This window comes from Streptomyces sp. NPDC104313 (assembly GCF_055583985.1).
In genome coordinates this window covers 1-56,782 of the sequence record NZ_JBVJMW010000007.1, presented here as the reverse complement: position 1 = coordinate 56,782, position 56,782 = coordinate 1, and the positions used below count along the sequence as shown (strand labels likewise).

The following is a 56,782-nucleotide window of genomic DNA, read 5'->3' as shown; positions in this document are numbered from 1 at the left end:
TCTCAGGACATCGCCCGGCCCGTCGCGAAGCGGCTGACGCGGTCGCCGGCGACCGTGAAGACCCAGCGGGTCCGCATCGTGCCCCAGGTGTCGTTGGTGTAGTCGACGACGAGGGTGCGCCCGTCGTCGGAGGCGTCCACGACCCTCATGCGGCCGTTGGCCTCGGGGGAGAAGATCTCCTTCTCCGTCCAGGCCGCCACATCCCGTTCGCTGCCGTCGTCGGACATGGTGGCGTCCTCGGTGAGGACGTCGGCGAAGAAGGCGTCCTTGTCGCCCGCGTTCACCGCGGCGATGAACCTCTCCACCACCGGGTCGCTGATCGATGAGGTCATCGTGTTCCTCCTCGGCGCGTCCGGGAACGGGCGTCCCCGAGATCCTCACCGAGTCTCTGTCGGCACGCCCGCCACCGCATGTCGGGCGTGCCGGACCGCATAGCCCGGTGGCGCCCCGCCCTGAGCCGCCCCCGCGCCCGTGACACCCCCTTCCGGGGCGGCGGATCAGGCGGGCGGACCCGAGAGGGTGAAGCCGGTGTAGCCCTCACGCGCCGAGGCGTCGCACTCCTCCCGGTAACGGTCGGCGCCGCCGACATAGGCGAGGAAGACCCGCGGCTTGCCCGGGACGTTGGCGCCCAGATACCAGGAGTCGGCGGCCGGATAGAGGGTCCCGGAGGCGAGTTCCGCGACCTGGGCCGTCCAGGCCGCCTCGGCCTCGGGGGTGGCGTCGATCTCCGTCATGCCGTTGCTCCGCAGATGAGCGACGCAGTCGGTGATCCACTCCACGTGCTGCTCGATGGAGACGACCATGTTGGTGAGCACCGACGGGCTCAGCGGCCCGGTGACGGTGAAGAGGTTGGGGAAGCCCGCCGAGACCAGGCCCAACTGGTTCACGGGTCCGTCCGCCCACTTCTCACGGAGGGTGACACCGCCCTTGCCCACGATGTCCAGGGCGAGCAGCGAGCCGGTGATGGCATCGAATCCGGTGGCGTGGACGATCACGTCGACGAGATGTTCCCGGTCCGCGGTGCGGACGCCCTTCGGGGTGATCTCCTCGATCGGGGTCTCGCGCAGGTCGACCAGCGTCACCTGCGGTTTGTTGTACGTGGCGTAGTAGCCGGTGTCCAGGCAGGGACGCTTGGTGCCGAAGGGGAAGCCGCGCGGCGAGAGCCGTTCGGCGGTCCGCGGGTCGTCGACGATCGAGTCGATCTTGGACCGGATGAACGCGGCGACCGTCTCGTTGGCCTCCTCGTTCACCAGGATGTCGGTGTACGAGCGGAGTATCGCGCTGAGCAGGCCCTCCTGCCAGGCGGCCTCGTAGGCGGCGGTCCGCTCCCCGTCGCCGACCTCCAGCGCGGAGCGGGTCGGCATCTCGCAGACGCTGCCGCCCTTGGACCGCCGCTGGGCCGCCCGGAACTCCGGGTAGCCCGCCTTCCACTCGGTGACCTCGGTGGCGGTGAGCGGGCGGTTCCAGGCCGGGAGCGCGTACGCCGGGGTCCGCTGGAAGACCGTCAGCTCGGCCGCCTGCTCGGCGATGAGCGGGATGACCTGAACGCCGGAGGAACCGGTGCCGATCACCGCGACCCTGCGGCCGGTGAAGTCGATCTCCTCCTGCGGCCAGCGGGCGGTGTGGAGCACGGGGCCGGCGAAGCTGTCGGCCCCGGGGACCCCCGGGTCCTTCACGGTGGAGGTACAGCCCGACGCCATCACGAGGAACCGGGTGGTCACACTCTCCCCGGTATCGGTGGAGACCTGCCAGAGGTGCCGCTCCTCGTCGTACACCGCCCGGGTGACCCGGGTGTTCAGCGTGATGTCCCCGCGCAGGGCGAACCGGTCGGCGACATGGTGGAGGTAGCGCAGGATCTCCGGCTGGGTCGCGTACTTCTCGCTCCACACCCACTCCTGGTCCAGCTCGGGAGAGAAGGAGAAGGAGTACGACATGCTCTCGATGTCGCAGCGGGCGCCCGGGTAGCGGTTCCAGTACCAGGTCCCGCCGACATCGGACCCCGCCTCGAACACGCGGGTACGCAGGCCGAGTTCGCGCAGCCGGTGGAGCTGGTAGAGACCGGCGATCCCGGCTCCCACGACAACGGCGTCGAGCGGCGGGGCGTCGAGCGGCCGGGGGGCGGGCTGCGGGGTGGCGTTCATGGGAGAGGTCCTCCTGAGTCGCGGCTTGCGTGGGGGTCGCGCCGTCCCGGTGCGGAGCACGGCAGCCCGGCCGACCCGGCCAAGAGGACGCGCCGCCCGCGCGTGCTCTTCGCGAAACGGAATCCTTCTCCACCGAAGGCCCTTTGGGAAGACCGCCTGCGCCGTGACACCGCCCGCCCCGGGGGCCGCACCCGGGGCCGCTCGGACCGGGAGGCCGCCCGGGGGGAGGACGGCCCGGCACCACAAAGATCGGGTCGGCCGACCGGTCGGCCGACCGGGAAGACGGTTCACCGCAGGTCAACGCAGGTCAGCGCGGCGCAAGGGCGTCGCCCGCATGTCCGGAAACGCCATTGACGTGACCCGTACGGGTCGCGAAGGATCACCGCGTGACGATCTCCGAACAGCCTCCGCCCGCCCCCGGATCGACCCGCCCCATGGCCCTGATCACCGGCGTCGGCCGCAGCATCGGCATCGGCGCGGGCATCGCCCGCCGACTGGCGGCCACCGGCTGGGACGTCGCCTTCACCTACTGGACCCCGTACGACCGCCGCATGGACTGGGGCGCCGAGCCGGGGGCCGCCGCATCCATCGCGAAGGAGCTGACGGAGGCAGGGGCCCGTACGGCGGCGATCGAGGCGGACCTGACCGACCCCGACGCGCCGACGCGCATCTTCGACGAGGCGGAACAGCGCCTCGGCGGGCCGGTCACCGCGCTCGTCCTCTCGCACGCGGAGTCGGTGGACTCGGGGCTGCTCGACACCACCGTGGAGGCGTTCGACCGGCACTTCGCGGTGAACTCCCGGGCCAGTTGGCTGCTGATCCGCGAGTACGGGCTCCGCTTCCGCAGCGCGCCCGGCACCACGACAGGCCGGATCGTCGCGCTCACCAGCGACCACACCGTGGGCAACCTGCCCTACGGGGCGAGCAAGGGGGCCCTGGACCGCATCACGCTGGCCGCCGCGCACGAGCTGGCCCACCTCGGGGTGACGGCCAACGTCGTCAACCCCGGCCCGGTGGACACCGGCTGGATGAACGACGAGCTCCGCGAGACCCTGGTGCGGGGCACCCCGCTCGGCCGTCTCGGCACCCCGCGGGACACCGCCCACCTGGTGGGATTCCTGTGCTCCCCCGAAGGCCAGTGGGTCAACGGCCAGTTGCTGAAGAGCAACGGCGGCGCGGCTTCCTAGGCCCCGATCCGCACCGTGGATCGCCGGTACGTGAACCGACACCTCACGTCAGTGCGTCCGGGCGGGACGGAACGTCTAATCTGGCGTGGTCCATGTAGTGCACAGGGGGTCGTATGCACAACGAAGACAGGACCGGCAGAGCGGGCGACGGGGCACGGGGTCCCGAGGACCGCCGGTCGGGAGACGACCCCCGGGGGCCGGACGCCGTGGCGCCGCAGACGTGGCCGAGCACACCGCCGCACGGCGCTCCGCCCTCTCCCCGGACCGTGATCGACGGCCGCTACGAGCTGTTGGAGCCGATCGGCAGCGGCGGGATGGGCGAGGTCTGGAAGGCCCACGACCGGCGGCTGCGCCGGTTCGTCGCCGTGAAGGGCCTGCTCGACCGGAACTCCATGACCGCGGCCACACAGGCGGCGGCGCTCCAGCGGGCGCGGCGCGAGGCGGAGGCCATCGCCAAGATCGAGCACCAGAACGTGGTGACGGTCCACGACCAGGTCGAGACCGACAACCAGGTCTGGATCGTGATGAAGCTGCTGGAAGCGCGGTCCCTGGGGGACCTGCTGAGCGGCGACGGGGTCCTCGCCGTACCGAGGGCCGCGAACATCGGCCTCCAGATCCTCCAGGGCCTGCGAGCAGTCCACGCGGCATCGGTCGTCCACCGCGACGTGAAGCCGGGCAACGTCCTCGTCCGCGACGACGGCCTCGCGATCCTGGTGGACTTCGGCATCGCCACCTTCGAGGGCGCGGACCGGGTGACCCGGTCCGGAAGCGTCATCGGCACCCCCTCCTACCTGGCACCCGAACTCTTCACCCCCGCCTCCCCGGGCCCCACTCCCGCCTCCGACCTGTGGGCGCTGGGAGTCACGCTGTACGAGATGGCCGAGGGCCGCGCGCCCTTCGCCGGGCACGAGGTCTGGGAGGTCCAGGAGAACATCCGGCAGTCCCCGGACCCCGCCCTCCGCTACGCGGGGCCCCTCGCCCCCGTCATCCAGGGCCTGTTGATCACGGACCCGCGGGAGCGCCTGGACGCCGCCACGGCGGAGGCGATGCTCCGTGAGGTGCTCGGGGACCCCGCCGCACCGAACGCGGCCCGGGCCGCCTCGGCGACGCACCCGCCGACGGCCGTCGCCACACCCACCCCCTCAACGCCCACGACGCCCACGCCCGGCCCCGCCGCCCCTCCGCCCGCACCGGCGCGGGCGCCGGCGGGGCCCCCGCCCCCGCCCGCCCCTGCGGCGGGCGGGCCGCCCGGCCGGTACCGGGGCCGGAAGGTGGCCGCGGCGGTGGTGTGCGTGGCACTGCTGGCCGGCGCGGGCTGGATGGTCGCCCAGGGCAACGGCGAGAAGGGCGGGGGCGGCGACCGGTCGGACTCCGTGCAGGGCCAGGGCGAGGGCCCCGCCGGCAGCGGCTCCCAGGAGCGGTGGAAGGACACGCATCCCACCCTGGAGATCGGTGTCAAGGACGACCAGCCCGGACTGAGCAAGTTCGACAAGAAGACGCGTACGTACAAGGGGTACGACATCGACCTGGCGTACGCGATCGCCGAGAGCATGGGCTACACCAAGGGCGAGGTCGCCTTCACCACGGTCGCCACGGACTACCGGAGCACCGCGCTGAAGACGAAGCAGGTGGACCTGGTCATCGCGTCGTACAGCATCACCGACGACCGCAAGACCGCCTCGCCCGGCGGCTACAGCGTCGATTTCGCGGGCCCGTACTACGAGGCGAGCAGGGGCTTCCTGGTCCGCGAGAAGTCGAGCAAGTACACGATCAACGACTCCAGTGACCTGCGGGACCTCGGCGTCGAGGTCTGCACGGCGCGGGAGTCGACGTACGAGAAGGCGCTGCCGAAGCAGGGCTTCACGATGGCGAAATCGCAGCCCAACACCTACCAGGACTGCCTGGACAAGCTGCTGGATCCCCAGTCCGACGTGTACGCGGTGGCCTCCGACGACATCATTCTCGCCGGGTACGTCGAGGCGAACCCGGGCAAGGTGCGGCGCCTGGAGAACATCCAGGGCGCCGAGGGCTACGGCGTGGCGATGCGGCCGAAGACCCCGATCCTGAAGGGCGAGGTCTGCTCGGCGCTCCGCACGATCCTGGACGGCAGGATCTGGGAGGACATGTACAAGGAGAACCTGTCCGGCCTGGTGGGCAACAAGAACCCGCCGGGCCTCCCGGACCTGACGGAGTGCGCGGGGTTCTAGGGTGCTCGGCACCGCCCCGGCGCACAGCCCCTGACGGTCCCGGGCTCAGCGCCCGGGGAACCGCTCCCCGCACCGGCCGCAGAAGACCGGTGCGGGGTCCTGCGACAGCCGCCCGCACTCCGGGCAGACCCGGTCCAGCATGCAGGGCCCCTCGCCGCCCTCGTACGCCCCGCCCGGCGGCTTGATCGCGAGGCCGGGGCGGCGGCGGTGGACGGTGAGATACACAAGCCCGTCGGGCCCGGCGACCAGCGCACGCCGTGACGTGCGGGGCAGCCAGAGGACGGCGCCGGGCCCCAGATCCAGGACCGGCCCACCCTCCGCGGTCCTGGCGCGCCCCCTGCCCTCCAGCACGACGAGGAGCACATCGAGCACGTCCTCCTGATGCTCACCGACCTCGGCGCCCGGCGGCAGGCGCACCAGATTGGCGTCCAACTCCCGCCCCTGCTCGGCCAGCTGCCACAGCGCGCCGCGCTCGCCGGGTTCGATGGAGGCGAGGATGTCGTCGAGGACGGCAAGGATCCGGGGAGCGGCGTTCACGGCGTCCAGGCTACGCGGCGTCCGGGACGGGCGCGCCGTCCGCCGCGACGCAGAACTCGTTACCCTCCGGGTCGGCCATCACCACATGGTGTTCGTCGACCTCCGCCAGCACGGACCCGCCCGCCGCCACCAGCCGCACGGCCTCCGCCCGGATGCGGGCCCACCGCTCGGCAGGGGTGCCGTGGCCCGCGATCCGTACGTCGATATGGAGCCGGTTCTTCGCGGTCTTCGGCTCGGGGACCTTGAGGATGGCGAGCCCGGGGCCGGCGCCTTCGGGGTCGCAGAGCCACGCGCCGTCGTCCGCCGTCTCGCCCTCCGGCAGGTCGAACCGGGCGAGCCACTCCTCCCGGGTCGCGAAAGGCGGCGGCGGGGGCCGGTCCACATAGCCCAGGGCCGACTTCCAGAAGCCGGCGAGGAGTTGGGCGTCGGCACAGTCCAGGGTCAGATCGATACGTGTGGTCATCGGCCAGACAGTACGGGAGGCCTCCGGCGATCGCACCCGCGTAACGTGACCCACCGCCCACCGCACCGAGGGGAACGACACCGTGCACCGCGAACCGAACGACCCGTACCCGCCGATCGAACCGTACGGGAGCGGCCTGCTGGACGTCGGCGACGGCAACCACGTGTACTGGGAGGTGTGCGGCAATCCGGACGGCAAGCCGGCCCTCGTGGTGCACGGCGGCCCCGGCTCCGGCTGCGCACCCCGTCCCCGCCAGTACTTCGACCCGGACCGCTACCGGGTGGTCCTCTTCGACCAGCGGGGCTGCGGACGCTCCACCCCGCACGCGAGCGACCCGGCGACGGACATGTCGCACAACACCACGGCCCACCTGATCGCCGACATGGAACGCCTGCGCGAACACCTCGGCATCGACAAGTGGCTCCTGTACGGCGGCTCCTGGGGCTCGACGCTGATCCTGGCGTACGCCGAGGAGCACCCGGAGCGAGTCACGGAGGCGGTGATCCCCGCGGTGACGACGACCCGCCGCAGCGAGATCGACTGGCTCTACCGGGGCGTCGGCCGGCTCTTCCCCGAGGCCTGGGACGCCTTCCGCGCGGGCGTCCCCGAGACGAGCGACCCGAGCGGTCCGGTCGCGGCGTACGCCCGCCGCATGGAGAGCGGGGACGCCGCCGTACGGGAGAGGGCCACGGCCGACTGGTGCGCCTGGGAGGACGCGGTCATCTCGACGGAGACGGTCCCGGGTCCGCCCCCGTACAGCAGCCGCCCGGACCGGGCCCAGCAGGCGTTCGTCCGCATCTGCTCCCACTACTTCGCCCACGGAGCCTGGCTGGAGGAAGGCCAACTCCTCGCCCGCGCCCACCGCTTGACCGGCATCCCCGGAGTCCTGGTCCACGGCCGCTTCGATCTGGCGAGCCCCCTGATCACCGCCTGGGAACTCGCCCGCGCCTGGCCGGACGCCGAGCTGACGATCATCGACAACGCGGGGCACCGGGGCGGCACGGAGACCCGGCGGGCGGTATTGGGGGCGCTGGACGGCTTCGCGGGGTGAGGCTGACGGACGGGTCCGTCAGCCCCCGGCCCGAGGGAGAACGCCGTCCCGGACGCCCCCGGCCCGGGGAAGGACACCGTCCCGGCCGCCCCCGGTCCAGGAAGGGGCGGCGGGCGGACCGGGCGCGCGGACGCTGCCCGCCCCTACCAGGCGAACGCCTCCGGAGACGGCCCCGGGCCCGGGAAGATCTCGTCCAGGCCCGTGAGAACGGCCTCGGGAAGGTCCAGTTCCAGGGCGCGCAGGGCGCTGTCCAGCTGGTCGGCGGTGCGCGGGCCGACGATCGGGCCCGTGACGCCGGGGCGGGTCAGCAGCCAGGCCAGGGCCGCTTCGCCGGGTTCCAGGCCGTGCTTGTCGAGCAGGTCCTCGTACGCCTGGAGCTGGGAACGGGTGGCGGGGTCGGCGAGGGCGTCGGCCGCGCGGCCCGAGGTGCGGCGACCGCCCTCGGCCGTCTTCCTGATGACGCCGCCCAGCAGGCCGCCGTGCAGCGGCGACCACGGGATGACGCCGAGGCCGTAGTCCTGTGCGGCCGGGATGACCTCCATCTCGGCGCGGCGCTCGGCGAGGTTGTAGATGCACTGCTCGCTGACCAGGCCGAGCGAACCGCGCCTGGCGACCAGCTCGTTGGCCTGGGCGATCTTGTAGCCGGGGAAGTTCGAGGAACCGGCGTACAGGATCTTGCCCTGCTGGACCAGGACGTCGATCGCCTGCCAGATCTCGTCGAAGGGCGTGTTCCGGTCGACGTGGTGGAACTGGTACAGGTCGATGTGGTCGGTCTGGAGGCGCTTGAGCGAGGCGTCGACCGCGCGCCGGATGTTCACGGCCGAGAGCTTGTCGTGGTTCGGCCAGGCATCGCCTTCGGCGGCCATGTTCCCGTACATCTTGGTGGCCAGGACCACCTTGTCGCGCCGGCCGCCGCCCTGCGCGAACCAGGTGCCGATGATCTCCTCGGTGCGGCCCTTGTTCTCGCCCCAGCCGCAGAGGTTGGCTGTTTCGAATCATTCATTTTGACGCCATGAGCTCGATTACATACCGTCACATCTTGCGCACTGAAAGTGCCGCAGGGGAGAGGGAGAACGAGCATGGCGAGAGTTCTGGGCGTGATTCGTCTGTCGAGGGTGTCCGACGAGACAACGTCACCGGAGCGGCAACGTCGGTCCATCCAGCGATGGGCCGATCAGGAGGGGCATGTCGTCGTGGGGTGGGTCGAGGACATCGACGTATCCGGTGGGGTCGAGCCGTGGAAGCGCCCTGGATTCGGCAAGTGGCTTCCCTCGACCATCGGAAAGGAGGCGAGTGCCGTCGAGCACCGGATCGCGATGGAGGAGTCACGTGCGGACGAGTACGACATCGTCTGCGCGCTGAAGATCGACCGGCTCTCGCGCCGCGTGCTGCATGTGCACACCCTCCTGGAGTGGTGCGAGAGGAATGGCAAGGAAGTCGCGACCGTCGAGGACGGGATCAACCTCAACACGCAGATGGGGAAGCTCCTCCTGAGTCTGATCGCTTCCTTCGCGGAGGGGGAGCTCGAAGCCATCAAAGCGAGGGCCAAGTCGTCCTACAACCACCTGGTGAAGGAAGGGCGCTGGCGCGGAGGCCGCACACCGTACGGCTACCGCGAGGAGAAGCAGGAGGCCGGCGAGGGCTGGAAGTTGGTCGTGGACGACTACGGGACCAACACGGCCGGAACGCTTCGCGAGATCGTCCGTCGTCTCATCGAGGGAGAGTCGGCGAACAGCATCGCGCAGTCGCTCAACGAGGACGTGACGAAGACGCCTACGTCGCTCGATGCCCAGATGATCCGCAGCGGCAAGATCCCGAAGGGGAGTCGCTGGACCGCCGCGAACACGTCGAAGGTCGTGCGCTCCCGTTGTGTCCTGGGGCAGATGGAAGTGACCGAGGAAGTGATGAGCGACGGGCAGAAGACGAAGCGCCGTCGGGTCGTCCGGGACTCGGATGGCCAGCCGCTCCAGCGCGCGGAACCTCTGATCACGCAGGAGGAATGGGAGCTGGCCAACCAGAAGCTGGACGAGAACACCAGTAAGCGGAAAGGCAACCGCAAGGGCGGATCACCCTTGCTCCGGGTCGCGTTCTGTACGTGCGGAGAGCCCGCGTACCTCGGGCCTGGCCGTAGCTGGCCCTACTACCGCTGCGCCTCCCGAACCACACACAAGCCGTGCCCGACCGGAAGCAAGGGCATCGCAGCGCACACGCTGGAGGATGCCGTGGAGAAGGCGTTCCTCCTCGCTGCCGGAGACGTCGAGATCGTTCGAAAGGTCTTCCGTCCGGGCGTGGACCACACGCGCGACATCGAGGAAGTGAACCGAGCCCTCGCAGACCTGCGGGAGGACCGTGAGGCGGGTCTCTACTCCAGCGAGATGGGCAAGCAGGAGTACCGGGAGACCTACAAGCGACTGGACGCACGGCGCGAACAGCTCCTCGCACTGCCCACGCGCCCGGACACCTGGGAGGAAATCCCGACGGGAGAGACCTACCAGGAGCGATGGGGCAAGCTGTCTACCCAGCATGAGAAGGGGAAGGAACTCCGTACCGCAGGGGTCAAGGCCGTGATCCACGCCGAGCCGATCACCGGGCTGACCGCCGCGCAGCTCATGGCCCCCGAGGGGCATGACGGAATGTCGCAGCATCCCGTCGAAAGGGTCCAGGTCCTGATCCCGATGGACTTCAAGCAGCGACTGCGCAACATGGCGGTGGTACACAGCGAAAGCTGATCGAGGACAGAAAACGGTAGGGAGGGGCCCTGCGATCAGGGCCTCTCGGCATTTGCAGGATGCTCGACAGGTCGCCGCCGTCAGCCCTCGACTGCACGAGACCGAGTCCGGGCCGAGCGAGCAACCAGTGTCATTCGGGGAGCCGAAGTGGCCTACGTTTATTGGTGTTGTCGCATAAACAGGGATGGCCGGTCGAGGGGCTCTTGCCTGGAGTGAGCTCGAAGCAGTTGGCTTGTACCTCATGAAGTACACACAGCTCGGACGCACCGGACTCAAGGTCAGCCGCCTCGTCCTCGGGACGATGAACTTCGGTCCGCAGACCGACGAAGCCACCAGCCACGGCATCCTGGATGCCGCGATCGATGCAGGTCTGAACTTCGTGGATACCGCAAATGTGTATGGGTGGGGCGAGAGCAAGGGCCGCACCGAGGAGATCATCGGGACCTGGTTCGCCAAGGGCGGCGAGCGCCGCGACAAGACGGTCCTGGCCACCAAAGTGTACGGCGGCATGGCCGGCGACGGTGAGTCGTGGCCCAACCATGACCGGCTCTCCGCGCTGAACATCAAGCGCGCCGTCGAGGCCTCCCTGAAGCGCCTGCAGACGGACTACATCGACCTGTACCAGTTCCACCACATCGACCGGCGGACGCCGTTCGACGAGATCTGGCAGGCCATCGACGTACTCATCAAGGAAGGGAAGATTCTCTACGCCGGATCCTCCAACTTCCCCGGCTACAAGATCGCCCAGGCAAACGAGGCGGCCGCCCGCCGCGGCATGGTCGGCCTCGTCTCCGAGCAGTGCCTCTACAACCTCGCGGAGCGCCGCGCCGAGATGGAGGTCATCCCGGCCGCCCAGGAGTACGGCCTCGGCGTCATCCCCTGGTCGCCGCTGCACGGCGGCCTGCTCGGCGGCGTCATCAAGAAGGAGTCCGAGGGCAAGCGCCGGACCCAGGGCCGCTCCGCCGACGCCCTGAAGAAGACCGAGGTCCGCGAGCAGGTCCAGACGTACGAGAACCTGCTCGACAAGCACGGCCTGGAACCCGGCGAGGCCGCCCTCGCCTGGCTGCTCACCCGCCCCGGCGTCACGGGCCCGATCGTCGGCCCGCGTACGAAGGACCAGCTCGACAGCGCCCTGCGCGCCGTCGAACTGGAGCTGAGCGACGAGGTCCTCACCGGCCTCGACGAGATCTTCCCCGGCCCGGGCCCGTCGCCGGAGGCCTTCGCCTGGTGAGGCAGGGAAACTGAAGGAAGGGCTGCTGTCTCCCACCTGCCTCAAGGCCAATGGGAGGCAGCGGTCCGACAGGACCCAGGGGCAGGTACCCGGCCGAGACAGCATTGTTCGCAAGTCGGCTTGCAAGCCTGGCGTCAAAGTCGCATCTTGGATGTGTCGAAGAAGTTCAGGCCCGCGCCGAGCGCGGAGTCCATGATCGCGTGGCTGTCCGACTCGTTGGTCTGCGGGCCGAAGTTCATCGTCCCGAGGACGAGCCGACTGACCTTGAGTACTGTGCGTCCGAGCTGTGTGTACTTCATGACGCCCCAGCCAACTCCTTCGAGTCCACTCCAGGCAAGCGTGCGCCCCGGACACGCCGGGTGGGCAGGACTTCCGGGCGGGCAGGGCTTCCCGGCCACGCCGGTCGGCGTGGCACGCCGGCCGGGCAGCCGCCGGTGATCAGCCGCCCAGGGCGGCCCCCACGGCGACGACGACGAACATCAGCACGAGCACGGCCGCCATGATGCGGTTTCTGGTCTTCGGGTCCACCCTTCGAGCGTAACGGCATCGCTCACCGGCCCAGCGGCCAGGCCCGCACCGCCTCGTAGCGGGGCCGCTCCCCCGGCACCCCGGACACCGGCAGAACGCTCTCTACGAGACTCAGCTCACCGGCCTCCCAGCGTTCCCCCTCGAACCCCGCCAGGGCCGCGGTGAAGGGCCTCAGCTCCGCCTCGCCCCGGCTCCGGGCCAGCGTGAGGTGCGGGGCGTAGCGGCGGTGCTCCTCCATCGGCAGCCCGGCCCGCCGGGCCGCGGCGTCGGCGCGCTCGGCGAGCAGCCGCAGCATGTCGAGCCCGCCCGCGGCCCCGGCCCACAGCGCCCGACCGCCGAAGTGCCCCGCACCGTGCACCCGGAGCGGAAAGGGCTCGGTGCGGTGCGCGGCCCGCTCCAGGCGCGCGTACAGCTCCGGCAGGACGTCCCCGGGCACCTCGCCGTAGAACGCCAGCGTGACGTGCCAGCCCTCGGGGTCCGTCCAGCGCAGGTCCGCCGCTCCGGGCAGTGTGTGGAGCGGGGCGAGGGCCCTGCGGAGGTCGGCGACGGCCCCGGCGGGCGGCAGGACGGCGGCGAAGAGACGCCGGGTGGGCGGACGGCCGGAGCTGTGGCTGCTCATGCGCGCGAGTCTCGCAGGTCCGGGCGTGTCCAGGGCGCCGGGCCTATCGTTGTCCTACGCGGCTGCCCGCACGCCCGTGCGGCAGCGGGGAGGAGCGGCACGATGACCGTCGTAGACACCGACAGGATCGACATGGCCGACACCAGCGACGAGCGCACCCTGGACATGATGTTCGAGTGGCTTGAGCCCGTCCCCGAGGGATTCAAGGTCGAGATCGTCGAGGGGACCGTCCACATGTCGCCACAGCGGGACACGCACTGGCGGATCATCTTGGGCATCATCAGGCAGTTGCTGCCCCGCTATCAGGAGGACCGACTGCTGTCCGATGTGCGCATCGACTTTCCTGGGCTCCTCAACGGCTTCGCCTCGGATGTCGCAGCCCTTGCCACGGATGCCGCCAAGAGCACCGACGGCTACTGGCGCTACCAGGACATCGAATTCGTCGCCGAGGTGATCTCCAGGAGCACGGCCGCCAACGACTACGGCTCCAAGAAGGCCACCTACGCCCTCGCCGGTGTCCCCGTCTACCTCATCGTCGATCCGTACACCGGAACGTGGCACCTGCACACCCTCCCGAAGGAGGACGAGTACCGCAGTGTCCTGAGCCTCGACTTCGGCACCCCTGTCGATCTCACCTCGACCGTCGTCGGCCTCGTCCTCGCGACCGACGCCTTCCCCCGCGACTGACCCTGCCCGAACACACGAGAACCGCCCTCCTCCCGCTCCGGGAGGAGGGCGGTTCCGTGACGGTCACGCCGCCGTAGCCAGCTGCTCGCGCGGGACGAAGCGGACGTGCGGGCGGCCCGGGCGGAGGTCGACCTTCAGGCGGAGGCCGCCGACGCGGGCGAGGGCGAAGCCGACGCCCAGGGCGGCGATCACCGAGATCGCGCCGCCGGCCGCGAAGCCGACGCGCGCGCCGTACGTGTCGCTGATCCAGCCGACTATCGGGGCGCCCACCGGCGTACCCCCGGCGAAGACCATCATGTACAGGCTCATCACCCGGCCGCGCATCTCCGGGTCGGCCGCCATCTGGACGGTCGTGTTCGCGGTGATGTTCGTGGTCAGGCCGAGCATGCCGATCGGGACCAGCAGGATCGAGAACAGCCAGACCGACGGGGACAGCGAGGCGGCGATCTCCAGCAGTCCGAACGCCGTGCCCGCCACCACCAGCATCCGCAGCCGTGTGGAGCGGCGGCGGGCCGAGAGCAGTGCGCCGGCCAGCGAGCCGGCCGCCATCAGGATGTTGAAGAAGGAGTACATGCCCGCGCCGCCGTCGAAGATCTCGTCGGCGAAGGCGGTCAGCCAGATCGGGAAGTTGAAGCCGAACGTGCCGACGAAGCCGACCAGGACGATCGGCCAGATCAGCTCGGGGCGGCCCTTCACGTAGCGCAGGCCCTCGCGGAGCTGCCCCTTGGCGCGGGGGACGGTCACCGATGCGTGCATCTCGTGCGTCCGCATCATCAGCAGGCCGACGAGCGGGGCCAGGAAGGAGAGGCCGTTGAGCAGGAACGCCCAGCCGCTGCCGACCGTGGTGATCAGGACGCCCGCGACGGCGGGGCCGATGAGCCGGGCGGACTGGAAGTTCGCCGAGTTCAGGCTGACCGCGTTGCGCAGTTGCGCGGGGCCGACCATCTCGGAGACGAACGACTGGCGGGCCGGGTTGTCGACGACGGTCACCATGCCGAGGAGGAAGGCGACCAGATAGACGTGCCAGACCTCCACGACCCCGGAGAGGGTCAGGACGGCCAGCGCGATGCCGCACAGGCCGAGCATGGCCTGGCTGACGAGCAGGATCCGCCGCTTCGGGAGACGGTCGGCTATGACGCCGCCGTACAGGCCGAAGAGCAGCATGGGGAGGAACTGGAGGGCCGTGGTGATGCCGACGGCCGTGGCGGAGCCCGTCAGGCTCAGCACGAGCCAGTCCTGCGTGATGCGGGACATCCAGGTACCGGTGTTGGAGATCACGGCGCCCGTGGCGAACAGGCGGTAGTTACGGATCTTCAGCGACGAGAAGGTCCCGCCGGTCTTGCTCTCGTGGGTGGAAGTCGGTGCGGGGGCGGAGTCTGCTCCGGATCCCGTACTCAAAAGGGTTCGCCTCCTCGGGCGTCTGCGGCGTTCGGTCCGACGAGGACGTGACGACGGGCGCTCCGGCGGCGCTCCGCCGCCGGACCGGCTGGTGCTTTCCGGTCCGGCGGCGGTTCATCGTCGGCGCGCCCGCGGGGTCACAGGTGGGCGAGCTTCTCCAGCACGGGCGCGGCGGCCCGTAGCGTCTCCCACTCGTCCTCGTCCAGGCCCTCGGCGAGGTGGGACAGCCAGGCGTTCCGCTTGGTGCGGCTCTCCGCGAGCATGGCCTCGGCCTGCTCGGTCTGGCTGACCCTCTTCTGCCGACGGTCATCGGGGTGCGGTTCCAGCCTGACCAGCCCCTTCGCCTCCAGCAGCGCGACGATGCGGGTCATCGACGGGGGCTGCACGTGCTCCTTGCGGGCCAGCTCACCGGGGGTGGCCGAGCCGCAGCGGGCAAGGGTGCCGAGCACCGACATCTCGGTGGGGCTCAGCGACTCGTCGACGCGTTGGTGCTTGAGACGACGGCCCAGCAGCATCACGGCGGAGCGGAGGGAGCTCACGGCGGCGGCACTGTCGCCGTCGTGGATCAGGTCAGGCATGTTTGTTAGCGTAACTCATTACCCAACCTAAATACCACCTGCTGGTACACGCGCGAGAAACTGATCACCCGAACGAGTGAGTTAGAAGCGGAAAGTGACGCGAAGGGCGCTCCGGGGCGGCAACCCTGCTGGACATGGGATCGACAGTGCTCAGCCTGCGGATGGACGGTGAGCTGCTCGACCGGCTCCGGCAGCACGCCGCGAAACGCGGAATGAGCGTCCAGGACTATGTGGTCCGGACGCTCATGCGCGACGACTTCGACGAACGCTTCAAGGCGGCCGTCGAGGAGACGGAGAAGTTCTACGGCGACTCCAGGGGAGGCGTGACGCCACCGGTCGCCTCCAGGAGGGGCGTGACGCCACCGGTCACGTGAGGCCGAGCGCCGGCATCGCGTAGTAGAAGACGAAGACCGCCGACACCACGTACATCGCGATCGGGACCTCACGGCCCCGGCCCGCCGCCAGCCGCAGCACGGAGAAGGCGACGAAGCCGATGCCGATGCCGTTGGTGATCGAGTACGTGAACGGCATCATCACCATCGCGAGGAACGCCGGAACCGCGAGCGTGTAGTCGCTCCAGTCGATGTCCCGCACCGAGCCCGCGATGATCAGGAAGCCGACCGCCAGCAGGGCGGGAGTGGCCGCCTGCGACGGGACCATGGTCGCCAGCGGCGTGAGGAACAGCGCCACCGAGAAGAGCAGGCCGGTCACCACGCTCGCCAGACCGGTGCGGGCACCTTCACCGACGCCCGCGGTGGACTCCACGAAGCACGTGGTGGCGGAGGAGGAGCTCGCACCGCCCGCGGCGACCGCGATGCCGTCCACGAACAGCACCTTGTTGATGCCGGGGAAGTTGCCTTCCCTGTCCATCAGCTTCGCCTCGTCGCCGACGCCCAGGATGGTGCCCATCGCGTCGAAGAAGCAGGACAGCAGCACGGTGAAGACGAACAGGGCCCCGGTCAGGACGCCGACCTTCCCGAAGCCACCGAACAGGCTGACCTCGCCGAGCAGCCCGAAGTCCGGCGCCGAGACCGGGTTGCCCGGCCACGCGGGCGTCGTCAGGCCCCACGCCCCGTCGGGCAGGCCGGCCACCGCGTCGATGACCAGGGCGAGTGCCGTCATGGCGACGATCGAGATCAGGATCGCGCCGGGCACCTTGCGCACGATCAGCGCGAGCGTGAGCAGCGCGCCGAGGACGAAGACGAGCACCGGCCAGCCGTCGAGGTGGCCGCTGCCACCGAGCTGGAGCGGCACGGTGGTGTGTGCGGCGTCCGGGATGCGCGAGACGAAGCCCGAGTCGACGAGGCCGATCAGCAGGATGAAGAGGCCGATCCCGATCGCGATGCCCTTGCGGAGCGACTTCGGCACGGCGTTCATCACGCGTTCCCGCAGCCCGGTGGCGACCAGCAGCATCACCACGATGCCCGCGAGGACGACCATGCCCATCGCGTCCGGCCAGCTCATCCGGGGAGCGAGCTGGAGCGCGACGACCGTGTTGACGCCGAGACCCGCGGCGAGCGCGATCGGCACGTTGCCGATGACGCCCATCAGCAGGGTGGAGAACGCGGCGGACAGCACGGTGGCGGTGACCAGCTGACCGTTGTCGAGCTGGTTGCCGTACATGTCCTTCGCGCTGCCCAGGATGATCGGGTTGAGCACGATGATGTACGCCATCGCGAAGAACGTGGCGAACCCGCCGCGGAACTCGCGGGCGACGGTCGACCCCCGCTCGGAGATCTTGAAGAACCGGTCCAGGCTGCCCTGGGACTGCGGGACCGAGGGGGGCGGGGAGTCGACCGGAGCGGTGGCCGAGGGGGGCATGGGTGACCTCAGTCGTACGTAGAGGGGTGGGCGCGATGGGCGAAAGGTGATCGAAATTGGACGTTCAGACGAACAAAACGAGCCAGCCCAGAGCAGATTCAGTATGAATACATCAAGCGAAGATCGCTATCTCCGCGCGTAGACCCGCGTGGCCCCTCGGGCCGACCGGGCCGGGCACCCCCCGATCGGGTGGCCCCATACACTGAACTCATGGAGAAGTGGACACCGAAGCACGAGGCGCCCGAACCCCTGGAGGGCCCCGTCGTCGCCACCGTCGTCGGCGGCACGATCCTCTGGTTCGTCCTCTTCCTCGTACAGCTCCCCTTCTACGGCTGGTTCGTCGACCACGGCCACACCTGGTGGGTGTGGACCCCGCTGGCCGGGGCCGCGCTCGGCCTGATCGGCATCTGGTACGTCCGGGGTCGCGACGCCGCCCTCGAACGGCACGCGGCCGAGGCCGAGGCCAAGGACGCCGCGGGGGCGGAGGCGACCGGCGGCACGCCGGGCGTCGACCCGGCGGACCGCCCCGACCGGACCGCCTGACCTCGTCGGACGCGCTCCCGTACGACCACGGGACCGACTTCGTCCACCCCTGGTCGGATCTTCGCCCCTCCCGGGGGGTGGTTCCCCACACACGCCCGTACCGTCGGGACCATGACGCAGCGGGCACTCGATTCCTCCGGGGACCAGACCCCCGGACCCGGGGAGCAGTCCCCCGGACCCTCCCGGCCGGCCATGATCGACGCGGGGGCCGAACTCGACCCCGTCCATCCCATGGAGCCACCGCCGGCCCGACGGCGGTGCGGTCTGAGCACCGTCGAGGTCGCCGAACGGGTCGCGCGCGGCGAGGTCAACGACGTACCCGTACGTTCTTCACGCTCGGTCACCGAGATCGTCCGGGCCAACGTCTTCACCCGGTTCAACCTGATCATCGGCGTGCTCTGGGTGATCATGCTGTTCGTCGCGCCGATCCAGGACAGCCTCTTCGGCTTCGTGATCATCGCCAACACCGGCATCGGCATCATCCAGGAGTGGCGCGCCAAGAAGACCCTGGACAGCCTCGCGGTGATCGGCGAGGCGAAGCCGACCGTGCGGCGCGACGGGGTCGCCGCCGACATCTCCGCCTCCGGGATCGTCCTCGGCGACCTGGTCGAACTGGGGCCCGGGGACAAGGTGGTCGTGGACGGCACGGTCGCCGAGTCCGACAGCCTGGAGATCGACGAGTCGCTGCTCACCGGGGAGGCCGACCCGGTGATCAAGCGGACCGGCGACCCGGTGATGTCCGGCAGCTTCGTCGTCGCGGGCGGCGGCGCGTTCACCGCGACCAAAGTGGGCCGCGAAGCGTACGCCGCGCAGCTCGCCGAGGAGGCGTCGCGCTTCACGCTCGTCCACTCGGAGCTGCGCAGCGGTATCAGCACGATCCTGAAGTACGTCACCTGGATGATGGTGCCGACGGCGATCGGGCTGATCATCAGCCAGCTGGTCGTGAAGGACAACAACTTCAAGGACTCCGTCGCCCGGACCGTCGGCGGCATCGTCCCGATGATCCCCGAGGGCCTGGTCCTGCTGACCTCGGTGGCCTTCGCCATCGGCGTCGTACGGCTGGGCCGCAAGCAGTGCCTGGTGCAGGAGCTGCCCGCCATCGAGGGCCTCGCCCGGGTCGACGTGGTCTGCCTGGACAAGACGGGGACCCTCACCGAGGGCGGCATGGACGTCACGGAGGTCCGGCCGCTCAACGGGAGCGACGAGGCGTACGTGAAGCGGGTGCTGCGGACCTTCGGCTCCTCGGACCCCCGGCCCAACGCCAGCCTCCAGGCCATCATCGACGCGTACCCCGCAGACGGCGGCGACGCTCACCCAGTGGCCGGCGGCGACGCACGTCCAGCGGCCGGCGGCGACGCGGAGAGCTGGACGGTCACCGGAGCGATGCCGTTCTCCTCGGCCCGCAAGTACAGCGGCGCGGCGTTCGCGGAGGCCGACGGAACGGCCTCCGCGTGGCTGCTGGGCGCCCCTGACGTGCTGCTGTCCGAGGGTGACGCCACCCTCACCGAGATCGAGCACCTCAACAAGCAGGGCCTGCGGGTGCTGCTGCTGGCCCGCGCCGAGGGCGAGCTGAACGCGCCCGGCGCGGCGGCCGGGGCCGCTCCCACCGCCCTGGTCGTCCTGGAGCAGCGGCTGCGTCCTGACGCGGCCGGGACACTCGCCTACTTCGCCGAGCAGAACGTGGCCACCAAGGTCATCTCCGGTGACAACGCGGTCTCGGTCGGCGCGGTCGCCGGGAAGCTGGGCCTCGCGGGCGCCGAGAACACGCTGGACGCCCGCCGGCTGCCCACCGACCCCGACGAGATGGCCACGGCCATGGAGAACAACGCGGTCTTCGGGCGGGTCACCCCGCAGCAGAAGCGGGACATGGTCGGGGCCCTCCAGTCGCGCGGCCACACGGTCGCCATGACCGGCGACGGAGTCAACGACGTGCTGGCCCTCAAGGACGCCGACATCGGCGTGTCGATGGGCTCGGGCTCGGAGGCGACGCGGGCGGTGGCGCAGATCGTGCTGCTGAACAACAGCTTCGCGACGCTGCCGTCGGTCGTCGCCGAGGGCCGCCGGGTGATCGGCAACATCACCCGCGTCGCGACGCTCTTCCTCACCAAGACGGTCTACTCGGTGCTCCTGGCGATCCTGGTGGTCTGCACCCAGGTGGAGTACCCGTTCCTGCCGAGGCACCTGACGCTGCTGGCCACGCTGACCATCGGCGTCCCCGCGTTCTTCCTGGCGCTCGCGCCCAACAAGGAACGCGCCCAGCCCCACTTCGTACGCCGGGTCATGCGGTACGCGATCCCCTCGGGCGTCATCGCGGGGGCCGCCACCTTCACCACGTACCTGGTGGCGCGGCACCACTACAGCGGCGAGGGCGCGCTGGAGGCCGAAACGAGCGCGGCGACGCTGACGCTGTTCCTGGTCGCGATGTGGGTCCTGGCGATCATCGCCCGCCCCTACACATGGTGGCGCGTCGGCCTGGTGGCGGCGATGGGGCTGGGCTTCCTGATCGTGCTCGTGGTGCCGTGGCTCCAGGACTTCTTCGCGCTGAAGCTGGTGGGCGCGCCGATGCCGTGGACGGCGGTCGGCATCGCGGTGGCGGCGGCGGCCCTGCTGGAGTTCACCTGGCGCTGGGTGGGGCGGCGTTTCGGGGGGTAGGGCGCGGGCACGGAGAAGCCCCCGGGAGGACGGCTGTCCTCCCGGGGGCCTGTGCCTGTCGGTACTACTTCACGTCGAGGGAGTCGCCCTTGGCCGAGACGGCCGGGGTGCTCGGCGTGCCGGCGAAGCTGTAGCGCCAGCTGCCGTCCTTGGACGCCTTGACGGTGGTCTTCAGGGCGCCGGAGGAGCTGGTCTTGACCGTCTTGACGGTCGTGTAGCTCTTGGCGCCCTTCTTCTTGAACTGGAGCTTCACGGACTGCTTGCTGTAGCCCTTGTACGTGCCGGTGTCCCAGTTGGCACGGGTCAGCTTGCCGGTGACCGTGATGGTCTTGCCCTTCTTCACGGGCTCCGGGGAGGCGTTCACGGTCAGCTTGGAGAAGCGCTGGACGCGGACCTTGGAGACCGAGTCGCGCTCCAGCTCCTGGCCGTCCTTGACGTCGGCCACCGCCCCGACGCGCCACCAGGTCGCGTCCGAGTTGAGCATCAGCGCCGGGTCGAGGGTGATGGTGCCCTTGCAGGTCGTGGTGGTCGCGCTGACCACCTTGCAGGACACCGACTTCTCGTTCGGGCCGAAGCCGAAGCTGTTCTCGTCGTCGACGGACGCGCCGATCCAGATGAACACGGCGGCGCCGGCGATGCCGGAGTCGTCGGTGGCCGTCACGGTGTAGGGCACCGTCTGCTTCGACTTGGTGCCGAGGACGATCGGCTTGCCGCCGTTGACGACCGCCGAGGTGATCTTGGCGTCGCCGGCCTGCGTGGCGGCGAACGCACGCTTCGTCTTCTCCCCGGCAGCGGGCTGGGGGGCTGTGACGCCGTGGTCCAGGGTCCACGAACGACCGTCATCGGCCTGCGCGGCCGGTACTGCGAGAGCGGAAAGGGCCAGGGCGCCGGAAACGGCGGCCACGGTGGCACGAATTCGCATGTGTCCCCAAGTGGAGAAGGGGTCCCGGGGCGCGGTTGTGTCGCCAGCCCGGCGGGACCCATCTGATCCATGAGCCTCTTGGCTCACAGGAACAGACCGCCGAACCAGGTGAACGGTTGTGCGATCTATGACCTTCTCGTGAAGGCCATTCAGGGTAGCCGTGCGCCCGCCGCCCGCCCGTCCGGGGCCGACGGCGGGCGCACGACAGCACCGCTACTTGACGTCGAGGGAGTCGCCCTTGGCCGAGACGGCCGGGGTGGTGGACGTACCGGCGAAGCTGTAGCGCCAGTTGCCGTCCTTGGACGCCTTGACCGTGGTCTTCAGGGCGCCGGAGGAGCTGGTCTTGACCGTCTTGACGGTCGTGTAGCTCTTGGCGCCCTTCTTCTTGAACTGGAGCTTCACGGACTGCTTGCTGTAGCCCTTGTACGTGTTGGTGTCCCAGTTGGCGCGCGTGAGCTTGCCGGTGACCGTGATGGTCTTGCCCTTCTTCACGGGCTCCGGGGAGGCGTTCACGGTCAGCTTGGAGAACCGCTGGACGCGGGTCTTCGCCTGGGTGTCGTTCCAGATGAAGTCCTCGTCGCTGCCGGTGTCCGCGAGCGCCCCGACACCGACCTTCCAGGAACCGGCGAGGCTGCTCGTGTAGAGGTCGTCGGACTGCGGGTCGACCGTGATCGAGACGGTGCAGGTGGAGGTGGTCGGGTCCACCGAGACCTTGCACTTACCCGCCGGCTGCGTGGGGCCGAGGAACCCGTCGACCTCGTCGATGTTGCCGTGCCACAGGTAGGCGTAGGCGTCGGCGATGCCGGACGGCGACGAGGCCGTGACCGCGATGGTGAACTTCTGCTTGGACTTCGTGCCCACCACGATGTCCTTGCCGCCGTTGACGACGACCTTCTTGATGACGGGCACTTCGGCGGCACGGGCCGCACGGGCGGCGGGCGCGCCCGGCTCGGCGGCGAAGACGTCGGCGCCGGACGGCACGCTGAAGCCCGCCTCGGGCTTCTCGTCGGCCTGGACGGCCGGTACTGCGAGAGCGGAAAGGGCCAGGGCGCCGGAAACGGCGGCCACGGTGGCACGAATACGCATGTGTCCCCAAGTGGAGAAGGGGTCCCGGGGCGCGGTTGTGTCGCCAGCCCGGCGGGACCCATCTGATCCATGAGCCTCTTGGCTCACAGGAACAGACCGCCGAACCAGGTGAACGGTTGTACGAGGCTATGACTTTTCTGTGAAGCCCACGCCCTCACCGCGATCACCGCTGGATCGGGAGGCCTCAGTCGAACCAGCGGTCCCGGGCCAGCTCCTGGGTCCGGGACGGGTCCTCCAGCAGGGCCGCGACCTCGAAGCGTCGGGGCCACTGTCCCGCCGCCCAGGCCAGGCCGGCCGCCACACCCTCCAGGGTCGCGGCGTGGACGACCCCGTCCGGGGTGCGGCGCCAGTCCAGTTCGACGCCGCCCGCGCGGAGTTCGCGGTGCTCGACGTACGTGTCCGGGGTGCCGGGACCGAGCAGGACGCGGACCGGGGCGGGCACGCGGTGCTCCTCACCCTCACTCGTCACCCCCGCCTCGATCATCTCGCCGAGCCGTCGCACCTGGAGCAGCTCGGCCAACTCGGCGGCCCGGGAAGGCGCTACGGGGAGCAGGGGCACTCCCCCGGTCAGCGGCAGCAGGTCGGGGGCGTCCGCGATCACGGCGTCCACCGCGTCGACCACCGCCGCCTCCCCGTCCACCACCGCGCGTAGCTCGTCCGGCAACGTCACCTGGTCCGGGTCCAGTTCGGCGAGGGCCGTGTAGAGCGCGTGCAGTTGCACGGGGGTGACGGGGCGGTCCTCGTCGGCGAGCCGGCCCAGCAGTTCGGCCGCGCCGCCCGGCTCGTCCAGAAGGGCCGCGACCGAGGTGCGCACCCCGAGGGCCCGCAGCACCTGGGCGTCGTCGAAGCCGGTCGCGTCCGCCTCGTCGTACAGCCCGGCGAGCCTCGGGTCGCCGCCCGCCGCGCGCAGTCCGGCCGGGCGGCGGCCGTCCAGCACCGGGTGGTCGCGCAGCCACCACGCGGTGTAGGGGCGTACGGACTGCGTCGTCCCGTCCGGGAGCAGCACCCGGACCGGCTGCGTCAGCGCGTCGCGCAGCGGCGGCCGGGCCAGCATCGCGAGCGCCTGCGGCCAGGCGTCGTCGTCGACCAGGTCCAGATCCCGTACGGCGACGATCTCGGTGGCGACGGGCGGCACGGGGGTCCGGGGCAGCTGGTCGAGGAGGTCCTCGCACCAGACGTCGACGGCGTCCAGCAGCCCGGCGTCGTCGGGTTCGGCGAAGTCACCGTCGCGGGGCTCCAGTTCGTCCGGGTCCAGAACGACGTCGGTGGCCCGTACGAGGGCGAAGGTGGCGAGCACCCCGCAGGCGGTGAGCGGGCCCTCGCCCCAGCGGTCGGCCAGTTCCTGGTCGGCGAGGGCGAGCTCCCCCTCGCGCATGACCTGCGCGAACAGGCTCCCGGGAAGGACGAGTTCACCCGCCGGGGCCGGTTCGCCGTCCTCGTCGGGGAGGGCGAGCGCGCCGAGCCAGGGCTCGTCGCCGGGGGCCAGCTCGGCGTCCCGGACGAGGGTGAGCACGGTCTCGGCCAGCTCGTCGACGTCGAGCGCGTCCTCGTCCCAGATCTCCCCCGCGTCCAGCGAACCGGCGACGGCCGACCGCACTTGAGGGGTCGTCAGGACGGCGCGCGGGGTGGCGGGCAGAGCCCCGAGCTTCTCCAGCAGCGGGTGCGCGGCGTCCGGGTGGGCGACCTTGAGGCCGAGCCGGGAGAGCCGGGCGAGGGCGGGGCCGGTGAGCGCGTCCGGCAGCGGCAGCAGGACCTGTCGCGGCCCGATCGTGGTGCGCGGCGGGCGGCCCGCCCGCCCGGCGTCCGGGTCGCCCGCGAGCGGGACGGGCAGGCCGGTGAGCCGGTCGGGGTCGGTGCCCGCGAGGCTGTCGTAGAGCCGGTGCCACCACGCGGGGTCGCGCTCCAGACCGGCGAGGCGGTCGATGGCCTCGGTCAGGGGGACGCGGGCGACGCCGAGGGTGCGCAGCTCGGTGCGCCGCTCCAGGCCCGCGGGCAGCAGACAGGGCAGCACCTCGGCGAGCACGCGTACGGTTTCGGCCCCGACGCCCTCGACGACCTCTGCCTCCACGGGCCGCAGGGCGGCGGTGGCGGGGGCCTCGGAGGCGCCGTCGCGGTCCTCACGGTCCCAGTCGTCCGCCCAGCTCCGCTCGGCCTCGGCGTCCCGGGGCGCGGCGGGCTCCAGGAACGCGACCCGGGGCAGCCGGGCCAGGATCGCGCCGCGCAGGGCCCCGTCCAGGCCGCCCTTGCCCAGCGGCCCCGGCACCAGGTCGATGGTCCCGGTCGACACGGGCTGCCAGGCGCCCAGCAGCTCCGCGTACGCGTCGGCCGCCCGCTCCACCAGGAAGTCGGTCAGCGGCCCCGGCGCGGGGTGCCTGCGCGCGGTGTCCAGCGGGAGGGAGGCGATGAGCAGGGCGGGGATGCCGAGCGGTTCGTCGGTGGGCGTCGGGGCGTGCACGACGGATGCCGTACGGGGGTGGAGCGGGGCCCCCGCCTCGTCGACCGGGACCGCCCAGGTCACCGACCAGTGCGGGCGCAGCCGCTCCTCGACCGGGCGGTCGGCGAGCAGGGCGGGCTCGATGGGCCCGTGGTGGAGAACGGTGCGCCAGCGGCCCAGGCCTCGGGCGGAGTCGTCGATGTGCGTGTACGGGCCGTGGGCCGAACGGCTCAGGGTCCTCGTCCCGTCCGGCGTCTCGATGACGACCTCGTCCAGTCCGGGCAGCGTGAGCAGCAGCGCGTCGTCCACGGCGGCCAGCAGCCGGGCCACCAGGTCCTCGGCGGTGCCGTCGCGCAGCGGAAGCACGACGACGGTGTCGTACCCCTCGGGCGCGGAGCCCTCGGCGGGCAGCGGCAGGCGCAGCAGCGGCACGTGTCCGTCGCGGCGGCGCAGCTCGTCCCCGAGACCTGGGCTGCCGACGGCCGCGTCCCGGGCCAGCTCGCGCGCCTCGGCCAGGGACCAGCGCACGCCGCCGTGGAGGCCGAGCACCGCGGGCTCGTCGCTGACCGCGAGGACGGCGGCGAACCCGACGCCGAAGCGGCCGACGGAGGACTCGTGGCCCTCGCGCTTGGCGGAGGCCCGCAGGGTGCTCAGGGACTCCACGCCGGTGGCGTCGAGCGGCGCGCCGGTGTTCGCGGCGGCCAGCACGCAGCGGTTGTCCGGGTCGCCGGGGGCCGCCGGGTGCAGGGTGAGCCGGAGCTTGCCGGGGACGCGGGCACGGGCGGCGGCGTCGGCGGCGTTCTGGGCCAGCTCGACGACGAGGCGGTCGCGGTAGCCGCCGAGCGCGAGGTCCTCCTCGGCGTTGGCGTCCTCCCGGAACCGGGCGGGCCCGGCCCCCCACGCGTCGAGCACGCCGCGCCGCAGCCGTGCCGTCCCGAACGGATCGGCCCCCTCGGTCGCCTTCATGCTCACGCTCTCGACTCCGTCCGCTGGGTGGGGGACCGCGTATGCCTGTGCGGCCCCGTGTGCGCCCGAAGGTACCGCGCGCACCACCTCCGCCGTACCGGCCGACCCGGCCGACCCAGCCCGCCCGGCGGCTTTCCCAGCCCCGCCCGGCGGCTTTCCCAGCCCCGCCCGGCGGCTTTCCCAGGCCGTCCGGCGGCTTTCCCAGCCCGTCCGGCGATTGAGGACGGAACCCCTGCCTTGGTGGGCGTGCGGAAAATCAGGAGCCCCTGGGCACAGGGCCCCGCAAAGGCAAGCGACACCACGTCGACGGTTCCGTCCTCAAACGCCGGACGGGCTGAAACGGCCAACGTGCCCGGCTGAAACGGGCGTCACCGGGAAATCAAGCCCGTCCGGCGATTGAGGACACCGTGCGCGTCCCCTCAGGAGTGGCCCAGGTCCTCCGACGCCCCGTCCGTCTCGTCCGGCACGGAGCCCCCGCCCCGCTCCGCCCGCAGCGAGTACTCGTCCACCCGCATCGTGTCCAGCGCGTGCGGCGCCGGCTTCGGAGGCGCCGGCACCGCGGCCTCCGAGTGCCCGCCGCAGCCGTACGACAGCGACACCACATGCCCGTCCGCCGGGCCGAACTCGTTCGCGCACACTCCGAAGGCCTGCTTCAGGGAGCCCGTCATCGGGATCAGGAAGGCGCAGCTGACGCACGTCGCCGGGGCCGCCTGGGCCATCGGCGTCTTCGGGCCGAACGCCTCGTCCCAACGGTCGGCCGCCGCGTACAGCCCGTACCGGGACAGCACCCGCGCCCGGCGCGTACCGAGCTCGTCCGCGACCGCGGCGATGGACCCGCGGCTGGTGGCGGCCACCGGCCGGTCCGTCAGCTCGGCGTCCTGCGCGTCGACCAGCTCCGCCAGCTCCTCGGAGACCACCGAGTTCGGCGGCGGCTCGTCCTCGCCGGTCCAGCCGGGCTCCAGGCGCAGGTCCTCCGCCTCGGTGGGCAGCAGGTCGCCGGGGCCCATGTCGCCGGGGCGCAGCCGCTCGCTCCACGGCACCCATTCCGGCGCCAGGAGCGCGTCGGCCCCCGGCAGCAGCACCGTTTCGTCCAGGGTGACGTTCTTCGCGCGGGAGGCCCGCGCCACCGTCACCGCCCAGCGCCAGCCCCGGTAGCCGGGCTCCACGGCCTCGAAGTAGTGCGTGACGACCCGGTCTCCCTCGGAGACCACGCCGATGTGCTCACCGACCACACCGGGCGCGGCGGCCTCCTCCGCGGCCGCACGCGCGAGGTCCACCGCCTCGGCACACAGGCGGTCGGGAACGGGGGTCCGGGCCGTACGGCTTCGCGTCGTCGTCGCAGCACTCACAGGTCTTCGCTTCTCTCCATACGCCAGTCTCACGAGCGCGCCAGCTGCTGCACGATTGCCGTTTCGGCCAGACAAGTGCGGGCGGAGCGGACCTGGGGACCGCGTCGACGTCCACACCCGTTGTGCCTGCCTCGGGCGCGCCTTCTGCCACCCATTCTGCGGGATCGCCGAGAGGCGCGCGGCCAAGAACAACCGCCGGTGGCGCGTTACGCACGCTACCCTCTCCGCCGCTCCGCGCCCACCTGCCCGTCCCAAACGTGCCGTAACCGTTCCCGCCGGCTTCCCGCCGATGCCGGTCGGACGGCGGTGGTGGCAGTACCCCGGACGGTTCCGGCGCGCTCGCCCGACAGGGCGCCACACGCGCGTACGCGGCCGATCACCGTTCATACCGGCGAGGGTTGGGGCACTATGACGGGGTGACTTCCGCCAGGTCGCACGACGGTCCCGGCCCGCTCCGCAGGGCGGGACGGGCGACGGGCCGTGCCCTGCGCGCCCCGTTCACCGGCACGGCGCGCGGTATCCGCAAGGCGACACACGCCCACGGCGCGGGTGAGTCCGGTCTCGGAAAACTGATCGAACTGCACGCGGTGAACGGCGCGGGCGACGTCATGATCACGGTCGCGCTCGCCTCCACGGTCTTCTTCTCGGTGCCCACGGACGAGGCGCGGGGCAGGGTGGCCCTCTACCTCGCCATCACCATGGCCCCCTTCACCCTCCTCGCCCCGGTGATCGGCCCGCTCCTGGACCGGCTGCCGCACGGCCGCCGCGCCGCGATGGCGGGCGCGATGCTGGCCCGCGCGCTGCTGGCGATCACCATGTCGGGCGCGGTCGCCACGGGAGGTCTGGAGCTGTATCCGGCCGCACTGGGCGTCCTGGTCTGCTCGAAGGCGTACGGCGTGGTGCGCAGCGCGGTGGTGCCACGCCTGCTGCCACCCAAGTTTTCCCTGGTCAAGGCCAATTCCCGGGTCACCCTGGCCGGGCTGCTGGCCACCGGGGTGGCGGCCCCGATCGGCGCGGGCCTCCAGATGGTCGGCTCCGCCTGGCCGCTCTACGGGGCCTGCGCGATCTTCGCCGCAGGCACCTTCCTCGCCTTCACCCTGCCGCCCAAGGTCGACTCCGCGAAGGGCGAACGCCGGGCGCGGCTGATCGTCCCGCACCACGAGGACGCCGCGCCGCGGCCCGCTCCCGGAACGGGCCGCACCCGCGCGGGCCTCCGCAGAAGCGGTAAGGGGCAGAAACCGGCCAAGGAGCGCCCGCCGGGCCTGCGGTCCGTCGGCGGGTCCGTCCTGCACGGCCTCCAGGCCAACGCCGCGCACCGGGCGCTCTCCGGCTTCCTCATCTTCTTCCTGGCGTTCCTGCTGCGCGAGCACCCGCTGGCCGGGCAGAGCGCGGCGGTCTCGCTCGGCATCGTCGGCGTGGCGGCGGGGGTCGGCAACGCCTGCGGTACGGCGGTGGGCTCCTGGCTCAGGGCACGCGGCCCCGAGGTGATCATCGCGACGGTGCTGGGGCTCGCCCTGGGCGTCGCGGTCCTCGCCGCGGTCTTCTTCTCCACCCTGCTGGTCGCCGCGCTCGGCGCGGTCGCCGGATTCACCCAGGCGCTGTCCAAACTGTCGCTCGACGCGATGATCCAGCGGGACGTGCCCGAGGAGGTCCGCACCTCCGCGTTCGCCCGGTCCGAGACCTTGCTCCAGATGGCGTGGGTGGTCGGCGGCGGCATCGGCATCGCCCTGCCGCTCAACGCGGTGCTCGGCATGTCGGTCGCCGCGGGTATTCTCGCGCTCGGCGCGGCCACATCCGTACGGGGCCTCCTGGGGGCCGCGCGGCGCGGCACGCCGCACCCCCGCGTGGCATGAGCGGAGGCGAACGATAGCCTTCGGCCCATGACCGTTGCGTTCTTCTCCGGTAAGGGCCGTCGAATCGGCGTCGCTCTTGGTGCCGTGTCCGCGGGACTCCTTGTCCTGTCCGCCTGCGACAAGCCGACGCCGCTCGCCACCGTGACGGTCGGCAGCGACTCGGTGAACTCCGAGGCCGCCTGCTACAACGACGGCGACGCGATCAAGGAGTCCCTGATCCAGGGCTGCCTGAACAAGAAGGCCGAGAAGACCATCACGGTCTCCATGGACGACAAGGTCCGCTTCGGCGTCGACCCCGAGATCGCCGAGAACGGCTGGACGCTCTTCATCAACGGCCAGCAGGCCGAGCAGGAGCCGTACAAGAAGACCTACCGGACGATCCCCGGCAGCGCGTTCTTCGCCAGCCAGACGGGCCAGCCGTCCGAGAAGACGAACATCTCCATCGTGGAGACCAAGGGCAAGAAGCTCACGGGCATCTGGCAGTTCGAGCTCAAGAAGGACTGACCCGCTCCCCAGGAGCGCCCTTCCCCCCGCCCTCGACCCTGAGGCTGTAGCCGTGCGTGTGCTGGTCGTGACCGCTGTCCCGGTGGAACGGGACGCGGTCACGCGTGCGTTCGGGGGCACGCCGGAGACCGTGGCGCTGCCGGGGGGCGAGCTGCACCGCCGCGGCGCGTTCGACGTCCTGGCGGGCGGTGCCGGCCCGGCCGCCGCCGCCGCGGCCACCGCCTTCGCCCTGGCGTCGGCGTCCACGCCGTACGGGCTCGTCGTCTCGGCCGGGATCGGCGGGGCGTTCACCCCGCTGACGCCGCTCGGCTCGCTGGTCGTGGCGAGCGGCATCGTCGCCGCCGACCTGGGCGCCGACACCCCCGACGGTTTCCTCCCGGTCACCGCGCTCGGCTTCGGCCGCGACCGCTTCACTCCGCCGCCCGCGCTCGTACGGCGGGTGGCGGACGCCTCGGGCGCCGCCGCCGGCCCCGTCCTCACCGTCTCCACCGTGACCGGTAGCGCCGAACGTGCCGCCGGGCTGCTCGCCGCGCACCCGGGGGCGCTGGCCGAGGCGATGGAGGGCTTCGGGGTCGCGGAGGCCGCCGCCCGGGCCGACGTGCCCGTCACGGAACTGCGGGCCGTATCGAACGCCGTGGGCCCCCGCGACCGGAACGCCTGGCGCATCGGCGACGCGCTGGCGGCGCTCACGGACGCGTTCGGGAAGACGGCACCCGTACTGGAAGGCTGGAACCGGCATGACGACCGACACCGCGGCTAGCAGGGGCCCGGCGGGGGACGCGATCGAGATCGCCTTCTCCCCCTGCCCCAACGACACCTTCGTCTTCGACGCCTGGGCGCACGGCAGGGTCCCCGGCGCGCCCGCGCTGGACGTGACCTTCGCCGACATCGACATCACCAACGGCATGGCCGAGCGCGGTGAGTTGGATGTCCTGAAGGTGTCCTACGCCGTGCTGCCGTGGGTGCTCGACGACTACGCGCTGCTGCCGTGCGGCGGGGCGCTGGGCCGGGGCTGCGGTCCGCTGGTCCTCACCAAGGAGCTGGGCCTCGACCTGACCGGCCGGACCGTCGCCGTGCCGAGCGAGCGCTCGACGGCGTACCTGCTGTTCCGGCTCTGGGCGGCGGAGATGGTCCCGGGCGGCGTCGGCGAGGTCGTCGTGATGCCGTTCGACGAGATCATGCCCGCCGTACGGGACGGCAAGGTCGACGCGGGCCTGGTCATCCACGAGGCCCGCTTCACGTACCGGAACTTCGCTCTGCACAACCTCGCCGACATGGGCCGGCACTGGGAGGACACCACGGGCCTCCCGATTCCCCTCGGCGCGATCATCGCCAAGCGCTCCCTCGGCGAGGAGACCCTGCGCCGTCTGGCCGACTCGGTCCGCGGCTCGGTCCGGCTGGCCTGGGACCACCCGGAGGTCTCCCGGCCCTACGTCCTGGCGCACGCCCAGGAGATGGACCCGTCCGTCGCGGACCAGCACATCGGGCTGTACGTGAACGAGTTCACCGCCGACCTCGGCGAGGACGGCTACGCGGCGATCCGCGCCCTGCTGACCCGCGCGGCGGCCGAGGGACTGGTACCGCCGCTGGGCCCGGACGCGCTGGCGTTTCCCTGAACGGTCCGGAAGGACACCTCACGGTGCACACGTCGACCGCGTCGACCGCCCCGTTCACCCTGGTGTTCTGGAAGGAAGGCCGCACCCACGAGCGGCGGGCGGGCTACCGGGGCACGGCGGCGGAGTTCGGCGAGATCGTCCTCACCGCCCCGCTGACCCGCTCGGGCGCTGTGCGCGCGGCCCTGGGAAGGTCCACCCGGCTCTTCGCGGAGAGCCGGGCCCGACCACCCGTCGGGTCCGCGCCCCGACAGCGCCTCGGCGGGTCGCCGTCCGCTACACGTCGAGCTGGTCGGCGACCGCCCTCAGCAGGCCCGCGACCTTCGCGCCGGCGGCCTTGTCGGGGTAGCGGCCCCGCTCCAGCTGCGGCGTGATGTTCTCCAGGACCGTCGTCAGGTCCTGCACGATCGACGCCAGCTCGTCCGGCTTGCGGCGCTGCGCGGCCGCGACGGACGGAGTGGGGTCGAGGACCACCACGGAAAGGGCCTGGTCGCCGCGCTGGCCCGCGACCACGCCGAACTCCACGCGCTGGCCGGGCTTGAGGGCGTCGACCCCGGCAGGGAGAACCGACGAGTGGACGAAGACGTCGCCGCCGTCGTCGCGGGAGAGAAAGCCGAAGCCCTTCTCGCTGTTGAACCACTTGACCTTGCCGGTAGGCAAAGCACGCACCCCATTCCACCAGTCAGCCGAACCACTGTCGTCGCAAGTCAGGCTATCTAGCGCGTGCTCATGCCTGCCGTGTCACCTGGAAGCCTCCCCAGGTCTCTACCCCCCGTCAAGCCGATCCATCCATGTCGACCGTGGAGGATGGCTGAGTTTGACCGCCACCCGCCCGGGGTGGGAGAGACCTACACATAACAGCGCACGCGGGGAGGTAGGGACCCCCGTGTCACCAGGACACAACCTGCTCGGCGCCGTCACGCTCCACCTCATACGTGCGCAGTCGATCTCGGAGCGTCTTGGGCAGCTCGATCGATCCGTAGGTGTCGGCCGGCGTTTCGCGTGTCCCGGGGCCCTTGAGGAGGTGCGGGGACGCCCAGTGCTGGGGGACGTTCCAGCCGCGCCAGAGCCAGTCTGCCTGTTCCGGCATGACGAGTTTCTGCTCTTCCGCGATCCTGCCGATCTCGCCGAGGTCGAGCACGGCTCCGGAGCGGTTCCCTCGCACCATGCCCGGCAGGCAGTCACGCCAGACCCACATGGTCACCTTGTACTCGTTCAGGAAGGACCGGCGGTCGTCCTGGTCCTTCTCCGTCCAGACCTCGCCGTACAGACGGCCGGTCGCCTTGGTCTCGGGGTTTTTGCGCTCCTTCTCCTGCTTCTTGAGGTTCTGCACCTTCCGGGACAAGGACTTGTGCATCCGCCAGTAGGACTCCTCCTGACCTTCGGCGTCGTACTTCCCCGCGAGGAAGTCGGCCTCCAGCTTGGTAAGCCGCGCCGCGGCCGCTTCGAGTTCCTTCCTTCTTGAGGGGCTGGCGCCGACCCGCTCGTACTGCTCCCACTGGCCGACGCTGTCGATGACCATGCCTTCGGCGATCCGGTCCAGCTCTTCACACTCGACGTAGGCTCCCTTCTTGCAGGAGCCGCCACGGAATCGGCTGGTGCACCGGTAGTAGGACTTCGACGGAGATCGGGTGCCGTCCTTGCGCTTGGCACCGGAGGTCGAGACTCGGGCCAGCGGAGCGCCGCATTCTCCGCACTTGGCGATTCCGGCGAGGAGACTCTTGGCTGCTCGGTTCTCGGGCTCACCATCGCTCTTCCCGTGCGGGGCGATCCTTTCGACCAGGTCCAGCCACTCGCTCATTTCAGCGTGGGGCCGTTCGGGCATGATGTACGGCTCACCGTCGTCGTCGAGGACGGCTTCGCCCTTGTACGTGTAGATGCCGGGGAACCAGTTGGAGCGGACCATCTTGTTGATGATGGTGGCCTGCCACATGACACCCTTCGGCTCCAGGCCCTTCAGCACCCGCTGGTGATCACTCCACGTCGGGATGCCCTTTTCATTGAGCTCCTTGGCAATCTTGTGTGTGGTCTGCCGCTTCTCGCTGATCCGCTTCTTGATGTCTTCGATGACGTCCCAATAGGTCTCATCCCGCGCAAGGATCTTCCGGCGTTCACCCTCGCAGGAGACAATCTTGTATCCGGCCGGGGGAGCACCGACGAGCCAGGACTTGTTTTCGAGGCGGGTCTGCACGCCGTTGAGGACGCGCGCCTGGATCGTGTCCCATTCGGCTTCGGCGAAGACGGCGGTGATCTGGGCCATCATCTTTCCGGGACCGGTGGAAAGATCGAAGCCCTCTTCGACGCAGACGATGAACTTGCCGTTGTCCTGGCACCACTTCAGCAGCTCGTTGAAGTGGAGGGCCCGCCGGGTGAACCGGTCGAGTCTGGAGGCGATCAGCACATCGAACTCGTCGTAGCGGTGGTTGAGCCACCGGCCGAGCTTGGGGCGCGTGAAAGGGGAGAGGCCGCCGGACACGTCAGTATCCTCGGCTTCGCCAACGAGGACACCCGCCACGTGCGGGGCGTGGATGTAGTGCTCGACACTTCGGCGCTGTCGCACGATCGCGGTCGACTCGTCGGAGTCGGATGACAGCCTCAGGCACGCCAGATAACGCAGTTCGGGTTCCATGATCGGAACGATACGTAACATGCGTGCTCAATGATCCTGCTTGACGTTGCTGGTAGGCACGCCAATACTTCGCCTTCGATCGGCGTGCGGAAGATCCGGGAGACGGACCGCCCTATCTCCGGTGACAAGACGTCGCCGGAGAGTTCCTCCGGGCTGGGAACTACCCTGGTCGCGTGAGTACTACTCCTTCAGGCGCAGGTGACCGGCTCGTTCAGGTCGGCGCGATCGTCTTCTTCGTCGGCGCACTGGCCACTCTGGTCACAGTGGCCCCACTTTTCCTGGGCACGGACCCGTTCCCGCCGGTCGCGTACGCGGTCTGCATGCTGATGGGCGTCGGGTTCCTGATCGCCGGGGCGGGCGTCGTGCGCTCGGCCTGGTCCAGCTCCCCGAAACGGGCCGCGAACCGCGCCTGACACCCTTCCGCGTCACGCCACCCGGTCCGCCTCGAAGGCGGCCAGCCAGGCCGGGAATCCCGTCAGGTCCTCCAGCACCACGTCCGCGCCCGCCGTCCGCAGCTCCGCCGCGTCGCACGGGCCCGTCGTCACCGCGACCGACAGCGCTCCGGCCGCCCGCGCCCCGCGCACGTCCCCGGTGTGGTCGCCCACGTACACCTGCGCACCGTGCTCGCGCAGGGCCTCACCCTTCGCCTCCGCCCACAGCCGGCCGGCCACCGCGTCCGGCTCGATGCCGAGGTGGGCCAGGTGCAGCTTCGCGTTCGGCTCGTACTTCGCCGTGACCACGATCGCCCGGCCGCCGAGCGCCCGCACCGCGGCCACCGACTCCCGTGCCCCGGCGAGCGCCGTGCTCGGGGCTATCGCGTGGTCGGGGTAGAGCTCCCGGTAGCGGTCGGCCGCGGCGGCCACCCCGTCGGCCGGGAACCAGTGCGCCAGCTCCGTCTCCGGCGGCGGGCCGATCCGGCTCACCACCAGGTCGACATCGATCGGCACCCCCGTCTCCGCGGACAGGGCCCGGTAGGCGGCGGCGATACCGGACCGGGAATCGACGAGCGTCATATCGAGGTCGAAGCCGACCGTCAGGGGGCGCCGACGGGGGTGCTCAAGCGGGTGCTGGGGAGTGTCCTGATCCATGGAAGCCATGCCTGCCATTGTGCCGACCTCCGGGGACCGGCCGTCCGGGGCTGTTCCGAAGCCCCCGTCGGCCGGAAAACGCCGCCGCTTAGACTGAGAAGCGCACTTAGCCAAGCCTTACCGATCTGGCCCCGCGCCCCAGCGTTCCCTCACGTTCCGTCACGTCCGCGTCCGTCTCGATTGGGTGAAATGTCAGCGTCAGCGCCCGTGCGGACCGCCGCGCCACCCCGTACGCCCCGCCTCTCCCGACGCGCGGCCTCGACGGCCGCCGCCGTGCTCGCCCTGCTGCTGGCGGTCCTGCTGAGCCTCGCCGTGGGCGCGCGTTCCATCCCTCCGGGCGAGGTGCTGGACGCCCTGCTGCACGGTGGGCACTCCGACGCCGCCGAGGTGATCCGCACGATGCGGGTGCCGCGCACACTCGTCGGGCTGATGGTCGGCGCGGCGCTGGCCCTCGCGGGCACGGTGCTCCAGGGGATCACCCGTAACCCCATCGCCGATCCCGGCATCCTCGGCATCAGTCAGGGCGCCTCGGTGGCGGTGGTGACGGCCATCGCGCTCGCGGGGGTCCACACACTCACCGGGTATGTGTGGTTCGCCTTCGTGGGAGCGGCGATCGCCTCGGTCGCCGTGTACGCCATCGCCTCCAGCGGGCGCGGCGGCGCGACCCCGGTGAAGCTCGCGCTCGCCGGCGCGGCGATCAACGCGCTGCTGGTGTCGGTGACGGTGGGGATCCTCACGACCAACGCCGCCGCCCTGGACGAGTTCCGCTTCTGGCAGGTCGGCTCGATCGCGGGGCGGGAGTCGGACGTCGTCCAGCAGATGTGGCCGTTCCTCCTCCTCGGGGCGGTCCTCGTGCTCTCCGTCGCCCGAGGCCTGGACGCGCTCGCGCTCGGCGAGGACGTGGCGAAGGGGCTCGGGCAGAACGTCGCGGCGGTCCGGATCGTCGGCGGCGTCGGGGCGACCGTGCTGACCGGGGTCGGGGTCGCCGCCGCCGGGCCGATCGCGTTCATCGGCCTCGCCGTCCCGCACATCGCCCGGGCGGTCGTCGGCAACGACCATCGCTGGGTGCTGCCCATGGCGGCGCTGATCGGGCCCGTGATGCTCCTGGTCTCGGACGTCGTCGGCCGGATCGTGTTCCCGCCGGGCGAGATCCCGGCGGGCGTGATGACGGCCCTGATCGGGGTGCCGTTCCTGGTCGCCCTCGTACGCCGGAAGGCGGTGCCCGCATGAGGACCGACACGCCCGCGCCTGCTGCCGCGCCCGTGACCGCGCCCGTGAAGACCGTGCCGACCGTACGGGTCCGGCCCGCCGGCTATTCCGTCGTGAGGGCCGGGCCGCGCGTCCGGTTCCTGCTGCACCGGCGGGCCTCCGTCGTCGCCGCCGCCCTCGCCGTGCTGCTGGCCGCCGTCTGCGTCGTCTACCTCAGCGTCGGGGAGAGCTTCGTCGCACCCGGCGAGGTCGTGAAGGTGATCCTCGGGCAGCCGTCGTCGGCCGAGCTGGTCGTGGGCACGCTCCGGCTGCCGCGGATGGTGGTCGGGCTGCTGGTGGGCGCCGCGTTCGGGATCGCCGGGGCGCTGATCCAGACGGTGGCCCGCAACCCGCTGGCCAGCCCCGACATCATCGGCATCAGCCAGGGCGCGAGCGCGCTCACGGTCGGTGCGATGACCTTCGGCATCACCTCGTACACCGTCCTGCCCTACCTCTCCGTCGTCGGCGGCATCGCGGCGGCGGCCCTCGTCTACGTCTTCGCGTGGCGCGGCGGCCTGCACGCCACCCGCTTCGTCCTCATCGGCATCGGCTTCGCCATCGCACTGCGGTCGGTGACCACCCTGTTCCTGACCAAGGGCGACTACCTGGTCGCCCAGCAGGCGCAGATCTGGATGACCGGCTCGCTGAACGGGCGCGGCTGGTCGGAGGCGGCCCCGATCGGCTGGACGCTGCTGGTCCTGCTGCCCGCCATCGCCTGGGCGGCCCGCGCGCAGCGCACCGTCACGATGGACGACGACACCGCCACCGCGCTGGGCGTGCGCCTGGGGCGCGTACGGCTCGGACTCGTCGCGCTCGGTGTGGTCCTGGCGTCCGTGGCCACGGGCACCGCGGGCCCGGTGGACTTCGTGGCGCTGCTCGCCCCGCAGATCGCCCGCCGGATGACCCGGACCGCGCAGATCCCGCTGCTGTCCTCGGCGCTGCTGGGCGCGGTGATCGTCGTCCTCGGCGACCTGCTCGCCCGCAAGCTGTTCTCGCCCACCGAACTGCCGGTGGGCGTCCTCACGGCGGCGGTCGGCGCCCCGTACCTGATCTGGCTGATCATCCGCGGTCACCGCGGTCGCAGTGGAGGCACCGCATGAGCCTGAGCCCGAGCCCGACGACCGACACGGCGCGGGAGACCGGCGGCAGGCTCGCCGCGCGCTCCCTGACCCTCGCGTACGAGGACCGCACCGTGGTCCACGAACTGGACCTCACCGTGCCCGACGGGCAGGTCACCGTCATCGTCGGCCCGAACGCCTGCGGCAAGTCCACCACCCTGCGGGCGCTCGGCCGGCTGCTGAAGCCGCGCGGCGGGGCGGTACTGCTGGACGGCACGGAGCTGGCGCGGATACCCACGAAGCAGATCGCCCGGTCCATCGGGCTGCTCCCGCAGACCCCGGTCGCTCCTGAGGCGATCACCGTCTCCGACCTGGTCGCGCGGGGCCGTCAGCCGCACCAGAGCTGGTGGCAGCAGTGGTCGGACGAGGACGAACGGGCGGTGACCGGCGCTATGGCCCGTACCGACGTCACGGCGCTGGCCGACCGGTCGGTGGACGAGCTGTCGGGCGGTCAGCGCCAGCGGGTGTGGATCGCGATGGCGCTGGCCCAGGAGACGGACCTGCTGCTGCTCGACGAGCCGACGACGTATCTCGACATCGCACACCAGGTGGAAGTCCTCGATCTGGTACGCCAGTTGGCGTCTCCCGCCGCCGACGGCACCCGGGGCCGCACCGTCGTCACCGTACTCCACGACCTCAACCAGGCCGCCCGGTACGCGGACCGTCTCGTCGCCATGAAGGAAGGCCGGATCGTCGCCGAGGGCCGGCCCGGGGACGTCGTCACCGCCGAGCTCGTCGCCGAGGTCTTCGGCCTGGAGGCGGTGGTCGTCCCGGACCCGGTGACGGGTTCGCCGCTCGTCGTCCCGAGTGCCCCCTGGACCCCGCCCCCGGCGGAGTCCCCCTCCCAGAAAGGTCTGTGACATGACTACCCTCCTCCGCGACCGCCGCCGCACCCTCGTCGCCGGTTCCCTCGCCGTGACCGCCGCGCTCACCCTCGCCGGGTGCGGCTCCTCGGACTCCGCTCCGGACTCCTCCGACTCCCCGGCGAAGACGCGCACCGTCGACACCGCGAACGGGAAGGTCGACGTCCCCGCGTCGCCGAAGCGGGTCGTCGTCCTGGACTCCGGCGAGCTGGACTCCGCGATCACCCTCGGTGTCCGGCCGGTCGGCGCGACGCACTCGGCGTCCGAGAACGCCTTCCCCTCCTACCTCCCCGCGAGCGAGACGAAGGACATCACTCCGGTCGGCAAGATCGCCAACGCGAACCTGGAGTCCGTCGCCGCGCTCGATCCGGACCTGATCCTCACCAGCAAGGTCCGCGACGGGGAACGCTACGACGCGCTCAGCAAGATCGCCCCGACCGTGATGACGGAGGCGACCGGCAGCGCCTGGAAGGAGAACTTCCAGGTGCACGCGGAGGCGCTCGGCAAGCAGGCCGAGGCCAAGAAGGTCCTCACCACGTACGACACCCAGGTAGGAGAGGTGACGGAGGCGCTCGGCGGCAAGGAGAAGGCCGCCGCGACGGACGTCAACTTCATCCGCTTCGTCGAGGGCGCCGAGATCCGCATCTACGGCAAGCAGAACTACATCGGCTCGATCCTCGCCGACATCGGCACCGGCCGCCCCGCGATCACGGACAAGGCGAAGGACGGGTTCTCGTACGACGTGTCGCCCGAGAAGATCGACCTCGCGGACGCGGACGTCATCTTCACGTCGACATACGGCGACCCGGGCAAGGCCGGGACGACGAAGACGATGAACAGCGGCCTGTGGAAGGGACTGAAGGCGGCCGAGAACGACAAGGTCTTCAAGGTCGACGACCGCCTGTGGATCGCGGGCATCGGCTACACGGCCGCCGGCAAGATCCTGGAGGAGTTCGAGACCAGCATGAAGAAGTAGCCCCCTCGCCCGGCCCGGCCCTCGCCCGGTCCTGCCCGCGCTTTGCCCGGCCCTCGCCCGGCCCCTTCGCCGGGGCGGGCCGGCACGCGGGGTCTCTTCGGACCCGCCCCGTGCCGGGAGCACGCCGTGGGCGGCCGGTTCAGCCGGCCCGCCTCCGCGCCCGCCACACCAGGTAGAGCGCGGAGGCGACGGCGGCGACCCGGACGACCACCGGCCAGGTGTCCAGCAGGACGTCCCGCATCGCACCCTCGCGGATCGGCTCGCCCCAGCGCCCCTCCATCCGCCCCCACACCCACGCGAGAGCCCCGGCCGCCACCACGCCCGGCAGGCCGAGCGCCGCCCACTTCGCCTCCGTACGGGAGAGGGTGCGCGAGCTGTACGCGATCAGCCAGCCGCCCGCCAGCGGCAGCCAGGAACCGGTGACCACACCGGCGACGAGCAGGACGGCGGCCAGGAGCAGCAGCGGGTGGGCGAAGCCGCCGCGGGGGCCGGAGGCGGCGGCCTCGGGCTCGGGCTCGGCGACCACCGCGGCCTTGCGGCGGCGGAGCTTCACGAGGCGCAGGACACGGCGGCGCGTGGCGGACCCGGCCTGCCCCTCCGCCCCGGCCTTCCCGTCGGCCCCGTCGGCCTCGCCCTTCTCGCCCTCGGCGCCCTCCTCGCCCTCCTCCCCCTCGACGCCCTTCCCGTCCTTCCCGTTGGGCCCCGGCCGCCGCCTCCCGAGCAGTTCCGGGGCCTCGATGCCGCCGAAGAACCCGGGGATGGCGGTGCCCTCGTCGAAGGGGCCCGGCTCCAGGCGCCACCAGTCGGTCGCGTCGTCCTGCTGGTCCTGGCCGAGCAGGTGCGGGGCGGAGGGATCGGGCCAGTCGCGGACGGGGACGTCGTCGGCGTTGTCGGCGTAGGCGGCGTAGTCGTCGTCGGGTGCGGGAGCCGGACGGGGCACGCCGGCGGGCCGCGCACCGGAAGCACGGTCGGAGGCGCCGCCGGAAGCACGGTCGGAGGAGCCGCCGGAAGCACGATCGAGAACGCCGGAAGCACGGTCGGGAGCGTTGCCGGCGCCGTCCTCCGCGTCGCGGCGCGACGCGCCCCACCCGAAACCGGCTTTCGGCTTCCTGAGGGCCTTCGTCTCCTGGCCCTTCCCCGGCCCCGGAGCGGGCTCCGCCGGCTTCCTCGGCTCCTTCGGCTCCTTGCGGAGGAGTCCGCCCCGGGGCCGGGGAAGGATGGTCCGCCGCCGCTGCTCGGCGCCCCCCGCCCCGGTCCGGGCGGTCGGCAGCGTGACCGTGCCGTCCGCCGACTCCGCCGCCGCGGCGACCAGTTCGTCCGGGCTGCCCAGCCCCCCGATGATGCGCCGCACGGTCACCGGGGAGTCCGCGCCCTCCGCTCCGCGCTGCCGGTCGATCTCGCCCCGAAGTGTCGAAACCAGGCGCATCCGGGCGCCCGACGACAGCTGTTGCCGCTGAGCCAGGTCGCCGACCCGGCTCAGGTAGTCGTAGACGAGCTGGTCGCTCTCGATCCCCACGCGGTGCATCCCCTCTACCGGCCCTGCCCCGACGGTAGCGTTCCAGCGGCTACCGTGGGACGGATGGGGACGACCACACCACCGCGCACGCTCGCCGAAGCCCTGCGCGCCCGGGGCGACGAATCGCTGGCCGGGCTGCTGCGTGCCCGCCCCGACCTCCTCAACCCGGTGCCGAACGACATCACCCAGCTCGCCACGCGGGCCGGCACACGGGCGTCCGTGGTCCGCGCGCTGGAACACCTGGACCGGTTCGCACTACAGACCGCCGAGGCACTGGCGGTGGCCCCGGACCCGGCCCCGTACGAGACGCTGCGCTCCCTGCTCACCGGCGACGGCCTGGACGACGGCGACCAGCGCGACGACGCCGGGGCGGCGATCACCGGGGCGCTGCCCGGCTCCCTCTCGACGCTGCGCGAACAGGCCCTGGTCTGGGGCGAGGACGACCGGCTGAGGCTGGTGCGCACCGCCCGCGAACTGCTCGCCCCGTCCCCGCAGCACCCCTCGCCCACGGGCCTCGGCCCCACGGTCGCCGAGGCGACGGCCGGGATGTCACCGGGCCGGCTCCAGGAGATCCTGGCGACGGCCGACCTGCCCGCCACCCACGACCCGGTGTCCGCGGTGGCCGCGCTCGCCGCCCTGTTCACGGACCGGACGCGGATGGCGGAACTGCTGGACACCGCCCCGGTGGAGGCGCTGTCGGTCCTGGACCGGCTGGTGTGGGGCCCACCGTACGGAGAGGTCACCCCGAACCCGACGCCTCCGGTCAAATGGCTCCGTGACCGGGGCCTGCTGCTGCCGGTCTCCACCCGCACGGTGGTCCTGCCGCGCGAGGCGGCCCTGCATCTGCGCGCCGGACGCGCACACCGTGTGCCGGAACCGGTCCCCCCGGTCGTCGCGGCGGCCGCCGAACGTGATCCACAGGCTGTGGACAGGGCGGCGGCCGGGCAGGCGTTCACGGCGCTGTCCACGGTCGAGGAACTACTGAAGCTCTGGAACGGCGGCGGCCCCGCGATCCTGCGCGCGGGCGGGCTGAGCGTACGGGAGCTGAAACGTGCCGCGAACTCCCTCGACGTGACCGAGCCGATCGCCGCGTTCTGGGTCGAACTGGCCTATGCAGCAGGCCTGTTGGCCTCCGACGGGGAGTCCGAGGAGCGGTACGCGCCGACACCGGCCGCCGACGAGTGGCTCGACCTGTCCGCCGAGGACCGCTGGGCGCACCTCGCCACCGCCTGGCTCGCCGCCACCCGGACCCCGGGCCTGGTCGGCGGCCAGGACGCCAAGGGCCGGGCGCTGTCCGCACTCGGCCCGGAACTCGACCGATCGGCCGCCCCCGACGTACGCCGCCGGGCCCTGGCCCTGTTCGCCGAACTCCCGCCGGGCACCGCGCCGGACGCCGGGACTCTGCTGCGACGGCTGCGCTGGGAACGCCCGTTGCGCGGCGGAGCGACCCCCCAGGCCGCCACGGGCCCGGGCGAGGGGGCGGACCTCCGCTCCCGCCTCGCCCTGTGGACGCTCAACGAGGCGGAGCTGCTGGGCATCACGGGCCGGGGCGCGCTCTCCGCACAGGCCCGCGCCCTGCTGGACGAGGGCCCGGACGCGGCGGCGGCCCGCCTCGCGCCGCTCATCCCCGAGCCCCTGGACCACGTCCTCCTCCAGGCCGACCTGACGGCGGTGGCGCCGGGTCCGCTGGAACGCCCGCTGGCGGAAACACTCTCCGTCCTGGCCGACGTCGAGTCGAAGGGCGGTGCGACGGTGTACCGCTTCACGCCCGGCTCGGTGCGCCGCGCCCTGGACGCCGGGCAGGCGGCGGCCGACCTGCACGCGTTCCTGGCCGCGCACAGCCGTACGCCGGTGCCACAGCCCCTGAGCTACCTGATCGACGACGTGGCCCGCCGCCACGGACACCTGCGGATCGGGGCGGCGGCCGCGTACGTACGCTGCGACGACGAGGCGGTCCTCAACGAGATCCTGGCCGACCGCCGCTCCACGGGACTCCGCCTCCGCCGCCTGGCCCCCACGGTCCTGGCCTCCCAGACCGACCCCGGCTCCCTCCTGGAAGCCCTGCGCGACATGGGCTACGCCCCGGCCGCCGAATCCGCCGAGGGCGACGTCCTGATCACCCGCGCCGGCGCCCGCCGCACCCCGCCCCGAACCCCCCCGGTACCGGTCCCCGAAGGCCCCCCGGTCCCGGACGGCACCTTGCTCGGAGCGGCGGTACGCGCCATCCGCGCGGGTGACACGGCCGCCACGGTGATCCGCAAGGAGACCTCCGAGGACGCGTCGTCCACCACCCCCTCCGGCTCCCTCCCCCGCACCACCTCCGCCGAGACCCTGGCCACCGTCCAGGCTGCCGCGATGACGGGCTCCGCGGTCTGGATCGGCTACGTCAACGCGGACGGCGCGGCCAGCCAGCGCGTGATCGCCCCGGTCCGCGTGGAGGGCGGCTTCGTCACGGCGTACGACCACACGGCCGACGAGGTCCGCACGTATCCGCTGCACCGGATCACGGGAGTGGCCGAGCTGGCGGAGGACGGGAAGGGGTAGGGGACCGGGATCACGGGACTCGTCGGCACGTACACCGACCCCCGGCACATCATCGAGTACAGCGACGGTGAAGTGCGTCGGCAGTTCAACGTCTGCTTCACCGCCCGGGTGACCGGCGGCTCCTTGGCCGTGTCCAAGGAGAGCACGGAGGTACGGTTCGTGGCGTCGGACGAGATCGACGCGCTGCCCATGCACCACACCCAGCGCCTCCGGCTGCGCCACTTCGCGGAGGACCGCGACCGGCCCCATCTCGGCTGAGCAGGGGCTGTACGGGCCGCCGTGCGCGGACTCTCAGGGAAAGCTCTGAAGATCACGTCCAGGCTTGTCGCAGGTCACCCCGTATGGCACGTTCGCCGTGTACGCGCAGCCCGTCCACCGAGGAGATGAAGATGATCGGAACGCTGACCGCCGGTGAGCAGATCATGACGGCGATCGTGGCGGTAGCCGTCCTCGGTCTGGCCGTGTTCGGCGTCAAGCGGGCCAAGCGCACCGGACAGCCGGGCGAGACCGAGTAGCGCCCGCCGCCGGCCGGGAAGCCGATGAGCGTGCCGCACTCCCCGGGCGTCCCGGTGCGCTGCGGGCCGCAGCGCGGACCGCGCGCCGGAGGCCGACCGCACGCCCACCCCGCCCCGCCCCCCGATGCGGCACACTGGACGTTTGGCCGCAGCCGTGGCCGCACCCCGCAGAAAGGGCCGAAGCGCGTGACCGGACCCCTCATCGTCCAGAGCGACAAGACGCTGCTCCTCGAAGTCGACCACGACCGTGCGGACGCCTGCCGTCGTGCCATCGCGCCGTTCGCGGAGCTGGAGCGTGCGCCCGAGCACATCCACACGTACCGGGTCACCCCGCTCGGGCTGTGGAACGCCCGCGCCGCCGGGCACGACGCCGAGCAGGTCGTCGACGCCCTGGTCGAGTACTCCCGCTACCCCGTGCCGCACGCGCTCCTGGTCGACATCGCCGAGACGATGGCACGGTACGGGCGGCTCACCCTGTCCAAGCACCCCGTGCACGGGCTCGTGCTCACCTCCACCGACCGGCCCGTGCTGGAGGAGATCCTCCGGTCGAAGAAGGTCCAGCCACTGGTCGGGGCGCGGATCGACCCGGACACCGTGGCCGTGCACCCCTCCGAGCGGGGTCAGGTCAAGCAGACCCTGCTCAGGCTGGGGTGGCCCGCCGAGGACCTCGCGGGGTACGTCGACGGCGAGGCCCATCCGATCGAGCTGGCCGAGGACGGCTGGTCGCTGCGGCCGTACCAGAAGCAGGCCGTCGAAGGGTTCTGGCACGGTGGGTCGGGCGTGGTCGTGCTGCCCTGCGGTGCCGGGAAGACACTGGTGGGAGCCGGTGCCATGGCCGAGGCGAAGGCCACCACGCTCATCCTCGTCACCAACACCGTCTCCGCCCGGCAGTGGAAGCACGAGCTGGTGAAGCGGACCTCGCTGACCGAGGACGAGATCGGCGAGTACAGCGGGACGAGGAAGGAGATCCGGCCGGTCACCATCGCCACCTACCAGGTGCTGACCACCCGGCGCAAAGGCGTCTATCCGCACCTGGAGCTGTTCGACTCCCGCGACTGGGGCCTGGTCATCTACGACGAGGTCCACCTGCTGCCCGCACCCGTCTTCAAGTTCACCGCCGACCTCCAGGCCCGGCGGCGGCTCGGTCTCACGGCGACGCTGGTGCGGGAGGACGGGCGGGAGTCCGACGTCTTCTCGCTCATCGGGCCGAAGAGGTTCGACGCCCCGTGGAAGGAGATCGAGGCGCAGGGTTACATCGCGCCCGCCGACTGCGTCGAGGTCCGGGTCAATCTCACGGACTCCGAGCGGCTCGCCTACGCGACCGCCGAGGCGGAGGAGAAGTACCGGTTCTGCGCCACCACCGCGACCAAGCGGAAGGTGACGGAGGCGCTGGTGCGCAAGCACCAGGGCGAGCAGACCCTCGTCATCGGCCAGTACATCGACCAGCTCGACGAGCTGGGCGAGCATCTGGACGCCCCCGTGATCAAGGGCGAGACCAGCAACGCCCAGCGCGAGAAGCTCTTCGAGGCGTTCCGCCAGGGCGAGATCAGCGTCCTCGTCGTGTCCAAGGTCGCCAACTTCTCCATCGACCTGCCCGAGGCGACCGTCGCCATCCAGGTCTCCGGGACCTTCGGGTCACGGCAGGAGGAGGCCCAGCGGCTGGGCCGGGTCCTGCGGCCGAAGGCCGACGGGCACGAGGCCCGGTTCTACTCGGTCGTCGCCCGCGACACCATCGACCAGGACTTCGCGGCGCACCGCCAGCGGTTCCTGGCCGAGCAGGGGTACGCGTACCGCATCGTCGACGCGGACGAGCTGCTCGCCGGGAGCTGAGGGAGCCAGGAGCGTCCGTGGGTGCCGGATGCGAGGGCCGGACGCGGGGGCAGGACACGGGGGCGGGGCCGGTGCCGCGCCCCGCGTCCGGCCTCCTCACCTACCGACCGATAAGGTCGACCGCGTGTCCCCTTCCCTGCGCGATGTCCCGGATGTCCGGGGCTTCGGGGTGTGGCCGCGTGAGCAGGGCATCGTGACGCGCCGGGCCTCGCCCGTACCGGCCGGGGCCGCGGGCCCGTTCGTGATCATCTCCGAGTCCCACGTTCCCGGCGTCCCCACCGAGTGGGAGCCCCACACCCACCCCCTGCACGAGCTGGTCTGGGTGCGCGGCGGCACCCTGATGTCGCGGGTGGCGGACCGGGTGTTCACCGTGTCCGAGGGGCAGGGGCTGTGGATGCCCGCTGGCGTGGAGCACGGCGGGCGGCTGACGGCCGGGGTCGAGTTCCACGACGCCTTCTTCGCCCCCGAACGGACGCCGGTCGCGTTCGAGGGGCCCACGGCCATCACGATGACCCCGCTGCTGGAGTCGTTGCTGGCCCATCTGGCCCGTACGGATCTCGATGCGGCGGCCCGGGCGCGGGCGGAGTCCGTCGTGTTCGACGTCCTGCTGCCGGCGGAGCGTCAGTTCGCGCTCCAACTGCCCGGCGACACCCGGATCGATGTCATCGCCGGGGCGCTGCTGGAGAACCCCGCCGACGCCCGGTCGCTGGAGGAGTGGGCGCGGGCGCTGGGCACCAGCGACCGCACGGTCACCCGCGCGTTCCGCCATTCCACCGGGCTGTCCTTCGCCCAGTGGCGGCAGACGCTGCGCGTCCACCGGGCGCTGACGCTGCTCGCCGAGGGGTGGGATGTGCAGGGCGTCGCCGAGGAGCTCGGCTACGCGCAGCCCAGCACGTTCATCGCCGCCTTCCGGCGGGTCGTGGGGACGACGCCGGGGGCGTTCTTCCGCACGGCCACCGGTGCGGTCCCGGGCGCCCCGTCGGGTACGGCCGGCCGCCCGGCCGTGGACGCCGTCCCCGGTGTCCGAAACGCCGTATTCGATGTCCCTAGCTCCTGATTGCCGACATGACGGGCGGAATATAACCTTCCAGGAGTTAGGCAACCCTTAGTTGTTGCCCGCCAGGTTGGTCGTCGTCGGGCTCGGGGAGCTTGTGGCCCGGTCGGCGGCGCGCGGCACCGAGGGTGCCGCGCGCCATCGCCCTCGACACGACCGGACCCTCCCATGCCCACCAGTTCCTCCCCTCCCCCGGCCCGGACCGCGCCCGCCGCTCCGGCGACCGCCCTGAACGGGCGCCACCTGGTGCTGCGCTACGGAAGGACGCCGGTCGTGCACGGCGTCTCCCTGACCCTGGAGCCCGGTCGCGCGACCGCTCTCGTGGGGCCGAACGGCAGCGGGAAGTCCACGCTGCTGCGCTCCCTCGCCCGGCTGCACCGGGTGGACGACGGCCAGGTGACCCTCGGCGGCCGTGACGGCGCTGCCGAGCGGGTGGTGTCCCTGCTCAGCGCGCGGGAGTTCGCCCGCGAGGTCACGCTCTTCTCCCAGTCGCGCTCCGCGCCACAGGGCCTGACGGTGGCGGAGGTCGTCGCGTTCGGCCGCCACCCCTACCGGCGCGGCTTCGCCGGACTGTCCGCCGACGACCGCCACGCGGTCGCTCACGCGATGGACGCCACCGGGGTCCGGGACATGGCCGACCGCGCCGCCGGGGAGCTCTCCGGCGGCGAGATGCAACGCGTGTGGCTCGCGGCCTGCCTGGCCCAGAACACCGGTGTCGTCCTGCTCGACGAGCCGACGAACCACCTGGACCTGCGCTACCAGATCGAGACGCTCGACCTGGTGCGCGACCTCGTCCAGGACCACGGCATCGCGGTGGGAATCGTGCTGCACGACCTCGATCACGCGGCGCGCGTCGCGGACACGCTGGTCCTCATGCGCTCCGGCCGCATCCACGCCGCGGGCCCGCCCGCCGATGTCCTCACCGCGAAGAACATCGGCGAGGTCTACGACATCAGCGTCGAAGCGAGCCTCGACCCGCGCACCGGCCGGGTCCGCATCGACCCCGTCGGGCGGCATCCGGCCCCGGCCGGTGCTCCGGCCACCCCCTGATCAACGAGAACAACCGCAAACAACAGCGACAAAAGCAGCAACCGCAACAACAACAGAGAGGATCTCTCATGATCCGCGTCCGCCGCCTGATGGCGTCAGTCGCCACCGGGCTCGCCCTCGCCGTCGCCACCACGGCCTGCGGCACCACCGATGTCACGCCCGAGGCAGGCGCCGCCGCCTCCCCGGCGTCGAAGGACTGTGCCGGGGACACCACCGCGACGTCGACGAAGCCGGTGTCCCTCACCGACAGCCTCGGCCGGAAGGTGAAGCTGGACAAGCCCGCGAAGCGCATCGCGGTCCTGGAGTGGCAGCAGATCGAGGACGCCCTCACGCTCTGCGTCACGCCCGTCGCCGTCTCCGACGCGAAGGGGTACCGGACCTGGACCAGCGCGGAGAAGCTGCCCCAGGGTGTGACGGACATCGGGACCCGCGAGGAGCCCGACCTCGACACCCTCGCCGCCGCCAAGCCCGACCTCGTCGTGGTGGAGGCGTTCGACGCCAAGAACGAGACGCTCCTCGCGCTGGAGAAGCGCGGCATACCCGTGATGGCCACCCGGGGCGCGAACCCCAAGGACCCCATCGGCAACGTGCGGGACGTCTTCAACCAGATCGGCGAGGCCACAGGCCGCACCGAGCGGGCCGAGCAGGTGATCGGGGAGTTCGACGACCACCTCGCACAGGCCAAGAAGAAGGTGGCCGACGCCGATCTGCCCACGAAGGACTTCGTGTTCTTCGACGGCTGGCTCCAGGGCGGCAACCTCACCGTCCGCCCGTACGGCGAGGCCGCCCTGTTCACCGCGATCGGCGAGGAACTGGGGATGAAGGCCGCCTGGACCGAGGACATCAACAAGGCATACGGCGACGGGGGCGTGGACCCCTCCTACGGTCTGGCGCAGACCGACGTCGAGGGGCTGACCGCGGTGGGCGGGGCGAACCTCTTCCACGCCAACGACGACGACGCCGGAGGCTACGTCAAGGCGCTGAAGAAGAGCCCGGTCTGGAAGTCGCTCCCGGCCGTGAAGGAAGGCCGCGCGCACAGCTTCCCCGCGCGGATCTGGGGCGCCGGCGGCCCGCGCTCGTGCGAGCAGGCCATCGACGCGTACGTCGACGTCCTCACCAAGAAGTGAGCATCCCGCCCACCCCCGTAAAGGAACAGGCACCCGCACCGGCAGCCGCATCGCTGCCGGTGCCGGGTGCCGCCCCCGCCCCCGCCCCCGGCGAAGCCCCGACGCCCGGCGGTGGCTTCGCCGGCGTCGCCGTCCTCGCGCTCCTCAGCGCCGCCATCGTGCTGGCGGGCCTCTGGCACCTGACGCAGGGGACCTCCGGCGCGGGCATGGGCGATCTCCTGCGGTACGCCGCCGGGGCCCGGGAGGACGTCGGCGGGGTGCCGGTCGGGGACATCGTCGCCGGTTCGCGGCTGCCCCGGCTGCTCGCGGGCGTGGCGGTGGGCTTCGCCCTCGGCGCCGCCGGAGCGCTGTTCCAGTCCGTCACCCGCAACGCGCTCGCCTCCCCGGACACCCTCGCGGTCACCGCGGGGGCCTACTTCACGCTGACGTCCGTAGCCGCCTTCGGGTTCACCGTGCCACTCTGGGCCTCCGGTGCCGTCGCCTTCGCGGGCGGTCTGCTCGCGGCGGCGCTCGTACTGGCCCTCACGGGCCGCATGGCGGGCACCAGCGGAACACGCCTGGTCCTCGCCGGATCGGCGATGGCGCTGGCGCTGGACGCGGCGACCGCGATGCTGCTCATCCTGTTCGACCGGAACACCACCGGCCTCTTCGCGTGGGGCAGCGGCTCCCTCGCGCAGCTCAACATCGACGCGTCGATGCGGGCGCTGCCGCTGGTCGCCGTGGTGCTGTGCGTGGCCCTCGCGCTGTCCCGGAAGCTGGACGTGCTGGGTCTGGGCGAGGACACCGCCTCCTCCCTCGGCGTGCCGGTCCGGGCGACCCGCACGGCCGCGGTGCTCTGCGCGGTGCTCCTGACCAGTACGGCGGTGACCCTCGCGGGCCCGATCGGCTTCGTCGGACTCGGTGCTCCGGTCATGGCCCGGCTGATCTCCGCACGCGTCCGGGCCCTGCACCGGCACGCGCTGCTGGTACCCGCGGCCGGGCTGCTCGGCGCGCTGCTCGTCCTGCTCGCGGACGCGTCGCTGCGCGCGGTACTGGGCGCCGAGGGGGCCGCCTCCGTCCCCACGGGCCTGCCGACCGCACTGCTCGGCGCCGTCGTCATCGTGGCCCTCGCGCTCCGCCTCCGGGACTCCGGCCCGGTCCGGCAGCCGCCGCAGGCCCGTGCCGCCGGCGGGTCGCGCCGGGCGTTCCTCCTCGTCGTGACCGGCGCGGTGGTGCTGCTGGCCGGGGCCGCCGTCGTGGGGATCCTCGCCGGGAGCCTCTGGCTGCGCACCGGGGATCTGGCGCTCTGGGTCCAGGGCGCCGCACCGGACCTGGTCGGGCGCGCGCTCGACGACCGGATGCCCCGGGTGGCCGCCGCGGTGCTCGCGGGCGCGGCGCTCGGACTCGCCGGGTGCGCCGTGCAGAGCGCGGTACGCAACCCGCTGGCGGAGCCGGGCCTCCTCGGCATCACGGCGGGGGCCGGCCTCGGCGCGGTGGTCGTGGTGACATCGGACCTGCCCGGCGGGCGTCCGGTGCTCATCGCCGCGGCCGTCGCCACCGGGCTCGCCACCTTCGGGCTGATCGCCCTGCTGGCCTGGCGCGGCGGTTTCCTGCCCGACCGGTTCGTGCTGATCGGCATCGGCTGCGGATACGGGCTCAGCGCCGTATCCACCTTCCTCCTGCTGCGCGCCGACCCGTGGAACACACCCCGCATCCTCACCTGGCTCTCGGGGACGACCTACGGGCGCACGCTCCCCGACGTCCTGCCGGTCGCGGTGGGACTGCTGATCGCACTGCCGCTGCTGCTCTCGATGCGCCGTCAGCTCGACCTGCTCGCCGTCGACGAGGACACCCCGCGCATCCTCGGCGTCAGCCCGGCACGCACCCGTTTCGCCTCGCTCACGATCGCCGCGGTCCTCGCGGCGCTCGGCGTGATCGCGATCGGTGTCGTCGGCTTCGTCGGGCTCGTCGCCCCGCATGTCGCCCGGTCCCTCGTCGGCGCCCGGCACGGCCGCGCGATACCGGTCTCGATGCTCCTCGGCGGGGTGCTCGTCTGTGTGGCCGACACCTTGGGCCGGACGCTCATCACTCCCGCCCAGATCCCCGCCGGACTCATGGTCGCCCTGGTCGGCGCCCCCTACTTCGTCTGGCTGCTCCGGAGGTCCCGCGCATGACGTCGGCGTACACCGTCATCCCGTACGAGCCCACCGCGTGGCCAAAGGCGCTGCGGCGGATCGCCCGCCCCGACGTGCTGGAGCGCTGGGGCGCGGTGGACCGTTCCCCGCACGCTCCCCGGCTGGTGGCGGTGCCCGACCGCGACGGGTGGGCCGCCGCGGCGCTCGTGACGGCGCGCCCCGGCACCGCCTACGTGAAGATCGTGGACGCCGTCGGCGACGTACCGGTGGCGGTGGCGGCGGTCGTCGCCCACGCGGACGGGCAGCGGCTCGCGCAGGTCAAGTGGGAGGGATGGACGGCGGACGCCGAGGAGGCCGCCGCGGCCGGGTTCGCTCCCCTGCGGCCTCCGCTCACGCGGGGGCCGGGGGCGGACGGGCCCGGTGCCGGGTATGTTCGCCGGCTGTACGGGGGTGGGGAGGAGGCCGCCGAGCCGCCGTACTACCGGCAGAGCACGGACTTCACCTGCGGCGCCGTCACCGCCCTGGTCGCTCAGGCCCACGCGGGCGTGGAACCCCGGGAGTCGCTCGACCGCGAGGCGGAGCTGACACTGTGGCGGGACGCGACCAACTTCCCCGCGTGCGAGCCCGTGGGGCTCGGGGTCGCGGTCCGCCGCCGGTGGCCGTCGTCGCCGGTCGAGGTGTTCCTCGACACGGACGAGCCCGTCCTGCTCGGCCATCTCTCCGGGAGCGAGCAGGAGTGGCGGGCGGTGCTCCAGCGCGTATCGCGGGCGGACGCCGGGCGGCTCGGCGTCCCGATCCACGCGCGGCGGCTGTCCCTGCCCGGCCTCCGGGACGCGATCGGCAGACAGGAACACGTACTGCTCCTCGTTTCGCTGGCCACGATGCAGGGGTTCGACGTGCCTCACTGGGTGCTGTGCCACGGGGTCGTGCCGGGTGCGGTGCTGGTGGAGGATCCGTGGTTCAACACGGGTGCGGGAGAGACCTGGGTCGACGCGCACCTGCTGCCCGTGCCCGACGCGTCGCTCGACGCGATGTCCCTGCTCGGGGACGACCGCGTCCGGGGCGCCGTACGCATCGGACGCCGCTGAGACCTGTGGTGGACCCGGGGGCGGACCTGGTGGCGGTCCTGGTGGCGGTCCTGGTGGTGCCCGAACGGTCGTCAGCGGCCCCGGCCGGCGACGCCCGCCTCCTCCGCGTACTCCCCCAGGACGACGACGCCGAACGCCGCCGTCACGAACACCTTCACGGCGCGGACCGCGTCGCCGACGCGGTGGGATCGGTGGTGACCGGTGGCCGCGGTCGCGCCGTGCGCGGGGCCGGTCCTGCGTGGGTTCAGGGTGGCTGTGCTCATGTATCCATGGTGCTCCCGTCACCCGTTCGGGCGCGTCGGTCCGCAGACGGAACCCCGGGGCCGTGCGGGTAGCCCTGCGGTGCCATGCCGGGGCTCGGCGTCCCCTACGGGTACCCCCGGTGCCGCGCCTCCCGGCGGAGCCCGTAATCCGTTTCGACCGCGCCCCGCCCTGTGGCTACAATCGCCGGTCTGCCCGCCTCCCGCACCGTGGTACCGGCCTTTCGCCGCCGGCAGCCGGGGGAGCGCCGCCGGCCGGACGGAAACCGGCCGACACCAAGCGAACCAACCTTCCGAGCGGACCGCCCTGCTCCCGGCTCCGGCCGGCATCGGCGCGCGGTCCGCCGTCCTGCGTTGAAGAGCCGGAGGCAACACCGTGCCCGCGCACGTAAGCGAAAGCGATTCCACCCCCGACCCCCTGGCGCACGAGCGCACCCATCTCGCCGCGTCCCGCGCCGCCCTGCGCGGGATGCGCGAGGACGTCCAGGCCCTCGACATCCGCGACGTCACCGCGAACTGGGTCGACGCCGCCGTGCTCCAGTCCCACATCGACGACCGCATCAAGGCGCTCGCCGACCTCTCGCACACCCCGCTGTTCTTCGGCCGCCTCGACTATCTCCACGCCGTCGGCGGCGAACTGTCCGAGGGCGCGGAGAGCGAGCGGTTCTACATCGGGCGCCGTCACGTCCACGACGCCGCCGGGGACCCCATGGTCATCGACTGGCGTGCGCCGGTCTCCCAGCCGTACTACCAGGCGTCCCGCAAGAACCCTCAGGACGTGGGGCTCCGCCGCCGCTTCGGCTACACCGCCGGCGAGCTGACCGCGTACGAGGACGAGCACCTCACCGAACCCGCCCAGGACGGCCCCGGGGCCGGGCACACCAGCCGGCTCCTCCAGGCGGAGATCGAGCGGCCCCGCGTCGGCCCGATGCGCGACATCGTCGCCACCATCCAGCCGGAGCAGGACGAGATCGTCCGCGGCTCTCTCGGCGGCACCGTCTGCGTGCAGGGCGGGCCCGGCACCGGGAAGACCGCCGTCGGCCTGCACCGGGTGGCGTACCTGCTGTACGCGCACCGCGAGCGGCTCGCCCGCACCGGCACCCTCATCATCGGGCCGAACCGTTCCTTCCTGCACTACATCGAGCAGGTCCTGCCCGCCCTCGGCGAGCTGGAGGTGAAGCAGGCCACCGTCGACGACCTGGTGCGCACCGGCGTCGAGGTCCGGGGCGAGGACGAGGCGGCCACCGCCGTCGTCAAGGGCGACGCCCGTATGGCCGAGGTGCTGCGGCGGGCCGTCCGCTCCCATGTGACGGCCCCCGCCGAGCCCGTCGTCGTGGTGCGCGGGTCCCGGCGCTGGCGCGTGCCCGCGTACGAGATCCAGGAGATGGTCGATGAGCTGCTGGCCCGCGATATGCGGTACGGGGCCGCGCACGAGGCGCTGCCGCGGCGGATCGCGCACGCCGTCCTCGTACGGATGGAGGAGGCCGGGGAGGCGCCCGACGACCGGGTGCAGGACGCGGTCGCCCGGAACCCGGCGGTGAAGGCGGCCGTCAAGGCGATCTGGCCGGCCGTGGACCCGGCGAAGCTGGTGCTGCGGCTGCTCTGTGACGCGGAGTTCCTGGCCGCGCACGCGGAGGGGCTGCTGGACGAGGAGGAGCGGAAGCGGCTCCTGTGGGCGAAGCCCGCCCGCAGTGTGAAGTCCGCGAAGTGGTCGGCGGCCGATGCCGTGCTGATCGACGAGGCGGGGGACCTGATCGCCCGTACGCACTCGCTCGGCCATGTCGTGCTCGACGAGGCGCAGGACCTGTCCCCCATGCAGTACCGGGCGGTGGGGCGGCGGTGTTCGACGGGTTCGGCCACCGTCCTCGGCGATCTCGCGCAGGGCACGACCCCGTGGTCCACGGAGAGCTGGGGCGAGGCGCTGTTCCACCTGGGCAAGGCGGAGGCGGTGGTGGAGGAGCTGACCGCCGGTTTCCGCGTACCGCGCGAGGTCATCGCGTACGCCTCCCGGCTGCTGCCCGTGATCTCGCCGGGGCTCGCGGCGGTCGAGTCGGTGCGTGAGTCGCCCGGTTCGCTGGTCGTGCGGGAGGTCCCGCCGACGGAGGTGCTGGAGGCGGAGGTGCTGGAGGCGGGCGGCACGGAGGCAGGCAGAACAGCGGTGGGCGGGATGGAGTCGGGCGGCACGGACGGCCTGGACGCGGCTGTGGTCGCCGCCTGCGAGGAGTCGTTGCGCCACGAGGGGTCGATCGGGCTGATCGCCGCCGACGCCCGGATCCCGGCGCTGGGCGCGGCCCTGGCGGCGGCGGGCCACACGTATCTCTCCCCCGGTGAGGAGACGACCGCCGCGTCCCGGCTGACGCTGGTGCCCGCGTCGCTCGCCAAGGGCCTGGAGTACGACTACGTGGTGCTCGACGAACCGGCGGCCGTGGTCGACGGCGAGCCGGACGAGCGGACCGGGCTGCGGCGGCTGTACGTGGCGCTGACGCGTGCGGTCTCCGGGCTCACGGTGCTGCACGCGGCCCCGTTGCCGGAGGCGCTCAAGCGATAGGGCGGGCAGGGCGGAGGGGCACAGGGGCACGAGGGCACAGGGGCACAGGAGCGCGGGGCACAGGGGCCGAGGAGCGCGGGGGCACAAGGGCACAGGGGTGGAGGAGCTCAGGGGCGCAGGGGCCGAGGGGCACGAGGGCACCGGGGCGGAGGCCGAAAGCCTCCGCCCCGGTGTTCGGGCCGCGCTTCCTCAGGCGTCCAGCGCCTCGCGCCACTCCCGTACGGCTGCCGCGTCCACCGGGGCCGACCAGCCGCCGGGCCGGGCGGCGCCGCCGATGTGGACGGCGTCGATCCCCGCGGCCAGCAGCCGGGGCAGGTGCCGCAGCTGGAGACCGCCGCCGACCAGGACCTGTGCCCGGTACCCCGGTTCGCCGGTACGGGCCGCCTCGGCCAGGAGGACCGGGATACCGGCGTCCACCCCGGCCGACGAACCCGCCGTGAGGAACGTGTCGAGGCCGGGCAGGTCCGCGAGCTGCTTGCGCAGGGCGTCGCGGTCGGTGGCCCGGTCGATCGCCCGGTGGAACGTCCACCGGCAGCCTTCCAGCTCGGCGACGAGCCGCTCGACGGCGACGAGGTCGGCGTGGCCCTCCGGGTCGAGGAAGCCGAACACGAACTCGTCGGCTCCCGCCTCCCGCATCTCGCGGGCCTTGCCGACCAGAACATCGATGTCACCGGCGGCGAAGCCGTCCGCCACCCTGAGCATCACGCGCAGCGGGATGTCCACGGCGGACCTGATCGCCGCGAAGGTCTCCGGCGACGGGGTCAGTCCGTCGGCGGCCATGTCGGTGACCAGTTCGAGGCGGTCTGCACCACCGGCCTGGGCCGCGACCGCGTCCTCCGCGTCGAGAGCGATCACCTCCAGGACTGCACGGTTGCTCATGGGTCCCCATTCCTCCGATACGCAGCTATAGGTCTAGTCCAATGGCCAGCCTACGGGTCGGTAGGCAGGCGGCGCAGCTCCCTATCCCAACGCACGACCACGACGGCGCGCGAGCCGACCCCGCAGACGGGTGACGCGCCCCGCGCGCACATCGGCGCGGAACGGGCACATCCGCCGCGATCACCCCTTGCGCTTCATAGGGGCGGGGGGTATACATGGAGACAGACGAGATACCCCCTAGGGGTATGAGGACGCCATCAGGGAGGACCCCGTGTCCGCGCACTCCGCCACCACCGCCATCACCGCTGCCGGCTCCGGCGCCGACACCGCCGCGGTCGAGCTCGCGATCGGCGGGATGACCTGCGCCTCGTGCGCGGCCCGTATCGAGAAGAAGCTCAACCGGATGGACGGCGTCGAGGCCACCGTGAACTACGCCACCGAGAAGGCGAAGGTCACCTATCTGGGCGCCGAGGTGTCCGTCGAGGACCTGATCGCGACCGTCGAGGCCACCGGCTACACCGCCCGGCCACCCGCACCGCCCGCGTCCACCGCCTCCCCCGGGAGCAACAGTACGGACCCGGCGGGCGCGGCGGCGCAGAGCGAGGACGACGGGCTCACCTCACTGCGCCAGCGCCTGATCACCGCCGTTCTCCTCGCCGTACCGGTGATCGCGATGGCGATGGTCCCTGCGCTCCAGTTCGACTACTGGCAGTGGCTCTCCCTGACGCTGACCGCGCCGGTCGTCGTCTACGCCGCCTGGCCGTTCCACCGTGCCGCCTGGACCAACGCGAAGCACGGCGCGGCGACGATGGACACGCTGATCTCCGTCGGCACCTCGGCCGCGTTCCTGTGGTCGTTGTGGGCCCTGTTCTTCGGAACCGCGGGCATGGTCGGGATGACGCACCCCTTCGAGCTGACCATCGCCCGCAGCGACGGCGCCGGGAACATCTACCTGGAGGCCGCGGCCGGGGTGACGGCGTTCATCCTCGCCGGGCGCTACTTCGAGGCACGCTCGAAGCGGAAGGCCGGGGCGGCGCTCAAGGCGCTGATGGAGCTGGGGGCGAAGGAGGTCACGGTCCTGCGTGACGGCGTCGAGACGACGATCCCGACCGCCGCGTTGCAGGTCGGGGACCGTTTCCTGGTCCGTCCGGGGGAGAAGATCGCGACGGACGGGACCGTGGTCGAGGGCGCGTCCGCCGTGGACGCCTCGATGCTCACGGGCGAGTCCGTACCCGT

Annotated in this window: 46 protein-coding genes and 3 pseudogenes; 29 read left to right on the top strand and 20 right to left on the bottom strand. The window is 72.0% G+C overall.

All coding sequences use genetic code 11. From position 1 onward, the window contains the following. Positions 1-2 precede the first annotated feature (2 nt). Positions 3-332 carry a nuclear transport factor 2 family protein gene (locus ACZ60Q_RS18060; protein ID WP_469635122.1) on the bottom strand — a complete coding sequence of 110 codons (330 nt, stop codon included), beginning with the start codon at positions 330-332 and terminating at the stop codon, positions 3-5. A gap of 165 nt (positions 333-497) precedes the next feature. Further along, positions 498-2,141, bottom strand: a complete 1,644-nt coding sequence (locus ACZ60Q_RS18055) for a flavin-containing monooxygenase (protein WP_469635119.1) — start codon at positions 2,139-2,141, stop codon at positions 498-500. Positions 2,142-2,527: 386 nt separating this feature from the next. On the opposite strand from ACZ60Q_RS18055, the gene ACZ60Q_RS18050 reads away from it, so the two are divergent. Both ACZ60Q_RS18050 and ACZ60Q_RS18045 read left to right on the top strand, forming a co-directional pair. Beyond that, a complete protein-coding gene (locus tag ACZ60Q_RS18050) occupies positions 2,528-3,328 on the top strand; it encodes an SDR family oxidoreductase (protein WP_469635117.1) in 801 nt (266 codons plus the stop codon). 113 nt (positions 3,329-3,441) lie between these two features. After that, positions 3,442-5,535 (top strand): serine/threonine-protein kinase, encoded by a 2,094-nt coding sequence (locus tag ACZ60Q_RS18045; protein WP_469635115.1) that lies wholly within the window; start codon positions 3,442-3,444, stop codon positions 5,533-5,535. Positions 5,536-5,580: 45 nt separating this feature from the next. Here the strand turns inward: ACZ60Q_RS18045 and ACZ60Q_RS18040 are convergent, their stop codons facing one another. Together ACZ60Q_RS18040 and ACZ60Q_RS18035 are read right to left on the bottom strand one after the other, a co-directional pair. Beyond that, entirely contained in the window at positions 5,581-6,072 is a 492-nt protein-coding gene (locus ACZ60Q_RS18040; RefSeq protein WP_469635113.1) for a hypothetical protein, read from the bottom strand. 10 nt (positions 6,073-6,082) lie between these two features. Then, positions 6,083-6,535 (bottom strand): VOC family protein, encoded by a 453-nt coding sequence (locus ACZ60Q_RS18035; protein WP_469635110.1) that lies wholly within the window; start codon positions 6,533-6,535, stop codon positions 6,083-6,085. Positions 6,536-6,617: 82 nt separating this feature from the next. Between ACZ60Q_RS18035 and pip the strand changes: the two genes are divergently transcribed. Continuing rightward, positions 6,618-7,586: a prolyl aminopeptidase gene (gene pip, locus ACZ60Q_RS18030; RefSeq protein WP_469635107.1), complete on the top strand. Its 969-nt coding sequence runs from the start codon at positions 6,618-6,620 to the stop codon at positions 7,584-7,586. A gap of 143 nt (positions 7,587-7,729) precedes the next feature. Here pip and ACZ60Q_RS18025 read toward each other — a convergent pair. Next, a pseudogene (locus ACZ60Q_RS18025) lies at positions 7,730-8,581 on the bottom strand (aldo/keto reductase); the annotation flags it as partial. A gap of 84 nt (positions 8,582-8,665) precedes the next feature. Here ACZ60Q_RS18025 and ACZ60Q_RS18020 point away from each other — a divergent pair. Both ACZ60Q_RS18020 and ACZ60Q_RS18015 read left to right on the top strand, forming a co-directional pair. Continuing rightward, positions 8,666-10,315, top strand: a complete 1,650-nt coding sequence (locus tag ACZ60Q_RS18020) for a recombinase family protein (protein WP_469635105.1) — start codon at positions 8,666-8,668, stop codon at positions 10,313-10,315. A 241-nt stretch (positions 10,316-10,556) separates the two neighbouring features. Beyond that, on the top strand, positions 10,557-11,546 hold the full coding sequence (locus ACZ60Q_RS18015) for an aldo/keto reductase (protein ID WP_469635102.1): 990 nt from the start codon (positions 10,557-10,559) through the stop codon (positions 11,544-11,546). Between the two features lie 143 nt (positions 11,547-11,689). Here the strand turns inward: ACZ60Q_RS18015 and ACZ60Q_RS18010 are convergent. Together ACZ60Q_RS18010 and thpR are read right to left on the bottom strand one after the other, a co-directional pair. After that, a pseudogene (locus ACZ60Q_RS18010) lies at positions 11,690-11,845 on the bottom strand (aldo/keto reductase); the annotation flags it as partial. 251 nt (positions 11,846-12,096) lie between these two features. Then, complete coding sequence (thpR, locus tag ACZ60Q_RS18005) at positions 12,097-12,693, bottom strand: RNA 2',3'-cyclic phosphodiesterase (protein WP_469635099.1); 597 nt, start codon at positions 12,691-12,693, stop codon at positions 12,097-12,099. 102 nt (positions 12,694-12,795) lie between these two features. Here thpR and ACZ60Q_RS18000 point away from each other — a divergent pair, with 102 nt between their 5' ends. Then, positions 12,796-13,380, top strand: a complete 585-nt coding sequence (locus ACZ60Q_RS18000; protein ID WP_469635096.1) for a Uma2 family endonuclease — start codon at positions 12,796-12,798, stop codon at positions 13,378-13,380. 63 nt (positions 13,381-13,443) lie between these two features. On the opposite strand, the gene ACZ60Q_RS17995 is transcribed toward ACZ60Q_RS18000, so the two are convergent. Together ACZ60Q_RS17995 and ACZ60Q_RS17990 are read right to left on the bottom strand one after the other, a co-directional pair. Next, positions 13,444-14,778: an MFS transporter gene (locus tag ACZ60Q_RS17995; protein ID WP_469635093.1), complete on the bottom strand. Its 1,335-nt coding sequence runs from the start codon at positions 14,776-14,778 to the stop codon at positions 13,444-13,446. Positions 14,779-14,915: 137 nt separating this feature from the next. After that, complete coding sequence (locus ACZ60Q_RS17990; protein WP_007452526.1) at positions 14,916-15,356, bottom strand: MarR family winged helix-turn-helix transcriptional regulator; 441 nt, start codon at positions 15,354-15,356, stop codon at positions 14,916-14,918. 134 nt (positions 15,357-15,490) lie between these two features. Between ACZ60Q_RS17990 and ACZ60Q_RS17985 the strand changes: the two genes are divergently transcribed. Then, positions 15,491-15,730 carry a hypothetical protein gene (locus ACZ60Q_RS17985; RefSeq protein ID WP_469635090.1) on the top strand — a complete coding sequence of 80 codons (240 nt, stop codon included), beginning with the start codon at positions 15,491-15,493 and terminating at the stop codon, positions 15,728-15,730. Here ACZ60Q_RS17985 and ACZ60Q_RS17980 read toward each other — a convergent pair. Continuing rightward, positions 15,723-17,177, bottom strand: a complete 1,455-nt coding sequence (locus tag ACZ60Q_RS17980) for an NCS2 family permease (RefSeq protein ID WP_469635088.1) — start codon at positions 17,175-17,177, stop codon at positions 15,723-15,725. The genes ACZ60Q_RS17985 and ACZ60Q_RS17980 overlap by 8 nt on opposite strands. A gap of 210 nt (positions 17,178-17,387) precedes the next feature. Between ACZ60Q_RS17980 and ACZ60Q_RS17975 the strand changes: the two genes are divergently transcribed. Both ACZ60Q_RS17975 and ACZ60Q_RS17970 read left to right on the top strand, forming a co-directional pair. After that, positions 17,388-17,720: a DUF2530 domain-containing protein gene (locus ACZ60Q_RS17975; RefSeq protein ID WP_469635085.1), complete on the top strand. Its 333-nt coding sequence runs from the start codon at positions 17,388-17,390 to the stop codon at positions 17,718-17,720. Positions 17,721-17,831: 111 nt separating this feature from the next. Then, positions 17,832-20,372: an HAD-IC family P-type ATPase gene (locus tag ACZ60Q_RS17970; RefSeq protein WP_469635082.1), complete on the top strand. Its 2,541-nt coding sequence runs from the start codon at positions 17,832-17,834 to the stop codon at positions 20,370-20,372. Between the two features lie 64 nt (positions 20,373-20,436). Here the strand turns inward: ACZ60Q_RS17970 and ACZ60Q_RS17965 are convergent, their stop codons facing one another. The 4 genes from ACZ60Q_RS17965 to ACZ60Q_RS17950 all read right to left on the bottom strand — a co-directional run bounded on the left by ACZ60Q_RS17965 (position 20,437) and on the right by ACZ60Q_RS17950 (position 27,129). Further along, positions 20,437-21,294, bottom strand: a complete 858-nt coding sequence (locus ACZ60Q_RS17965; protein WP_469635080.1) for a DUF5707 domain-containing protein — start codon at positions 21,292-21,294, stop codon at positions 20,437-20,439. A 213-nt stretch (positions 21,295-21,507) separates the two neighbouring features. Beyond that, positions 21,508-22,380: a calcium-binding protein gene (locus ACZ60Q_RS17960; RefSeq protein WP_469635077.1), complete on the bottom strand. Its 873-nt coding sequence runs from the start codon at positions 22,378-22,380 to the stop codon at positions 21,508-21,510. Between the two features lie 184 nt (positions 22,381-22,564). Beyond that, a complete protein-coding gene (locus tag ACZ60Q_RS17955; RefSeq protein WP_469635900.1) occupies positions 22,565-25,780 on the bottom strand; it encodes a sacsin N-terminal ATP-binding-like domain-containing protein in 3,216 nt (1,071 codons plus the stop codon). A 419-nt stretch (positions 25,781-26,199) separates the two neighbouring features. Next, the gene (locus tag ACZ60Q_RS17950) at positions 26,200-27,129 is read right to left on the bottom strand and encodes a DUF3027 domain-containing protein (protein WP_469635074.1); all 930 of its coding nucleotides are present in this window, start codon (positions 27,127-27,129) and stop codon (positions 26,200-26,202) included. 416 nt (positions 27,130-27,545) lie between these two features. Here ACZ60Q_RS17950 and ACZ60Q_RS17945 point away from each other — a divergent pair, with 416 nt between their 5' ends. From ACZ60Q_RS17945 to ACZ60Q_RS17930, 4 genes are read left to right on the top strand one after another with little or no spacing between them, the layout of a single operon-like run. Continuing rightward, positions 27,546-28,982 carry an MFS transporter gene (locus tag ACZ60Q_RS17945; protein ID WP_469635072.1) on the top strand — a complete coding sequence of 479 codons (1,437 nt, stop codon included), beginning with the start codon at positions 27,546-27,548 and terminating at the stop codon, positions 28,980-28,982. A gap of 27 nt (positions 28,983-29,009) precedes the next feature. Beyond that, positions 29,010-29,486 (top strand): DUF2771 domain-containing protein, encoded by a 477-nt coding sequence (locus tag ACZ60Q_RS17940; protein ID WP_469635070.1) that lies wholly within the window; start codon positions 29,010-29,012, stop codon positions 29,484-29,486. Between the two features lie 52 nt (positions 29,487-29,538). Then, on the top strand, positions 29,539-30,246 hold the full coding sequence (locus ACZ60Q_RS17935; protein ID WP_469635067.1) for a futalosine hydrolase: 708 nt from the start codon (positions 29,539-29,541) through the stop codon (positions 30,244-30,246). Next, entirely contained in the window at positions 30,224-31,102 is an 879-nt protein-coding gene (locus tag ACZ60Q_RS17930; protein ID WP_469635065.1) for a 1,4-dihydroxy-6-naphthoate synthase, read from the top strand. The genes ACZ60Q_RS17935 and ACZ60Q_RS17930 overlap by 23 nt, the downstream gene beginning before the upstream one ends. Before the next feature lie 273 nt (positions 31,103-31,375). Here the strand turns inward: ACZ60Q_RS17930 and ACZ60Q_RS17925 are convergent, their stop codons facing one another. Both ACZ60Q_RS17925 and ACZ60Q_RS17920 read right to left on the bottom strand, forming a co-directional pair. Beyond that, the gene (locus ACZ60Q_RS17925; protein WP_097956549.1) at positions 31,376-31,759 is read right to left on the bottom strand and encodes a cold-shock protein; all 384 of its coding nucleotides are present in this window, start codon (positions 31,757-31,759) and stop codon (positions 31,376-31,378) included. Between the two features lie 229 nt (positions 31,760-31,988). Further along, positions 31,989-33,728 carry a recombinase family protein gene (locus tag ACZ60Q_RS17920; protein ID WP_469635063.1) on the bottom strand — a complete coding sequence of 580 codons (1,740 nt, stop codon included), beginning with the start codon at positions 33,726-33,728 and terminating at the stop codon, positions 31,989-31,991. Positions 33,729-33,901: 173 nt separating this feature from the next. Here ACZ60Q_RS17920 and ACZ60Q_RS17915 point away from each other — a divergent pair, with 173 nt between their 5' ends. Continuing rightward, positions 33,902-34,141, top strand: coding sequence for a hypothetical protein (locus ACZ60Q_RS17915; protein WP_469635060.1), 240 nt, complete (start codon positions 33,902-33,904; stop codon positions 34,139-34,141). Positions 34,142-34,153: 12 nt separating this feature from the next. Here the strand turns inward: ACZ60Q_RS17915 and ACZ60Q_RS17910 are convergent, their stop codons facing one another. Next, complete coding sequence (locus ACZ60Q_RS17910) at positions 34,154-34,825, bottom strand: HAD family hydrolase (protein WP_469635058.1); 672 nt, start codon at positions 34,823-34,825, stop codon at positions 34,154-34,156. Between the two features lie 180 nt (positions 34,826-35,005). On the opposite strand from ACZ60Q_RS17910, the gene ACZ60Q_RS17905 reads away from it, so the two are divergent. The 4 genes from ACZ60Q_RS17905 to ACZ60Q_RS17890 are packed head-to-tail and all read left to right on the top strand — an operon-like array spanning position 35,006 to position 39,021. Next, entirely contained in the window at positions 35,006-36,046 is a 1,041-nt protein-coding gene (locus ACZ60Q_RS17905; protein WP_469635052.1) for a FecCD family ABC transporter permease, read from the top strand. Continuing rightward, positions 36,043-37,164: a FecCD family ABC transporter permease gene (locus ACZ60Q_RS17900; protein WP_469635049.1), complete on the top strand. Its 1,122-nt coding sequence runs from the start codon at positions 36,043-36,045 to the stop codon at positions 37,162-37,164. Before ACZ60Q_RS17905 ends, ACZ60Q_RS17900 begins: the two co-directional genes overlap by 4 nt. Continuing rightward, complete coding sequence (locus tag ACZ60Q_RS17895; RefSeq protein WP_469635047.1) at positions 37,161-38,042, top strand: ABC transporter ATP-binding protein; 882 nt, start codon at positions 37,161-37,163, stop codon at positions 38,040-38,042. Before ACZ60Q_RS17900 ends, ACZ60Q_RS17895 begins: the two co-directional genes overlap by 4 nt. 1 nt (position 38,043) lies before the next feature. Further along, on the top strand, positions 38,044-39,021 hold the full coding sequence (locus tag ACZ60Q_RS17890) for an ABC transporter substrate-binding protein (protein ID WP_469635044.1): 978 nt from the start codon (positions 38,044-38,046) through the stop codon (positions 39,019-39,021). 139 nt (positions 39,022-39,160) lie between these two features. Here ACZ60Q_RS17890 and ACZ60Q_RS17885 read toward each other — a convergent pair whose 3' ends face one another. Beyond that, positions 39,161-40,546, bottom strand: coding sequence for a hypothetical protein (locus ACZ60Q_RS17885; RefSeq protein ID WP_469635041.1), 1,386 nt, complete (start codon positions 40,544-40,546; stop codon positions 39,161-39,163). Positions 40,547-40,600: 54 nt separating this feature from the next. Here ACZ60Q_RS17885 and ACZ60Q_RS17880 point away from each other — a divergent pair, with 54 nt between their 5' ends. The 9 genes and pseudogenes from ACZ60Q_RS17880 (at position 40,601) to ACZ60Q_RS17840 (ending at position 51,859) form a co-directional block, all read left to right on the top strand. Further along, positions 40,601-43,081, top strand: coding sequence for a helicase-associated domain-containing protein (locus ACZ60Q_RS17880; RefSeq protein ID WP_469635038.1), 2,481 nt, complete (start codon positions 40,601-40,603; stop codon positions 43,079-43,081). A gap of 9 nt (positions 43,082-43,090) precedes the next feature. Then, positions 43,091-43,339 (top strand): annotated as a pseudogene (locus tag ACZ60Q_RS17875) (NUDIX hydrolase); the annotation flags it as partial. Between the two features lie 131 nt (positions 43,340-43,470). Next, positions 43,471-43,596 carry a hypothetical protein gene (locus tag ACZ60Q_RS17870; RefSeq protein WP_469635036.1) on the top strand — a complete coding sequence of 42 codons (126 nt, stop codon included), beginning with the start codon at positions 43,471-43,473 and terminating at the stop codon, positions 43,594-43,596. Positions 43,597-43,782: 186 nt separating this feature from the next. Then, positions 43,783-45,426 (top strand): DNA repair helicase XPB, encoded by a 1,644-nt coding sequence (locus tag ACZ60Q_RS17865; protein ID WP_469635034.1) that lies wholly within the window; start codon positions 43,783-43,785, stop codon positions 45,424-45,426. Positions 45,427-45,595: 169 nt separating this feature from the next. After that, complete coding sequence (locus ACZ60Q_RS17860) at positions 45,596-46,483, top strand: helix-turn-helix domain-containing protein (protein WP_469635897.1); 888 nt, start codon at positions 45,596-45,598, stop codon at positions 46,481-46,483. A gap of 165 nt (positions 46,484-46,648) precedes the next feature. Next, positions 46,649-47,530: an ABC transporter ATP-binding protein gene (locus ACZ60Q_RS17855; RefSeq protein ID WP_469635031.1), complete on the top strand. Its 882-nt coding sequence runs from the start codon at positions 46,649-46,651 to the stop codon at positions 47,528-47,530. A gap of 68 nt (positions 47,531-47,598) precedes the next feature. Then, the gene (locus ACZ60Q_RS17850; protein WP_469635029.1) at positions 47,599-48,657 is read left to right on the top strand and encodes an ABC transporter substrate-binding protein; all 1,059 of its coding nucleotides are present in this window, start codon (positions 47,599-47,601) and stop codon (positions 48,655-48,657) included. Positions 48,658-48,716: 59 nt separating this feature from the next. Continuing rightward, positions 48,717-50,810, top strand: a complete 2,094-nt coding sequence (locus tag ACZ60Q_RS17845) for an iron ABC transporter permease (RefSeq protein ID WP_469635894.1) — start codon at positions 48,717-48,719, stop codon at positions 50,808-50,810. After that, positions 50,807-51,859: a peptidase C39 family protein gene (locus tag ACZ60Q_RS17840; RefSeq protein WP_469635026.1), complete on the top strand. Its 1,053-nt coding sequence runs from the start codon at positions 50,807-50,809 to the stop codon at positions 51,857-51,859. Before ACZ60Q_RS17845 ends, ACZ60Q_RS17840 begins: the two co-directional genes overlap by 4 nt. 71 nt (positions 51,860-51,930) lie before the next feature. Here ACZ60Q_RS17840 and ACZ60Q_RS17835 read toward each other — a convergent pair whose 3' ends face one another. Continuing rightward, a complete protein-coding gene (locus ACZ60Q_RS17835) occupies positions 51,931-52,122 on the bottom strand; it encodes a hypothetical protein (protein WP_469635023.1) in 192 nt (63 codons plus the stop codon). 373 nt (positions 52,123-52,495) lie between these two features. On the opposite strand from ACZ60Q_RS17835, the gene ACZ60Q_RS17830 reads away from it, so the two are divergent. After that, the gene (locus ACZ60Q_RS17830) at positions 52,496-54,667 is read left to right on the top strand and encodes a HelD family protein (RefSeq protein WP_469635021.1); all 2,172 of its coding nucleotides are present in this window, start codon (positions 52,496-52,498) and stop codon (positions 54,665-54,667) included. Positions 54,668-54,856: 189 nt separating this feature from the next. Here the strand turns inward: ACZ60Q_RS17830 and ACZ60Q_RS17825 are convergent, their stop codons facing one another. Continuing rightward, positions 54,857-55,546 carry a copper homeostasis protein CutC gene (locus ACZ60Q_RS17825; protein WP_469635019.1) on the bottom strand — a complete coding sequence of 230 codons (690 nt, stop codon included), beginning with the start codon at positions 55,544-55,546 and terminating at the stop codon, positions 54,857-54,859. Between the two features lie 271 nt (positions 55,547-55,817). On the opposite strand from ACZ60Q_RS17825, the gene ACZ60Q_RS17820 reads away from it, so the two are divergent. Continuing rightward, positions 55,818-56,782 (top strand): heavy metal translocating P-type ATPase (locus ACZ60Q_RS17820; protein ID WP_469635016.1); only part of this gene is annotated, 965 nt, incomplete at its 3' end.

What these genes read in the sequence shown, in the direction of transcription:
- ACZ60Q_RS18060 (WP_469635122.1), bottom strand. Translation starts at nt 332, where the DNA reads ATGACCTCATCGATCAGCGACCCGGTGGTGGAGAGGTTCATCGCCGCG.
- ACZ60Q_RS18055 (WP_469635119.1), bottom strand. Translation starts at nt 2,141, where the DNA reads ATGAACGCCACCCCGCAGCCCGCCCCCCGGCCGCTCGACGCCCCGCCG.
- ACZ60Q_RS18045 (WP_469635115.1), top strand. Translation starts at nt 3,442, where the DNA reads ATGCACAACGAAGACAGGACCGGCAGAGCGGGCGACGGGGCACGGGGT.
- ACZ60Q_RS18035 (WP_469635110.1), bottom strand. Translation starts at nt 6,535, where the DNA reads ATGACCACACGTATCGATCTGACCCTGGACTGTGCCGACGCCCAACTC.
- ACZ60Q_RS18020 (WP_469635105.1), top strand. Translation starts at nt 8,666, where the DNA reads ATGGCGAGAGTTCTGGGCGTGATTCGTCTGTCGAGGGTGTCCGACGAG.
- ACZ60Q_RS18015 (WP_469635102.1), top strand. Translation starts at nt 10,557, where the DNA reads ATGAAGTACACACAGCTCGGACGCACCGGACTCAAGGTCAGCCGCCTC.
- thpR (WP_469635099.1), bottom strand. Translation starts at nt 12,693, where the DNA reads ATGAGCAGCCACAGCTCCGGCCGTCCGCCCACCCGGCGTCTCTTCGCC.
- ACZ60Q_RS18000 (WP_469635096.1), top strand. Translation starts at nt 12,796, where the DNA reads ATGACCGTCGTAGACACCGACAGGATCGACATGGCCGACACCAGCGAC.
- ACZ60Q_RS17990 (WP_007452526.1), bottom strand. Translation starts at nt 15,356, where the DNA reads ATGCCTGACCTGATCCACGACGGCGACAGTGCCGCCGCCGTGAGCTCC.
- ACZ60Q_RS17985 (WP_469635090.1), top strand. Translation starts at nt 15,491, where the DNA reads ATGGGATCGACAGTGCTCAGCCTGCGGATGGACGGTGAGCTGCTCGAC.
- ACZ60Q_RS17980 (WP_469635088.1), bottom strand. Translation starts at nt 17,177, where the DNA reads ATGCCCCCCTCGGCCACCGCTCCGGTCGACTCCCCGCCCCCCTCGGTC.
- ACZ60Q_RS17975 (WP_469635085.1), top strand. Translation starts at nt 17,388, where the DNA reads ATGGAGAAGTGGACACCGAAGCACGAGGCGCCCGAACCCCTGGAGGGC.
- ACZ60Q_RS17970 (WP_469635082.1), top strand. Translation starts at nt 17,832, where the DNA reads ATGACGCAGCGGGCACTCGATTCCTCCGGGGACCAGACCCCCGGACCC.
- ACZ60Q_RS17965 (WP_469635080.1), bottom strand. Translation starts at nt 21,294, where the DNA reads ATGCGAATTCGTGCCACCGTGGCCGCCGTTTCCGGCGCCCTGGCCCTT.
- ACZ60Q_RS17960 (WP_469635077.1), bottom strand. Translation starts at nt 22,380, where the DNA reads ATGCGTATTCGTGCCACCGTGGCCGCCGTTTCCGGCGCCCTGGCCCTT.
- ACZ60Q_RS17955 (WP_469635900.1), bottom strand. Translation starts at nt 25,780, where the DNA reads ATGAAGGCGACCGAGGGGGCCGATCCGTTCGGGACGGCACGGCTGCGG.
- ACZ60Q_RS17940 (WP_469635070.1), top strand. Translation starts at nt 29,010, where the DNA reads ATGACCGTTGCGTTCTTCTCCGGTAAGGGCCGTCGAATCGGCGTCGCT.
- ACZ60Q_RS17930 (WP_469635065.1), top strand. Translation starts at nt 30,224, where the DNA reads ATGACGACCGACACCGCGGCTAGCAGGGGCCCGGCGGGGGACGCGATC.
- ACZ60Q_RS17920 (WP_469635063.1), bottom strand. Translation starts at nt 33,728, where the DNA reads ATGGAACCCGAACTGCGTTATCTGGCGTGCCTGAGGCTGTCATCCGAC.
- ACZ60Q_RS17910 (WP_469635058.1), bottom strand. Translation starts at nt 34,825, where the DNA reads ATGGCTTCCATGGATCAGGACACTCCCCAGCACCCGCTTGAGCACCCC.
- ACZ60Q_RS17905 (WP_469635052.1), top strand. Translation starts at nt 35,006, where the DNA reads ATGTCAGCGTCAGCGCCCGTGCGGACCGCCGCGCCACCCCGTACGCCC.
- ACZ60Q_RS17900 (WP_469635049.1), top strand. Translation starts at nt 36,043, where the DNA reads ATGAGGACCGACACGCCCGCGCCTGCTGCCGCGCCCGTGACCGCGCCC.
- ACZ60Q_RS17895 (WP_469635047.1), top strand. Translation starts at nt 37,161, where the DNA reads ATGAGCCTGAGCCCGAGCCCGACGACCGACACGGCGCGGGAGACCGGC.
- ACZ60Q_RS17890 (WP_469635044.1), top strand. Translation starts at nt 38,044, where the DNA reads ATGACTACCCTCCTCCGCGACCGCCGCCGCACCCTCGTCGCCGGTTCC.
- ACZ60Q_RS17885 (WP_469635041.1), bottom strand. Translation starts at nt 40,546, where the DNA reads ATGCACCGCGTGGGGATCGAGAGCGACCAGCTCGTCTACGACTACCTG.
- ACZ60Q_RS17880 (WP_469635038.1), top strand. Translation starts at nt 40,601, where the DNA reads ATGGGGACGACCACACCACCGCGCACGCTCGCCGAAGCCCTGCGCGCC.
- ACZ60Q_RS17870 (WP_469635036.1), top strand. Translation starts at nt 43,471, where the DNA reads ATGATCGGAACGCTGACCGCCGGTGAGCAGATCATGACGGCGATCGTG.
- ACZ60Q_RS17855 (WP_469635031.1), top strand. Translation starts at nt 46,649, where the DNA reads ATGCCCACCAGTTCCTCCCCTCCCCCGGCCCGGACCGCGCCCGCCGCT.
- ACZ60Q_RS17850 (WP_469635029.1), top strand. Translation starts at nt 47,599, where the DNA reads ATGATCCGCGTCCGCCGCCTGATGGCGTCAGTCGCCACCGGGCTCGCC.
- ACZ60Q_RS17840 (WP_469635026.1), top strand. Translation starts at nt 50,807, where the DNA reads ATGACGTCGGCGTACACCGTCATCCCGTACGAGCCCACCGCGTGGCCA.
- ACZ60Q_RS17835 (WP_469635023.1), bottom strand. Translation starts at nt 52,122, where the DNA reads ATGAGCACAGCCACCCTGAACCCACGCAGGACCGGCCCCGCGCACGGC.
- ACZ60Q_RS17825 (WP_469635019.1), bottom strand. Translation starts at nt 55,546, where the DNA reads ATGAGCAACCGTGCAGTCCTGGAGGTGATCGCTCTCGACGCGGAGGAC.